At 58.6% G+C, this 57,671-nt stretch carries 50 protein-coding genes (1 of these 50 running past the window's edge); 29 read left to right on the top strand and 21 right to left on the bottom strand.

What is annotated here, in order from left to right; translation table 11 throughout:
- Both treZ and ACFSE1_RS14725 read right to left on the bottom strand, forming a co-directional pair.
- Window positions 1–1,749, bottom strand: partial view of a malto-oligosyltrehalose trehalohydrolase gene (gene treZ, locus ACFSE1_RS14730; RefSeq protein WP_377402915.1) — the 5' portion only. Its footprint begins 21 nt before the window's first position; only the first 1,749 of its 1,770 coding nucleotides appear in the window; the start codon lies at window positions 1,747–1,749; its stop codon lies beyond the left edge, outside the window.
- Window positions 1,750–2,094: 345 nt separating this feature from the next.
- A complete protein-coding gene (locus ACFSE1_RS14725) occupies window positions 2,095–3,441 on the bottom strand; it encodes an MFS transporter (RefSeq protein ID WP_377402913.1) in 1,347 nt (448 codons plus the stop codon).
- A 338-nt stretch (window positions 3,442–3,779) separates the two neighbouring features.
- On the opposite strand from ACFSE1_RS14725, the gene cyoA reads away from it, so the two are divergent.
- The 6 genes from cyoA to ACFSE1_RS14695 all read left to right on the top strand — a co-directional run bounded on the left by cyoA (window position 3,780) and on the right by ACFSE1_RS14695 (window position 9,062).
- A complete protein-coding gene (gene cyoA, locus ACFSE1_RS14720; protein ID WP_377402911.1) occupies window positions 3,780–4,916 on the top strand; it encodes a ubiquinol oxidase subunit II in 1,137 nt (378 codons plus the stop codon).
- 32 nt (window positions 4,917–4,948) lie between these two features.
- On the top strand, window positions 4,949–6,955 hold the full coding sequence (gene cyoB, locus ACFSE1_RS14715; RefSeq protein ID WP_377402909.1) for a cytochrome o ubiquinol oxidase subunit I: 2,007 nt from the start codon (window positions 4,949–4,951) through the stop codon (window positions 6,953–6,955).
- 5 nt (window positions 6,956–6,960) lie between these two features.
- Window positions 6,961–7,581, top strand: a complete 621-nt coding sequence (cyoC, locus tag ACFSE1_RS14710) for a cytochrome o ubiquinol oxidase subunit III (RefSeq protein WP_377402907.1) — start codon at window positions 6,961–6,963, stop codon at window positions 7,579–7,581.
- Window positions 7,578–7,985, top strand: coding sequence for a cytochrome o ubiquinol oxidase subunit IV (cyoD, locus tag ACFSE1_RS14705; protein WP_377402905.1), 408 nt, complete (start codon window positions 7,578–7,580; stop codon window positions 7,983–7,985). Before cyoC ends, cyoD begins: the two co-directional genes overlap by 4 nt.
- A 122-nt stretch (window positions 7,986–8,107) precedes the next feature.
- The gene (locus ACFSE1_RS14700; RefSeq protein ID WP_377402903.1) at window positions 8,108–8,830 is read left to right on the top strand and encodes an SURF1 family protein; all 723 of its coding nucleotides are present in this window, start codon (window positions 8,108–8,110) and stop codon (window positions 8,828–8,830) included.
- A gap of 58 nt (window positions 8,831–8,888) precedes the next feature.
- Window positions 8,889–9,062, top strand: a complete 174-nt coding sequence (locus ACFSE1_RS14695; protein ID WP_377402901.1) for a hypothetical protein — start codon at window positions 8,889–8,891, stop codon at window positions 9,060–9,062.
- A gap of 36 nt (window positions 9,063–9,098) precedes the next feature.
- Here the strand turns inward: ACFSE1_RS14695 and ACFSE1_RS14690 are convergent, their stop codons facing one another.
- From ACFSE1_RS14690 to ACFSE1_RS14660, 7 genes are all read right to left on the bottom strand, one after another.
- Window positions 9,099–11,435: a Wzz/FepE/Etk N-terminal domain-containing protein gene (locus ACFSE1_RS14690; protein WP_377402899.1), complete on the bottom strand. Its 2,337-nt coding sequence runs from the start codon at window positions 11,433–11,435 to the stop codon at window positions 9,099–9,101.
- 42 nt (window positions 11,436–11,477) lie between these two features.
- Window positions 11,478–12,443: a glycosyltransferase family 2 protein gene (locus ACFSE1_RS14685; protein ID WP_377402897.1), complete on the bottom strand. Its 966-nt coding sequence runs from the start codon at window positions 12,441–12,443 to the stop codon at window positions 11,478–11,480.
- Window positions 12,440–13,369, bottom strand: a complete 930-nt coding sequence (locus ACFSE1_RS14680) for a glycosyltransferase family 2 protein (protein ID WP_377402896.1) — start codon at window positions 13,367–13,369, stop codon at window positions 12,440–12,442. Before ACFSE1_RS14680 ends, ACFSE1_RS14685 begins: the two co-directional genes overlap by 4 nt.
- Window positions 13,366–14,385 (bottom strand): glycosyltransferase family 2 protein, encoded by a 1,020-nt coding sequence (locus ACFSE1_RS14675; RefSeq protein WP_377402895.1) that lies wholly within the window; start codon window positions 14,383–14,385, stop codon window positions 13,366–13,368. The genes ACFSE1_RS14680 and ACFSE1_RS14675 overlap by 4 nt, the downstream gene beginning before the upstream one ends.
- Window positions 14,386–15,522 carry a glycosyltransferase gene (locus ACFSE1_RS14670; protein ID WP_377403323.1) on the bottom strand — a complete coding sequence of 379 codons (1,137 nt, stop codon included), beginning with the start codon at window positions 15,520–15,522 and terminating at the stop codon, window positions 14,386–14,388.
- 122 nt (window positions 15,523–15,644) lie between these two features.
- The gene (gene exoK / locus ACFSE1_RS14665; RefSeq protein ID WP_377402893.1) at window positions 15,645–16,421 is read right to left on the bottom strand and encodes an endo-1,3-1,4-beta-glycanase ExoK; all 777 of its coding nucleotides are present in this window, start codon (window positions 16,419–16,421) and stop codon (window positions 15,645–15,647) included.
- A 6-nt stretch (window positions 16,422–16,427) separates the two neighbouring features.
- Window positions 16,428–17,561 (bottom strand): acyltransferase family protein, encoded by a 1,134-nt coding sequence (locus ACFSE1_RS14660; protein ID WP_377402891.1) that lies wholly within the window; start codon window positions 17,559–17,561, stop codon window positions 16,428–16,430.
- A gap of 59 nt (window positions 17,562–17,620) precedes the next feature.
- On the opposite strand from ACFSE1_RS14660, the gene ACFSE1_RS14655 reads away from it, so the two are divergent.
- From ACFSE1_RS14655 to ACFSE1_RS14645, 3 genes are all read left to right on the top strand, one after another.
- A complete protein-coding gene (locus ACFSE1_RS14655; protein ID WP_377402889.1) occupies window positions 17,621–17,881 on the top strand; it encodes a hypothetical protein in 261 nt (86 codons plus the stop codon).
- 312 nt (window positions 17,882–18,193) lie between these two features.
- Window positions 18,194–19,159, top strand: a complete 966-nt coding sequence (locus ACFSE1_RS14650; RefSeq protein ID WP_377402887.1) for a glycosyltransferase family 2 protein — start codon at window positions 18,194–18,196, stop codon at window positions 19,157–19,159.
- A gap of 49 nt (window positions 19,160–19,208) precedes the next feature.
- Window positions 19,209–20,177: a polysaccharide pyruvyl transferase family protein gene (locus tag ACFSE1_RS14645; protein WP_377402885.1), complete on the top strand. Its 969-nt coding sequence runs from the start codon at window positions 19,209–19,211 to the stop codon at window positions 20,175–20,177.
- On the opposite strand, the gene ACFSE1_RS14640 is transcribed toward ACFSE1_RS14645, so the two are convergent.
- Together ACFSE1_RS14640 and ACFSE1_RS14635 are read right to left on the bottom strand one after the other, a co-directional pair.
- On the bottom strand, window positions 20,168–21,181 hold the full coding sequence (locus ACFSE1_RS14640; RefSeq protein WP_377402883.1) for a glycosyltransferase family 2 protein: 1,014 nt from the start codon (window positions 21,179–21,181) through the stop codon (window positions 20,168–20,170). The genes ACFSE1_RS14645 and ACFSE1_RS14640 overlap by 10 nt on opposite strands.
- Window positions 21,182–21,258: 77 nt before the next feature.
- Complete coding sequence (locus ACFSE1_RS14635; RefSeq protein ID WP_377402881.1) at window positions 21,259–21,552, bottom strand: exopolysaccharide production repressor protein; 294 nt, start codon at window positions 21,550–21,552, stop codon at window positions 21,259–21,261.
- 671 nt (window positions 21,553–22,223) lie between these two features.
- Between ACFSE1_RS14635 and ACFSE1_RS14630 the strand changes: the two genes are divergently transcribed.
- The 3 genes from ACFSE1_RS14630 (at window position 22,224) to ACFSE1_RS14620 (ending at window position 25,571) form a co-directional block, all read left to right on the top strand.
- The gene (locus ACFSE1_RS14630; RefSeq protein ID WP_377402879.1) at window positions 22,224–22,904 is read left to right on the top strand and encodes a sugar transferase; all 681 of its coding nucleotides are present in this window, start codon (window positions 22,224–22,226) and stop codon (window positions 22,902–22,904) included.
- 129 nt (window positions 22,905–23,033) lie between these two features.
- A complete protein-coding gene (locus tag ACFSE1_RS14625) occupies window positions 23,034–24,293 on the top strand; it encodes a polysaccharide biosynthesis/export family protein (protein ID WP_377402877.1) in 1,260 nt (419 codons plus the stop codon).
- Between the two features lie 6 nt (window positions 24,294–24,299).
- Window positions 24,300–25,571 (top strand): O-antigen ligase family protein, encoded by a 1,272-nt coding sequence (locus ACFSE1_RS14620; RefSeq protein ID WP_377402875.1) that lies wholly within the window; start codon window positions 24,300–24,302, stop codon window positions 25,569–25,571.
- Window positions 25,572–25,585: 14 nt separating this feature from the next.
- On the opposite strand, the gene ACFSE1_RS14615 is transcribed toward ACFSE1_RS14620, so the two are convergent.
- From ACFSE1_RS14615 to ACFSE1_RS14605, 3 genes are all read right to left on the bottom strand, one after another.
- Window positions 25,586–26,017, bottom strand: coding sequence for a DUF4112 domain-containing protein (locus ACFSE1_RS14615; RefSeq protein WP_377402873.1), 432 nt, complete (start codon window positions 26,015–26,017; stop codon window positions 25,586–25,588).
- A 98-nt stretch (window positions 26,018–26,115) separates the two neighbouring features.
- Window positions 26,116–27,648, bottom strand: a complete 1,533-nt coding sequence (locus ACFSE1_RS14610; RefSeq protein WP_377402871.1) for a UxaA family hydrolase — start codon at window positions 27,646–27,648, stop codon at window positions 26,116–26,118.
- Between the two features lie 42 nt (window positions 27,649–27,690).
- The gene (locus tag ACFSE1_RS14605; RefSeq protein WP_377402869.1) at window positions 27,691–28,386 is read right to left on the bottom strand and encodes a FadR/GntR family transcriptional regulator; all 696 of its coding nucleotides are present in this window, start codon (window positions 28,384–28,386) and stop codon (window positions 27,691–27,693) included.
- Window positions 28,387–28,614: 228 nt separating this feature from the next.
- Between ACFSE1_RS14605 and ACFSE1_RS14600 the strand changes: the two genes are divergently transcribed.
- From ACFSE1_RS14600 to ACFSE1_RS14545, 12 genes are all read left to right on the top strand, one after another.
- Window positions 28,615–30,210: a sugar ABC transporter ATP-binding protein gene (locus ACFSE1_RS14600; protein ID WP_377402867.1), complete on the top strand. Its 1,596-nt coding sequence runs from the start codon at window positions 28,615–28,617 to the stop codon at window positions 30,208–30,210.
- A 9-nt stretch (window positions 30,211–30,219) separates the two neighbouring features.
- Window positions 30,220–31,239 carry an ABC transporter permease gene (locus ACFSE1_RS14595; RefSeq protein ID WP_377402865.1) on the top strand — a complete coding sequence of 340 codons (1,020 nt, stop codon included), beginning with the start codon at window positions 30,220–30,222 and terminating at the stop codon, window positions 31,237–31,239.
- A 95-nt stretch (window positions 31,240–31,334) separates the two neighbouring features.
- Window positions 31,335–32,276 (top strand): ABC transporter substrate-binding protein, encoded by a 942-nt coding sequence (locus tag ACFSE1_RS14590; protein ID WP_377402863.1) that lies wholly within the window; start codon window positions 31,335–31,337, stop codon window positions 32,274–32,276.
- Window positions 32,277–32,343: 67 nt separating this feature from the next.
- Window positions 32,344–33,357, top strand: a complete 1,014-nt coding sequence (locus tag ACFSE1_RS14585; RefSeq protein WP_377402861.1) for an aldo/keto reductase — start codon at window positions 32,344–32,346, stop codon at window positions 33,355–33,357.
- Between the two features lie 2 nt (window positions 33,358–33,359).
- Window positions 33,360–34,181: an amidohydrolase family protein gene (locus ACFSE1_RS14580; protein WP_377402859.1), complete on the top strand. Its 822-nt coding sequence runs from the start codon at window positions 33,360–33,362 to the stop codon at window positions 34,179–34,181.
- Window positions 34,182–34,185: 4 nt separating this feature from the next.
- Entirely contained in the window at window positions 34,186–35,193 is a 1,008-nt protein-coding gene (locus ACFSE1_RS14575) for a zinc-binding alcohol dehydrogenase family protein (protein WP_377402857.1), read from the top strand.
- Between the two features lie 116 nt (window positions 35,194–35,309).
- Window positions 35,310–36,041 (top strand): SDR family oxidoreductase, encoded by a 732-nt coding sequence (locus tag ACFSE1_RS14570; protein ID WP_377402855.1) that lies wholly within the window; start codon window positions 35,310–35,312, stop codon window positions 36,039–36,041.
- 22 nt (window positions 36,042–36,063) lie between these two features.
- Window positions 36,064–36,909: a fumarylacetoacetate hydrolase family protein gene (locus tag ACFSE1_RS14565; RefSeq protein WP_377402853.1), complete on the top strand. Its 846-nt coding sequence runs from the start codon at window positions 36,064–36,066 to the stop codon at window positions 36,907–36,909.
- Between the two features lie 35 nt (window positions 36,910–36,944).
- A complete protein-coding gene (locus ACFSE1_RS14560) occupies window positions 36,945–38,270 on the top strand; it encodes an L-fuconate dehydratase (protein ID WP_377402850.1) in 1,326 nt (441 codons plus the stop codon).
- A gap of 183 nt (window positions 38,271–38,453) precedes the next feature.
- The gene (locus tag ACFSE1_RS14555) at window positions 38,454–40,229 is read left to right on the top strand and encodes an N-acetylglutaminylglutamine amidotransferase (protein ID WP_377402847.1); all 1,776 of its coding nucleotides are present in this window, start codon (window positions 38,454–38,456) and stop codon (window positions 40,227–40,229) included.
- Between the two features lie 26 nt (window positions 40,230–40,255).
- On the top strand, window positions 40,256–42,055 hold the full coding sequence (gene ngg / locus ACFSE1_RS14550; RefSeq protein ID WP_377402844.1) for an N-acetylglutaminylglutamine synthetase: 1,800 nt from the start codon (window positions 40,256–40,258) through the stop codon (window positions 42,053–42,055).
- Between the two features lie 11 nt (window positions 42,056–42,066).
- A complete protein-coding gene (locus ACFSE1_RS14545) occupies window positions 42,067–43,176 on the top strand; it encodes an osmoprotectant NAGGN system M42 family peptidase (RefSeq protein WP_377402841.1) in 1,110 nt (369 codons plus the stop codon).
- Between the two features lie 56 nt (window positions 43,177–43,232).
- Here ACFSE1_RS14545 and iolB read toward each other — a convergent pair whose 3' ends face one another.
- The 6 genes from iolB to ACFSE1_RS14515 form a co-directional block, all read right to left on the bottom strand.
- Entirely contained in the window at window positions 43,233–44,042 is an 810-nt protein-coding gene (iolB, locus tag ACFSE1_RS14540) for a 5-deoxy-glucuronate isomerase (protein WP_377402838.1), read from the bottom strand.
- Window positions 44,039–44,284: a hypothetical protein gene (locus tag ACFSE1_RS14535; RefSeq protein ID WP_377402836.1), complete on the bottom strand. Its 246-nt coding sequence runs from the start codon at window positions 44,282–44,284 to the stop codon at window positions 44,039–44,041. The genes iolB and ACFSE1_RS14535 overlap by 4 nt, the downstream gene beginning before the upstream one ends.
- 21 nt (window positions 44,285–44,305) lie before the next feature.
- The gene (gene iolE, locus ACFSE1_RS14530) at window positions 44,306–45,199 is read right to left on the bottom strand and encodes a myo-inosose-2 dehydratase (protein ID WP_377402833.1); all 894 of its coding nucleotides are present in this window, start codon (window positions 45,197–45,199) and stop codon (window positions 44,306–44,308) included.
- A 1-nt stretch (window position 45,200) separates the two neighbouring features.
- Window positions 45,201–47,021 carry a 3D-(3,5/4)-trihydroxycyclohexane-1,2-dione acylhydrolase (decyclizing) gene (gene iolD / locus ACFSE1_RS14525; protein WP_377402829.1) on the bottom strand — a complete coding sequence of 607 codons (1,821 nt, stop codon included), beginning with the start codon at window positions 47,019–47,021 and terminating at the stop codon, window positions 45,201–45,203.
- The gene (locus ACFSE1_RS14520) at window positions 47,018–48,982 is read right to left on the bottom strand and encodes a bifunctional 5-dehydro-2-deoxygluconokinase/5-dehydro-2-deoxyphosphogluconate aldolase (RefSeq protein ID WP_377402826.1); all 1,965 of its coding nucleotides are present in this window, start codon (window positions 48,980–48,982) and stop codon (window positions 47,018–47,020) included. The genes iolD and ACFSE1_RS14520 overlap by 4 nt, the downstream gene beginning before the upstream one ends.
- Before the next feature lie 79 nt (window positions 48,983–49,061).
- Window positions 49,062–49,877, bottom strand: a complete 816-nt coding sequence (locus ACFSE1_RS14515) for a MurR/RpiR family transcriptional regulator (RefSeq protein ID WP_377402823.1) — start codon at window positions 49,875–49,877, stop codon at window positions 49,062–49,064.
- A 117-nt stretch (window positions 49,878–49,994) separates the two neighbouring features.
- On the opposite strand from ACFSE1_RS14515, the gene iolG reads away from it, so the two are divergent.
- The 3 genes from iolG (at window position 49,995) to ACFSE1_RS14500 (ending at window position 52,773) form a co-directional block, all read left to right on the top strand.
- A complete protein-coding gene (gene iolG, locus ACFSE1_RS14510; RefSeq protein ID WP_377402819.1) occupies window positions 49,995–50,984 on the top strand; it encodes an inositol 2-dehydrogenase in 990 nt (329 codons plus the stop codon).
- A gap of 653 nt (window positions 50,985–51,637) precedes the next feature.
- Entirely contained in the window at window positions 51,638–52,177 is a 540-nt protein-coding gene (locus ACFSE1_RS14505) for a copper chaperone PCu(A)C (RefSeq protein WP_377402816.1), read from the top strand.
- Window positions 52,174–52,773 carry an SCO family protein gene (locus ACFSE1_RS14500; protein WP_377402813.1) on the top strand — a complete coding sequence of 200 codons (600 nt, stop codon included), beginning with the start codon at window positions 52,174–52,176 and terminating at the stop codon, window positions 52,771–52,773. Before ACFSE1_RS14505 ends, ACFSE1_RS14500 begins: the two co-directional genes overlap by 4 nt.
- Window positions 52,774–52,919: 146 nt before the next feature.
- On the opposite strand, the gene ACFSE1_RS14495 is transcribed toward ACFSE1_RS14500, so the two are convergent.
- Window positions 52,920–54,701, bottom strand: a complete 1,782-nt coding sequence (locus ACFSE1_RS14495; protein WP_377402810.1) for a sigma 54-interacting transcriptional regulator — start codon at window positions 54,699–54,701, stop codon at window positions 52,920–52,922.
- Window positions 54,702–55,005: 304 nt separating this feature from the next.
- Between ACFSE1_RS14495 and ACFSE1_RS14490 the strand changes: the two genes are divergently transcribed.
- Entirely contained in the window at window positions 55,006–56,478 is a 1,473-nt protein-coding gene (locus ACFSE1_RS14490; protein ID WP_377402807.1) for a benzaldehyde dehydrogenase, read from the top strand.
- Between the two features lie 66 nt (window positions 56,479–56,544).
- Complete coding sequence (locus ACFSE1_RS14485; protein WP_377402804.1) at window positions 56,545–57,312, top strand: coniferyl-alcohol dehydrogenase; 768 nt, start codon at window positions 56,545–56,547, stop codon at window positions 57,310–57,312.
- The last annotated feature ends 359 nt before the right edge of the window (window positions 57,313–57,671 follow it).

Below are 57,671 nucleotides of genomic sequence, written 5' to 3'. Positions count from 1 at the left end.
GACAACAGACCAGGGCTGGATCTCTCCTGCCTCGCAGCTGCCGAGTTCGAAAATCAAATCGCCAGAGAGGGGAGATGCTGACCCTGTCGCATCGGAAAGATTGGCAAGAAGCCTCAGACGCGCTTGCAAAAAAGCCCATTCCACCTGAACGATGGACCCATTCGCCTCAAAGCGCGCAGGCCCGCTGACACCGGCCTTCAAAAGCGGAACGATCTTCTCCCGCCGCACCCTCAAGAGATCGGTATAGCTGTGCAGCATGTCGATGCCGGGTTTTTCAAGAAGGCGCGACCAATCCAGCTTTGCCTTTTCGAAGGTTTCCCGTGCCGTCGGGTCAGGCAGATCTTGCGCATCGAAGCCCGGCAAACGTGAAAGCTCCTCCCGCCGTCCTTTGCGCACCTTCTCGTTCAACTCCTCGTTAAAATCGCAGAAGAAGGGGAATGGCTGATCCGCCCCCCACTCCTCTCCCATGAAAAGCATGGGAAGCTGCGGCGCCAGAAGATAAACGGCGGCAATAGCCTGCATGCGGCGCGCCGGCTGGGATGAGATCATGCGGTCGCCAAGCGCGCGGTTGCCGATCTGATCGTGGTTCTGCATGAAGGAGATAAAGGCTGTCGGCGGAAGATGGGCGCTAGGCTTGCCGCGCCTCTCCCCCCGATATTCCATCATCTCACCCTGAAAAACGAAGCCTTCTGCCAGCGCCTTGCCAAGCTTGGCAGGATCATCCGCGTAATCCTTGTAATAGCCGAACTGTTCCTGCGTGGCGGCAATGTGCAGAACGTGGTGGATATCGTCGTTCCACTGCGCCGTGTAATAGAGCGGGCGTCCGCTCTCGTCACGCGCCAGAAGGTCGCTGTTATTGTCTTCATTCTCCACCACCAGATGGATCTGCCGCTCCCCCACGGAGGCGCGAACGCGGCGCGCAAGTTCCTTGAGAAGATGTTCGCGGCTATCGTCCTTGATGGCATGCACCGCATCGAGCCGAAGACCGTCAAAATGGAAATCGCGTACCCAGTAAATGGCGTTTTCAATCATGAAATCGCGAACCGGCCTGTTGTTCTCGCCATCGTAATTGATGCCGTTGCCCCACGGTGTCTTGTGATCCTCGGTGAACAAGGGGGCATAGACTGGCAGGTAATTCCCGTCAGGTCCGAAGTGATTATAGACGACATCGAGAAAGACGCAGAGGCCACGCTCATGCGCTGCATCGATCAACGCCATCAGATCTTCCGGGCGTCCATAGGAACTTTCCGGCGCATAGGGCATGACACCGTCATAGCCCCAGCCATATTGTCCGGGAAAATCGCTGACCGGCATGATTTGCAGGGCAGTGACACCCAGCGACGCCAAATGATCCAGATGCTCGATTGCCGCCCTGAATGTGCCGCCAGGGGTGAAGGCACCGATATGCATTTCATAGAACACAAGCTCTTCGCTGGGCCGACCTTTCCAGCCCCCATCTCGCCAGTCATAGGCCGAGGGGTCGAACACTTCGCTCGGTCCATGCACATCGTCCGGCTGAAAGCGTGAAGCAGGATCCGGCACCTGCATGCCATCTGGCAGGATGAAGCTGTAGCGCGTGCCACTGCCCACCCCCACCACATCGCAGGTGAACCAGCCCTGTGCGCCGGGCTCCATCTCGATGGGCGCATCGCCTTCGATCTTGAGCTGAAGCCGGTCGCTTTTCGGAGACCAGAAACGAAAGGTGGTTTCGGAGGATTTGACGACAGGACCAAATGAAAAATCGGACAAGAGAGCGCCTTTGCGTTCGGGGACCGAGCCATTAACTCGGACCGCGACGTAAAGGTTTCCTCGGCTCCTCCTGTAAATGCGAAAGACAGGGTTAAGGGCCGGGCCATCTCCTGAGGATACCGGCCCTCATGTCAGAAAGCGCCATCTCAAGCACGTTGCGGCTTATCCGCGTCATGCAACGTGCTTTAACTTCTTGTTTTCACGCATGTCGTTATCGCAAAACCGCTGCACACTTTTGCGCGACATGCTTTCGCCCTGCGTCAGACACGGGTCCCGGCCTTGCGCATACAGAAAGGCCGCGGACAAAAGCCCGCGGCCTCGGAAAGATCGCCCGGCTTGCCGGGTTTAGCGGTCGACTGGCGCCTGATGCTCGGAACTGTCCAGAATGCGGCTGAGAGTCAGCGCCGCAAAGGTGCAGATCGCGCCAGAGATCAGATAGCCGCCGATGAAGATGATCCCGAACTCGGTCGCAAGCCCAAGCGCAACCAGAGGCGCGAAGCCCGCGCCGACCAGCCAGGCCAGATCGGATGTGAGTGCCGAACCCGTATAGCGATAGGTCGTGGTGAAGCGCGACGATACAGCACCGGACGCCTGCCCGAAGGAAAGGCCGAGGATGGCAAAGCCGATGATGATGAAGGCATCCTGACCCTTGCCCCCTGCATCGAGCAGGAAGGGTGCCGAGAAGCTGAAGATCGCGATGATCACGGCGCCGATCATCAACTGGCGGCGACGTCCGATCCGGTCGGCGATGGCACCGGAAACGACCACCGAGCCGATACCGACAAAGGCCCCCAGGATCTGGACGAAGAGGAATTCCCCAGCCGACTGACCGCCTTTCAGCGTTACCCAGCTGAGCGGGAAGATGGTGACCAGATGGAACATCGCAAAACTTGCCAGCGGTGCGAAGGCACCCAGCAAAATGTCGCGACCATGCACCCTGACCGTTTCAACAACGGATTTCGGCTGAAGCTCAAGGCTCTCGAACAACTCACCGAACTCGCGGCTGGCCACGATGCGCAAACGGGCAAACAGGGCAACCACGTTGATGGCAAAGGCCACGAAGAAGGGATAACGCCAGCCCCAGGTGAGGAAATCCTGATCCGAAAGGCTGGAATAGAAATAGCCAAAGAGGGCACTGGCCAGCGCAAAGCCGATCGGCGCACCCAGCTGCGGCACCATGGCCCACCAGCCACGCTCGGATTTCGGCGCGTTCAAGGCCAGCAATGACGCCATGCCATCCCACGCACCGCCGAGCGCAAAGCCCTGACCGAGACGGAACAGCGCCAGGAAGAGAACGGACCATATGCCTATGGTCTCATATCCCGGCAGAAAGGCCATGGAAACGGTGGAGCCACCGAGGATGAACAGCGCAATGGTGAGCTTTGTGCCACGCCCATAGGTGCGGTCGATCCAGATGAAAACCAGAGAGCCGATGGGGCGCGCCAGGAAGGCGAGCGAGAAGACGGCAAAGGAATACAGCGTCGCCGTGACGGGATCAGCCACAAAGGAAAACACCAGCCGCGGGAAAACCAGAACGGAGGCGATGCCATAGACGAAGAAATCGAAGAACTCCGACATGCGACCAATGATCACACCGATTGCAATGCTACCGGGAGATAGCGGCTTGTCATCGTGCATCTGGCGCGCGTCGCGCTCGAACTCAGCGGATGTCGGATGACCGGCTAAAGACATGTATGCAATCCTCCTATGCGGCGAATGGTCGCCTCCCCGACAGAGAGGATGATGCAAATTCGGCACATATCAAGTGTGCTTTTGCCATCCACGGTAAATTTGTGCTTTATAATGCACTTCACGAGCCTGAGTTTCCGCCTATCTTGCAGGTTGCAGAGGGTATCAAGAAACCTTTGGCAAAGCCTCGTCGAGTATGATCGAGGGTATTGCGCCTTGGATCCGGGGGGTCTATTGCGCCGCACTATTCGTTTTTCCGCACTGCGACGAAAGACCTCATAGAGAGCTTCGCCTCAGTGCTTTAGTCGCAAGTAGACAAAACGCAAATTTCGAACCGAAAGATGCCACGGTTAATGGAACTCATTCGCCGGCTTAGTGCCCTCACCCTGCTGCTAGCCCTTTCGGGCTGCAATCTCGTGGTCATGTCACCCTCGGGTGACATTGCCGTTCAGCAACGCGACCTCATCATCGTTTCGGTGGTGTTGATGCTGCTGATCATCATCCCGGTCATCTGCCTTACGCTTTATTTTGCGTGGCATTACCGGCGCTCCAACATCAATGCCAAGTACGATCCTGAATGGCATCACTCCACGCGTCTGGAAGTGGTCATCTGGTCGGCCCCCCTGGCAATCATCATTGCGCTGGGCGCGGTAACCTGGGTCAGCACCCATAAGCTGGATCCCTACCGCCCGCTCGACCGCATCGATGCCGAGCGCCCGATCACCCCGGAGATCAAGCCGATCACCATCGAAGTGGTGGCGCTCGACTGGAAGTGGCTGTTCCTTTATCCGGAACAGGGCATTGCCACGGTGAATGAGATCGCCGCCCCCATCGACACGCCGATCGAGTTCAAGATCACCGGCTCGACCGTGATGAACTCCTTCTACATTCCCGCACTTGCGGGACAGATCTATGCCATGCCGGGAATGCAGACCAAGCTGCATGCCGTCATGAACAAGGAAGGCGTCTATGAGGGCTTCTCCGCCAACTACAGCGGCGATGGCTTCTCCGGCATGCGCTTCAAGTTCCACGGCATGTCCAACGATGCGTTCGGACAATGGGTCGCACAGGTGAAGAACCGGGGATCCGCCCTCAACCGCGACACGTATCTTAAGCTTGAGCGTCCGAGCACACGCGTTCCTGTGACGTATTACTCGAGCGTCGAAAAGGGTCTCTTCAATGCGATCCTTCATCTCTGCGTAAGACCCGGCCAGATGTGCACCAGCGAAATGATGCAGATCGACATGATGGGCGGCGCAGGAAAGGACAGCGAAGAGAACCGCAAGCGCCTCGAATACGATACGCGCTGGAACGTCGATGCGGGCGCAGGTGCGACTTTCCCGGCCACCGGCCATGGTGCCAAGGAGCCGGCGCAAGCCGAAGGCGTGAACGCGCCAGCCGAAGCGACCGAGGGACATGACGGCCATAATGGCCAGAGCGTGGCCCCCGATCAGCTCAACACAACACCGAAGCCTTGAACGGCCGGCTGGACAGGTAATTGGAAGCTGCCATGTTTACGAACACAAACCTGATGGAATTCATTTTCGGACGGTTATCATGGGATTCTCTTGCATTCACCCATGAACCGATCCTTTTGGTGACCTTCATCGCAGTCATCCTGGGCGGCCTCGCCGTCGTGGGCGCCATCTCCTATTTCCGCCTCTGGGGCTATCTCTGGAACGAGTGGTTCACCAGCGTCGACCACAAGAAGATCGGCATCATGTATGTCATCCTCTCGCTGGTCATGCTGATGCGCGGCTTTGCCGATGCGGTCATGATGCGCACACAGCAGGCAGTGGCCTTCGGTGCGAATGAGGGCTATCTGCCACCACACCATTACGACCAGATCTTCACGGCCCATGGCGTGATCATGATCTTCTTCTTCGCCATGCCTTTGGTGACGGGTATCATGAACTATGTCGTGCCGCTGCAGATCGGCGCACGCGACGTCTCCTTCCCCTTCCTGAACAACTTCTCGTTCTGGATGACCACAGCTGGTGCGATCATCATCATGATCTCGCTCTTCGTGGGTGAATTTGCGCGCACCGGCTGGCTGGCCTATCCGCCGCTGTCTGGAGCGGATTATTCGCCGGGCGTGGGTGTCGATTACTATATCTGGGGACTACAGGTCGCCGGTGTCGGAACAACGCTTTCAGGCATCAACCTGATTGCGACCATCGTTAAGATGCGTGCACCGGGCATGACCATGATGAAGATGCCCATCTTCACCTGGACTTCGCTCTGCACCAACGTTCTGATCGTGGCCTCGTTCCCGATCCTGACGGCTACCCTCGTTCTCCTGACCCTTGACCGCTACGTTGGCACGAACTTCTTCACCAACGACCTCGGCGGCAATCCGATGATGTATGTGAACCTCATCTGGATCTGGGGCCATCCGGAAGTCTACATCCTCATTCTTCCGGCCTTCGGCATCTTCTCCGAAATCGTATCGACCTTCTCCGGCAAGCGCCTGTTCGGCTATGCCTCGATGGTCTATGCAACGGTCGTCATCACCATTCTTTCCTACCTGGTATGGCTGCACCACTTCTTCACCATGGGCTCCGGCGCCAGCGTGAATGCCTTCTTCGGCATCACGACCATGATCATTTCGATCCCCACGGGCGCGAAGATGTTCAACTGGCTCTTCACCATGTATCGCGGCCGCATTCGCTACGAAGTGCCGATGTACTGGACGGTCGGCTTCATGGTCACCTTCGTCATCGGCGGCATGACCGGCGTCATGCTTGCCATTCCTCCGGCAGACTTCGTACTGCACAACTCGCTGTTCCTGATCGCGCACTTCCATAACGTGATCATCGGCGGCGTGGTGTTCGGCCTGCTGGCGGGCATCAACTTCTGGTTCCCCAAGGCATTCGGCTACAAGCTCGATCCGTTCTGGGGCAAGATGTCCTTCTGGTTCTGGCTGATCGGCTTCTACTTCGCCTTCATGCCGCTCTACGTGCTGGGCCTGATGGGCGTGACCCGCCGCGTGAACCATTTCGAAGATGCCTCACTCCAGATCTGGTTCGTGATTGCAGCCTTCGGCGCCTTCCTGATCGCACTGGGCATTGCCTCGTTCGTCATCCAGCTTGTCGTCAGCTTCTTCAAGCGCGAACAGCTGCGCGACACGACGGGCGATCCGTGGGATGGCCGCACGCTGGAATGGTCAACCTCGTCTCCGCCGCCGGAATACAACTTCGCGTTCACGCCGGTGGTCCATGACCATGACAGCTGGTACGACATGAAGAGCCGTGGCTATGTGCGTCCGCTGGAAGGTTTCAAGCCGATCCACATGCCGAAGAACACCGGCACGGGCGTCATTCTGTCGGCCTTCAGCATTACGCTTGCCTTCGGTCTGATCTGGTACATGTGGTGGCTGGCAGCTCTGTCTTTCCTCGCCATCATGGTGGTGTCGATCGTACATACCTTCAACTACAAGCGCGATTACTACATCCCGGCTGAAACCGTGGTTGCCACGGAAGATGCACGGACCAAGCAGCTTGCGGAACAGGCCTGATAACCATGAGTAACACCCAAGCCGTCTCGGCCGAAAAGCCGGAATTCTACCTGACCGAGGAACATCATCCGGAAAACAGCACTTTGCTGGGCTTCTGGATCTACCTCATGAGCGACTGCCTGATGTTCGCAGTGCTCTTTGCAACCTATGCCGTTCTCGGCCGCAGCTATGCGGCCGGGCCATCTCCCGCCGATCTCTTCGACCTGAACCTCGTGGCAATCAACACCGCCATGCTGCTGTTCTCCTCCATCACCTATGGCTTTGCCATGCTGCGGATGGAAAAGGGCGACAAGAGCGGCACCCTGATGTGGCTGGGTCTGACAGGTCTTTTCGGTCTCGCCTTCCTCGGCATTGAACTCTACGAGTTCCACCACCTTATCGAACTGGGTGCCACGCCGCAGCGCTCTGCCTTCCTGTCGGCCTTCTTCACGCTGGTTGGAACGCACGGGCTGCACGTCACGTTCGGCTGTATCTGGCTCGTCACCCTGATGGTCCAGGTGGCCAAGCACGGACTGATCGAAGCCAATCGCCGCCGCCTGATGTGCCTTTCCATGTTCTGGCACTTCCTGGACGTGGTCTGGATCGGCGTCTTCTCCCTCGTCTACCTGATCGGAGTCCTCGGATGAGCTCGAACCCTCACGCGCCAGCGCACGAAAGCGCTCACAACACGCATCATGGGCACAGCCACGGGCACGAGGCGGCTCATGGCAGCTTCAAGAGCTATATGACCGGCTTCATTCTGTCGGTCATCCTGACGGCGATTCCCTTCTGGCTGGTCATGGGCGACGTGCTGAGCAGCAAGGTCGCAACGGCAATTGCCATCATGGGCCTGGGAGCAGTGCAGATCGTGGTTCACATGATCTACTTCCTGCACATGAACTCAAAGTCCGAAGGCGGCTGGACCATGCTGGCACTGATCTTCACGATCATCATCGTGGTTATCGCGCTCACCGGCTCGCTCTGGGTCATGCATCATCTGAACACAAACATGATGCCGATGAACCCGGAAATGATGATGAACATGCCCTAACGTTTGTCAGGGAAAAGTGGAATCCGGTTTTCCCGAAAAGACAAACGAAACCAGCTGGCCTGTCGGTCTGTCTGCTCATTTACGACCATGACAGACCCTGACGGGCAGAAAAGAGACTGACAATGAACGAGGCTCGCCCCACCCCTGCAAAGCGCCATACCGTTTTTGCGGCGGCCATGGCGGGCCTCGTTCTCGTTTTCCTAAGCCTCGGCACCTGGCAGGTGCAGCGGCTTGTCTGGAAACTGGATCTGATCGCGCGCGTGGATGCCCGCGTTCATGCAGATCCAGTTGCCGCCCCGATGCCCGATGCCTGGCCAGCGATCAATCAGGCCAGTGACGAATACAGGCGAGTCACAGTGAGCGGCAGGTTCCTGAACGACAAGGAAGCGCTGGTTCAGGCGGTCACCGATCGCGGACCGGGTTTCTGGGTGATGACACCTCTCGTCACGACAGAGGGCGCGACAATCCTTGTCAATCGCGGCTATGTCCCACCTGCAAGACGCGCACCTTCGAGCCGGTCCGAAGCACAACCGTCCGGCACGGTGCAAGTCACCGGCCTGCTTCGCCTGAGCGAACCCAGCGGTGGTTTCCTGCGGTCGAACGATCCTGCCGGTGACAAGTGGTATTCCCGCGACATTGACGCCATCGCCAAAAGCCGTCAACTTCAGAACGTCGCTCCCTATTTCATCGATGCAGACGCAACAGCCAATCCGGGCGGCTTTCCGGTCGGCGGCCTGACGGTCGTTCACTTCCGCAACAGCCACCTCGTTTACGCTCTGACATGGTATGCGCTGGCCGCAATGTCGGCATTCGCGGTCTATTTTCTGCTTCGCCGCAAAGCCTGATGAAACTCTCGTTCCCGGTTCCGGTTAGTCTGCTGAATGAAGCAAATGGCGAGACGTTATGATCAAACCCGAAGACGACCCGATCACAAATCCTGAAGACAGCGCTCCAGCGGGGCGCCGCAAGCAGAAGGCCGGTCGTAACATCGTGACGTTCTTCATCATCTACGCCGTCGGGGCCTTCAGCATGTATCTCTTCATTGTTCTCTACGGTGCGATCTCTTCGTCGAACTGAAAAAACCAGCGGCGAGAAGCCGCTGACGGCTGGGGATCACAGCGCGGCCGGTTCGTCGGCCCGATAGGGCGTACCGCTCATGCGGAAACGCTCCGGCGCACCGGCTTCGGCAAATTTCGGCAATTCGTCCATGTCCGTCTTGTTCAGGATGACGCCCGCAACCTTGGACGAGATGGTGATTTCCGTTTCCAACAGGTTCTGGACCAGCTTCACGGGCGTTTCACCCCATTCCACCACCATCAGATAGCTATCGACATGCGGCGCGAAGGCCTTCGCGTCGATAGCAGGAACCAGGGGCGCTAGATCGACCACGACATAGTCGAAGCGACCGTTGACGGTCTCCATCAGCCGGCCCATGTCCGGGGAAGCCAGAAGGTCGCTCGTGTGCGGCATGGCCTTGTTGCGTGAGGCGATAGGCAGAATTGCCAGTTTGGCGGCAGCATCGAGCGTGATGGCGCTGGTCCAGGGCGCTTCGCCGCGTAGAACCTCCATCAGTCCGTTGGGCGGCTCCGTGCCGAGCACGCCGCTTGATGCGCGATTATAGCTGTCGGCATCGATCAACAAAGTGCGCTTGTTCATCGCGCTGAGGAGGATCGCAAGATTGGCGGCGACAACCGACTTTCCTTCGCTGGGAAGCGCCGATACCACGCCGATCACGCGGCAGGCGCGGTTGGGCGTCGCCTGATCGCAGGCAAGCTTCGCGTTGCGCAGCGTCTCGGCAAAACCGGATCGCGGATAGTCGGCTGCGACGCGCATCAGTTTGCGGGTGAACTCATCCGTCACGGAAGGATCGACCGGCAGAGATACCTGCGGCAGGGTGTTCTCCTCGCCCTCGGCTTTCTTCGGCGCGGCACCTGCCCGCTTGATTAGTGGCAAATAGCCCAGAAAGCGCTGTCCCAGACGGCTGCGCACATCCTGCCCCAGACGGAAACCGCGTTCCTGCAGTTCCAGCACGGCGGCAATGCCGCCACCGGCAAAAAGGCCGAGCACGACGGCAAGCGCCATGGTCAATGTCTTCTTCGGGTTGGAAGGAGCGCTCGGGATTCCGGCAGAGGAAATCACGCGCGCCTTTGCAATCGGGAAAGATTGTTGCTGCGACGCCTGCTCGAAGCGGTTGAGATAGGACTGGTAGAGCTGTTTCAGCGAATCCGCTCTCTGCTCAAGTTCACGAAGCTGGATGAGAGACACATTGGCCTCGGAATTGCGGCCAGCCAATGTGTCAATGCTGTTGCGAAGCGAGGTTTCACGCGAGTTCGCCACATCGAATTCATTCTTGAAGCCCGCCGTCATCTGCTGCAATTCGCGGTAGATCTGCTGGGCAATATCCGCCTTCTGGGTTTCCAGAAGCTTGGCCTGGGGATGGTCCGGGCCATATTGATCAATAATCGACCGTTCACGCTCATTCGCAGCCTGGTAACGGCGGCGCAGTTCCTGGATGACGGAATTGTCCGTCTCCTTGGAGGACACGACGGCATTGTTGACGGCAGCTTCCGGCCCCTGATCGACGATTGCCTTATATTGATGGTAGCGCGCCGCGGCAGTTGCCGAATCGGCCTGCGCCACGATCAACTGGCTGGTCAGGTCTGCGAGTTGCTGGGAGGAAAGCAGTTCGCCCCGCGGCGAGATCAGGTTGTTCTTGATCTTGTACTGCTCAACGGCCATGGCCGCTTCCTGCGAACGCTTGTTGAGATCGGCCATGCGCTGCTGCAACCAGTTCGAAGCCCGTTCGGTCGCCTCGAAATTCGCGTTCAACTGTTCGGACACATAAGCATCGGCATAGGCCTTGGCGATCTGTGCCGCCAGAAGCGGCTCCGGCGCCTGCACCGAAAGATTGATGACCGAGCTTCTGCCTTCCCGATCCGCACTGAGAACCCTTTGCAGCATGGCCGCTGCCTTTTCCCGGCGTCCATTCGCCTCATCCTGGGCCGAGGCCGGAGGCTTGGCTGGCTTTAACAGGCCAATGATGCTCTTGACCGAACTCTTGACAAGCCCGATGGGCGACTGTGGCGGATCGACGAACTGCTCGTTATCGGCAAGCTTCATCTGATCGACGACGCGAAGAGCAAGCGCCTTCGATTTCATGATCTCCACGGCGCTGGCAATCCGGTTGTCGATCTGCTGCGCTGTCTGTGGATTTTCCTCCTGCTCCGCATAGCGCGACAGATTATCGTCGATCAGGATCTGCGTTGCAGCCGTATAGGTCGGGGGCGTCATGAACAGGAAAAGCCCCGCCAGGATGACCGCAGCAACAACGCACAGAATGATCAGGCGGGTACGCCGCATGATGGCGGAAAACAGCCGGTCCAGATCGATGAATGCATCCGCATCGCGGCTGGACGTCTGGAACGTCGAACGAAGGTTGATGTGATCCATCAGTCTATCCTTTCTTCACCCGCTCAAGGGGCGAAGGAATGTTCACGACGAAGCTCGTCCGGCGGGGCCGGCAAAGTTCATGAGACGGCGCATACGAGCCGCAATCGGCATCTTCAGATGGCGCACTGCCCTGGGTTGGGCAATCGCCACGCGAAGGCACCCGGCAACCGAGCCGCGCTTTATCTCCTCCACCAAAGCAAGAAACGCACCAGCCTCCTTCAAGCTCCTGCTGCGGCGCTTTTGCGCCTGCAATGCCTGCGGATCGAGATCGTAACGGGTCACGAAACGTCGATCCCCCTCGATCATCGCCTCCACATGCTTCGGCTCCAGCACACGGGAAATCGAACCCTCGCGAATGTGGTAGACATAGCCCGGCTTCGGCTCGATGGCGCAGCGGCCACCCGAAGCCAGTGCACAAGCCAGCAGCAGATAATCCTCCCCGATCCGCAACCCTTCATCGAAGCGCAGCGCATGGCGGTTCAGAAATTCCCGCTCGAACATCGGCTTCATGTAGCCGAAATTATAGGTCGATTTGAAAATCACATTGGAATCGATGAAATCTGCCAGGCTCATCGCCGGCATCTGCTGCAGATTACGCTCTGCAAACATGGTGACGGCAGGCTCTCCCGGCTTCAGCACCCGCAAATTATCGACAACAATCTGCGCATCCATGCGCCCGGCCGCCGCAATCATCGCGGTCGAACGCTCTGGCAATATCTCATCGTCGGAATCGAGAACGGCAATCCAGCGGCCAAGTGCCGCCTCGATGCCGAGATTTCTTGCTGCTGCCGGGCCACCATTGACCTGCCGTTCGATCAGGCGAACGCGCGGATCGCCGAAATAGCGCACCAGCTCCGCCGTGCCATCGGTGGATTTGTCGTCCACGACAACGACCTCAACCGCAAGGCCGGTCTGCGCAAGCGCGCTGTCGATGGCACGCCCAATGGTTTCACGCGCATTATAGGCAGCGATGACAAAGCTGACATCGGGTGCGGCGGTATCCCTCATGCGGCCTCCATGGAACCGTATTGGCGAATTTCACGCTGCCCCAAAAGACCGCTCAGCACACCCATGTGAAGCGCGGCCCGCAGCTGGTAGCTACGGCGTTTGATGGGCGACAAGACCAGCAGCACCGCCGCCACGGCGCAGAAACCTGCCTTCATGGTTGCCAGCCCCAGTTGCGGAATGCGGGCAAGGCCGGAATGCCGCTCGCCAAGAATACGGCCATGCGTCTGGCCAGAACGGAAACGGCGCTTCAACAGCCAGGTGAAGCTTTCGCGCTTGCGTGATACCGGCTCCGTCAATTCCGCTTTCTTGGCAAAGGCGATGTGCCCCCCGCAATCGGTCACCTGCGTAAAGAAATGGGTATCCTCGCCACCGCTCTGGCCAAGCGACAGTTCGAAACGGCGACCGCGCACATGCGGCGACCGCATGTCCAGCAGAACATTGCAGGTATAGCCGGTTCGAATTTTTGCCCCCACCCAGACGGGGCGGGTGGAATGGAAATCGCCTTCCCTCATCCAGCCCGGAGCGCCCTCGCCGTAAATGGCCTTGACCGGCCCTAGAACCGCATCGGCACGGGTCGCCAACGCGGTGGCCAGAAGTTCATCCAGCCACTGCGCAGGTGCAATCTCATCGTCATCGATAAAGGCCAGAAAATCGCCCTTGCTGGCTGAAAGGCAGGCATTGCGCGCGATTGAAATGTTCGACTTCGGGCAATGCACGTAAAGTATGGGAAACGGCGAGCGCGGGCGCAAGCTCTCCACCAGAGCCTGCGCTGTCGGCTCGGCATCATTGTCTGCGACGATCAGGGTCACGCGAACACCTGCCGGAACGACCTGCCGGAACAGTGAAAGCAGAGTTGCCTCCAGTTCTGGCCGACGAAACGTGCAGATGCCCACATCCACATGCAAAACCGATTGATCCCAGGTCATGCAGAAACCCTCCTCTGGCGGCCCGAAACAAGTTCGAGCCAGAAGCCTGCCGACCAGGCGGCATGCATGATCATGGCGGATATGGCAGCAACTGGCCCCAGCGCATTCTTCTGCGAGATCGCAATCCAGAGACCATAGGCAAGGCATGCAAAGGCCCATAGCGCCAGCGGCAAAAGCGCAATCCAGTGAAAGACACTCAGAAGGGCGAACAGGATCATGGGCGCAACGACCAGGGGCAGTGCCTGACGAAGCTTTGGCCGTGCCTTGTGCTTCAAAAGATTGCGCGCACGTCCACGCCCGTAGCCCAGATACTGGCGAAACAGCGGGTATGGCGCCGACCTCGGATAGTAAATCATGAAGGTTTTCGCGGTCATCCAGATCCTGAAGCCCGCCTTGCCGAGACGGAAATCAAGCTCCGCGTCCTCATTATGGGTGAAAGCCGGATCATAGCCACCAACAGCGCGGAAGGCGGCAATCCGCATCAAGGCGTGGTGTCCGTGGTCAATCCAGTGCCCGGACGCACCGTCACGATGCTTTGATCCGCCATTGCCGAGCTTGGAATTCTGCGCCACGGCGGTGGCCTTCTGGAAAAGACCGAAGCCAACCGTCTTCATGCCGACAACAACGGAATCCGCGCCGGTATCCACGGCCTCCTGCAGAAGCGTCTGGCAATAATCCTCCGGGTAATCGCCATGCGCGTCGATGCGGATGAGGTAGTCCCGTCCATGCCCGAATTGCTTCACAGCAAGATTGACCGCAGCACTCTGGATGCGGTCGGGATTATGCAACAATATGACACCTGCAACCTGTTCAGCCACGCGGGAAACGATGGCTTGCGTGCCATCGGTGCTGCCTCCGTCCGCCACAACGATCAGCATGTCGTGATTGCCACGGCTGGCCGCCAGCTTCATCAGAAGCGGTTCGATATGGCGTGCCTCGTTCAGGCATGGAATGATCACCAGCACTTTCATCTCAGGCAGGATCGGCATCTCAGGCAGGATAGGCGACGACATCATTTATCCTTCCGATTGCAGTTGCGACGAAACAGCCAGACCCGGAGTGTTTCCAACATTGGGCGTAAGTGCTGACAATTGGCGCGTCAGCGCCTGGCATTCATTGCCTGCCACCATCCATTGCGAGGCCTCGCTCTGCCGAAGCTGATCCATCAAGGTGAGATAATATTGTGGCGTCAGATTGAAGAAGCGCGTCGTGAGGCTGTCGGGATCCGCGTGATCCAGTAGAAGCCCCATGCCACGGCGCTTCAGGAAGCGCCCTGTTTCCGTGGATGAGAGCGCAATGGGGATGGCCCCATGAAGCGAGCCTTCATACAGGCGGTTGGGCAAGAGCCATTCCGAATTCAGCCCTTCCTCAAAGAAATCGATGGCCCAGACAAACTGAACCTCGCGATAGATATCGGCCAGATCCTCCGGGTTTTTGTAGGCACCGTGGAAGCTGACATGGGGACTGCGGGCAACCATGCCTTCAAAATCGGAAAACTCATGCGGTGAGACGCGCCCGCGAATGACAACTTCGACACGGCCCTCCATCTCCTCGGCAAAGCGGGACAGAATCTCGAAGGATTTGCGGCACCGAATGGCACCGAACCAGCCGATCCGCCACGGCTCGCCCTGCATGGGCATACGTGGTTGCGGAGGCCAGGAAGCACCTGCCCCCTCCAGCGCCAGAACCTTGTTTTCCAACAGCAGAACCGGCAAATCGAGCCCGGACAGCGGCTTGAAATAGTTCTCGACAAAGGCCGGAGAACTGGTTGCCAGCAAGGAGGCATGACGAGCAAACCGCGCTTCAGCGGCGCGCAGCACCCTCCCCTTCATGCCTTGATCCAGAAGCAATCTGTGAATGTCGAGGCATTCATAGACCACCGGCAGGCGACCGCCGAAATGCCCTGATGCTGCGCCGCTCAGGGCCAGCATTTCCAGATTTCGTGCGATCACGACATCTGGCCGCTTCAATCCGGCCAGCAATCGGGAAAGAGCAAGTCGCGCCTTGATCACGGCAGAGACACGCTGGGCCAGCCTGCCATCGGCCGTATGCCCAAGCACGATGGTCTTTACCCCTTCAAGATCGGACAGTCCGTTGCGCTCGCGCTGGAATCCAGCCACGCACACCTCGGCACCGCCCGCCAGAAGCATCATCACCCGTCGCCGGATTGCCGGATCGGAAAGATCGTGGGCGAGGTATAAAACGTTTAACGTCACGTCATCCAACTCCTTGGTACCGGCCTTGTCAGCCATTGATGATCGGGCGATCTGCGTCTTCAGTTCGTGGCGCAGGTGACAGACTCTGGAAACAGGCATTTCTCACCGGGGGCGGTGTAGGCGATGCGGTCCACTTCCATCCGGTTCGGCCCCTTGTAGGCAAAGGCACCCATCCAGTCCTTCAGGGTATCGCTGCCCCAGAGGCTGGCGAAAATCTTCTGCGGATGTTGTGGGATCTTGGCAGGATCAGTGACTTCATGAACCAGCCGGCCATTCAGGTAATAGCGGAGCCGGTCCTTTTGCCAGACGAAGGCATAGTCGTTGAACTTCCGGTCGGCACCGCCCTCCACCGGCACGAGCTTTTCATTGCCGCCCTTGCCGCCGATATACTGGTTGACCTGGACCTGCCCCTCATTCTTGCCGAGAACCTCGAAGTCGATCTCGTCATGCGGCTGCTTGTCTGTTTCGCCGATATAGCTGAAGAAGGCCGAATTGAAGCCGGAGCCGGACGCCGCCTTCATGCGCGCCTCATAGGTGCCGTAACCGTAGCGCTTGCGGGTCTGGATCTCGCCGCAGGCATAGGCGCGGTCCTTCATCTGCCGCTCTTCGAAGCCGAGAATGAGCCTGCCGCCTTCCACCCGCACCAGATCCTTCGACCAGGTGCAGTTCTGGTGGCCGCCATTGTTCCAGCCATCGGACACAAACCATTGCTTCATATCGAGGCTATCGAAGTTCTCAACGAAAGAGGCGCCGGTTTCCTGCGCCTGCACAGATGCGCAGGATGCGATGAGCAGTGTGGCAGTGCGGAGCGCGAGGGCCTTCAAATTGCAGTTCATGGTGTTTCACCTCGTTTCCTGGCTTGCGGAAGCCGGACGGCTTGCCGTTGTTTCATGCGAGCGGATGGGCTGTTTCACGCGCTTGCCCCGGCTGCCGGTCAGGACATCGTAAAGAGCGGGTATGCGCTGCTTCACCATCTGATGGCTGGCAAAAATGACGCCGAACGTGATGAGAACGGCACCGACATAAAAAAGCGGATAGAGCGAGGCATCCGCATAGCGGTTCCAGAACATCCACAACACCACGAGCAGCGGGTAATGGGCGCAGAAGGTCCAGAAACTCAGCGTTCCGGTTCTGGCAAGTGCTTGTCCGGGCCGGGTTCTGACGAGAGGCGCAGACAATATCCAGACCAGAAGTGCGCCTGCGACGGCCAGCAGATTGCGCGAAACATGCAGGCCCGTGGGATAATCCGGCCCCTGCTTCAGAAGACCGAGCGACAGCGCAAAGGAAGTGGCCAGAAGCACGGCAAGCGCAATGGGCGCATAGCGATCCAGCATCTTCACATCGACCTTGTGGATCGCGACCGCGATGCCAAGCGTGAAGCTGAAGAGAATGGAGTTCTTCAGGAAAATCATCGTATCGAGCGAGGGAAAGACCGCGAAGGCGAAGAAGACGCCAAGGGTCATGGCGGGTGCCTTGCGCACCAGAAAGACGAGGACGGGCGACAAGAGGATGCAGAGAATGAGATCCCGCAGGAAATAAAGCGGCAGATTCACCGGATAATCGGAAAAGGCGAAGGCATAGTTCAGCCAATCCCAGGCCCCGGCGTGCCAGAGATCGGGAAAATAACCGATGCCCATTCCAAGGCGTTGAACCGCCAGAACGAACAGGATCAACAGGAAATTCCACAGCATGAAGGGCAACAGGACAGTGCGGCTCTTGGAACTCAGAACACGTCCGTAATCGAAGCTCTCATATCCCTTCTGGAACAGAAGATAGCCGGAGATCGCGCTGAGGCAGGGGACGCCAATGCGAAACAGGCTCTCCCCCAGATACACTCTCAGCCAGTCGAACGGCCCGTCCGGCCCGACAAAAGGGCTGGCGTCGGCATCATAGGGCACGTGCACGAACACAATCCCACAGATCAGCAATAGGCGCATCAAGTTGATACGGGAGGATATGTTCTGGTCGACAGTCATACCATAATCCCTGTTTTTCGGGCTGCGCCTCCCTTGCAGCCCACACCTGACAGAGCGGCATGGCCACTCGCGAAGAGCAAAAGCATGGCTTTTCCATTCGAACAAAATGTGGCGGTGCAGCAAAAACTCAAGTTCGCATCGGCACAAACATGTCACATTATCGGATTTGTTCCAGCAAAATCTGTTTAAGAATCGGCTTTCATCAAGCCTTTTCAGCCCAAGAGACGAAAGCCGCCCTCATCGCAAAAGGCGCATCAAAAGATGTGGGCAAGGGAGAAAAATGCCGCGCCAACCTTCCCCGCATGAGGCCATCCCACTGATTTTCCTGATCGCGAAACCGTGATTGGGGCTGAAATGGGGCAAACCGGCCGCCTCACCGGAAGGCCGGGAAAACTTCAATTTCGGTATCAAATGGGGAAAGTGCTGCCCTGCGCAGGACTTGCACCGGAGCCTGTCCATTTCGAACAGGGTCTTGCCGCAGTGCAAAATCCGGCCCAATTTGCATCCGATAATGTGATGATGAATCCGAATTTGCAGCTGCAAGCCATCTGGCCCGGCTGCCATCCTGTTGAATGACACGGCACGTTTTGCCGCCACCATGCGCCCGCGGGCGCTGATCTTAGGGGATCCGCATGGCGACAGTCACTGTTATCATACCGTTCTACCAGCGCGAGGCCGGGGTGCTCACCCGCGCTCTCCGCTCCATCTTCGCGCAGACCTATACCGATTGGAATGTGATCGTGGTGGACGATGCCTCCCCGCTGCCGGGTAAGCAGGAGCTTGCAACGCTGCAGGCCGATGAGCGCAGCAAGATCCGCCTCATCACGCAGGAAAACGCAGGGCCGGGCGGTGCCCGTAACACCGGCCTGGACAATATCGAGGCCGATACACGCTACATCGCCTTCCTCGATTCCGATGACATCTGGCTTCCGAGCCATCTGGAAAACGCCGTTCACGCCATGACAACGCTGAACGCCGATTGCTACTGGGCCTCCATGCAGGCGGATGAGGATTTCTATTATCATTTCGGCATGCGGGAACTGGAGAAGGAACCGGGCGCGACACGCCTAATGGAGACGCCTCTTGTTCTGGAGGTGCCGGATCTGGCCAGCGTGATGCTGAAGAACTGGAGCTTCCTGCATCTCTCCTGCATGTTGCTCGGACGCCCGGTCTTCGAGAGGGTGCGGTTTGAGCCGACACTCAGGCTTGCGGCGGAAGATGTGCTCTTCTTCTGCGACAGCATTCTGGCCGCCAGACGACCGATCCTCTGCGACGATGCGGGTGCGGGCCGCGGGCGCGGCATCAACATCTTCCACGGCATCGACAATCAGTCGCCGCAATTTCTCAAGCAGCAGTTCAACACCTGGGTCGCGCTCGATCGATTGGAAAAGCGGTTCGCCGCAAGGCCGGACGATATTGCCTCCATCACCTCCTACAAGGATACCGCCCGGCGGCAGGCGCTCTGGAGCCAGGCGGGGCTGGTACGCAGGCGAAAAGTACCAGACCTTTCCATGCTGGCCAAATGGGTCCTACGGGATCCGGGGCTGATCAAGGCTGCCTTCCAATTGGGCGCGGGCAAGCTGAAGCCTGCCTCATGAAAATGCCGATGACCGGACACCCTTCAAACAACAAGCTTAAGGACAGGATATGAAGCCCTATTACTGGGAATCCCATCACGGCAATTTCGGTGACGACCTGAACCTTTGGCTGTGGGATGCCTTGCTGCCAGGTCTGCGGGACAGCCACGACGATGTTCTGCTTGTCGGCGTCGGCACGGTTTTGAACCCGGCACTGCTTCCCTCCGGCACGCGCAAGCTGGTCGTGGGCAGCGGTTATGGCTACGGCACGCCTCCCGACATTTCGGATCGGAGCGAATGGGATGTCCGCGCCGTACGCGGGCCGCTCACGGCCGCCAAACTGGGACTGCCGGAAGAGATGGGCATTATCGATCCGGCGGTCATGGTTACGGACATGGATGAGTTCCGCAACCTGCCCAAGCGGTATGCCCGCACATTTGTGCCGCACTGGGAATCCGCTGAGTTCGGTATCTGGAAAGAAGCCTGCGAGCTGGCGGGCCTGACCTACCTCGATCCGCGCGGCGAGGCGAAGTCGGTGATCAAGGCCATTGCCCAATCGGAACTGATCGTGGCCGAATCCATGCACGGGGCCATTCTGGCAGATGCATTCCGTGTGCCGTGGATTGCGATTTCCACCTCGCGCCAGATCAACAGCTTCAAATGGTCCGATTGGGCCAGCACCGTTGGCGCAACCTACGCCCCCCGCTTCGTGCCAGTCACCACCCGGGCAGAGGCTGTGCGCAAGAAATCGCGCTTCTGGGGAATTGATTTCAGCCAGGCAACGGCAGGCACAGCAGCCGGTGCGCATGTGCAAGGCTCATCGGGAACCGCTGCAACAGCCTTGGCCGAGCCCCCTGCCCCACCCGTCAAGCTGGGCGGTTTGAAGGGCATGGCCAAACAGGTTCTGGCTGCGCCCTCCACCCTGGCGCTGTGGCAAGCAAGCCGTGCCGAGCCCCAACTTTCGCCCGACGGGCGTCTGGAGGAGCGCAAGGAGCGCTTCACCAGCGTGATTGAAGGCATACGTCGCGACTATTTCTGAGCCACCGGAACACCGGGCAGAAGATAGCGCAATTGGCCAGCCGGAACCGGGCTTTCCGTTTCCGGCTTCTTCATCCGTGCTTCCAGCTTGTCGCCCAGAACACCGGTGGCAACCGCCGGAATGGCCGCCGGACGGGCGCTTAGGTGCTGAAACACCGCCTTCATGCCGCCGCTGGCCTTCGCATCCAGCGCCGCCCGCAGCTCATACTTCCCCTTGATGTGCCGTTCATGCTTCAGCACCACCGCCTTCTGCTCCGGCGTCAACAGGCGCGGGGCAAGCCGCACTGCGCGTTCGGCCTCGTAAAGCCTGCGAAGATCTTCGGTGCGATGGCGACCGCTGAGCGAATCGGCACGCACCACAGCCGCATAACCGCAGTGATCGATCACCTTGTAGCGCGCACCATGCGCCAGCGCCCGCAGATAGAGATCGTAATCCTCGCCAAGCCTTAAACCCTCATTGTAGCGAAGGCCATGGCGGTCGAGGAATTCACGGCGCATGACCGGCTTCAAGAAACCGATCTCTCCGCGGCGCATACCCCGGCGAGAGATATTGCCCTCCACGAACTCCACAAGCGTCAGGCGTCGACTGCGCGCATGGAAGCGTTCCGGCTGCACCGGCTCGGAGGGATCGTGATGGATGAAGCCGATATTGTCCGCGATCAGATCCCAGTTCACCTGCGCAAGCATGGGCGCAAAGCGACCGGGAAAGAAGAAATCATCCGCATCCAGAATACCGATGAATGGGGAGGTCGATGCTTCGATCGCTGCATTGCGTGCGGCAGAGGGGCCGCGGTTCTGGTCAAAACGAATGACCTTCAGCCGACCGCTGCCATCATCGGCAGCACGGGCAACACCGCTGGTGTCGTCGGAAGATCCATCGTCAACCACGACGACTTCGGCCACCGCCTTTTCCTGCAGCGCCGATGCAATGGCCTTGGCAATGGTATCGCCGGAATCCTTTGCGGCGATGATGATGCAAACATCCGCCTCTGCCGAACCTGTCATTCGAGCCTCCGTGGGTCGTTCAAGAACGCCCCATGAAACCTAGGATATTGGCCAGGATATGGAAGTCTGAATCTTTATCAGGAACGGTCGCCGATATGCAGCTTCGAAGCAGGGTTTGCATGAAGGTCGTCGCCCCGAACGGCCTCAGGCCCACGCGGCTGGGACGCTGCATCGCCCAAGTTCTTCTGCCGATCAACCTGCTCGCGCCGAACAAGAAAGACCACGCAGGCAAAATAACCGAGCTGGAGAATCACCGCACAAAGCGCAGTTTGCCAGAGTGTCGTGAACGACGAAGCAGTTCGAAAGTAAGTGGCCCCAGCAAAAACGACCAATACGGCGGCCATGCTGACCAAGGCGCGGGGTCCGTACATCATGATCCTCCAGAAAGCGCCCGATGCAGAAGTATTCACCCGACGCGTTCTTGTTGCTCGCTCCGGCACAACATCGCATACCGTAACGCCTGTATATCCACTAACATATTTATAGCCTGTATGACCATGAATAATTGGTAATCCGGCAACCGGGGGGCTGGCCGCGCCCTGCCCAGCTTCCGCCGCATTCAGGAGAGGATGCCGCCAGGACGGGTATCCGCCGTCTCGTCATTGCCATTAACGCGATCAAAATTTGTTACATAGAAATCGATTGAAATGCCTGCTTGTTTGCGATGCAGCATAAGCATCGCAGCGCACAAGTTTGAACCACCGGCATGGGCTTGTCATGCAAAACATGAGTGGTTGACAGAAATGTTACCGGAGAAATCCGATGGATTTTTGCACGTTCACTGATTTATAAAAGGTGATATCTCTAAAACATCTTAAGTTCACCAGCACGAATACATAATATAATGTTAGGTTGCGGTCATACTTTACATGGAGACCGAGTAGTATCCGCGCGCACCACATTCGGGAAACCGGCCACTTATGCCGCTTGTAACGATCCTGGCGGAAAAAATGACTGGCAACAAATTCCGAACACACAATTATTATCCCATGAAAGACGCCGAAAGGCACCGACCACTCGCAACAGCAATGGAGTTCTCTCTATGAAGTCCGCGACACGATCGGCAGGTTCGCCGCTCAACTCGACCGATGAAATGCAGCTCGCATTTCCAACAGGCGGTCTTGCGAAGAGGAGTTTTGACGTCACGGCAGCGGTGCTTGCCCTGATCGTCTTCAGCCCCCTCTTTCTCATGATCATGGCCTTGGTGAAGTTCACCGATGGAGGCAGCGTTTTCTACGGCCACAAACGCGTCGGCCACAACGGGCGCTATTTCAAGTGCCTCAAATTCCGCACCATGGTGCCCAACGGCGATGAGGTGCTGCGCCGGCATCTGGCCAGCAATCCGGAAGCCGCAGAAGAATGGCGAGCGACCCGCAAGCTGAAGAACGATCCGCGTGTCACCGCCGTCGGCACGGTGCTGCGCAAGCTGAGCCTGGATGAACTGCCGCAGCTCATCAACATCATCCGCGGCGACATGAGCGTTGTCGGCCCACGCCCTGTGGTGGACGAGGAGCTGACGCTCTACGACAATTTCGCCGTCTATTACCTGAGAACGCGACCCGGCCTCACCGGCCTGTGGCAGATCAGCGGACGCAACGACGTGTCCTACGAAACCCGCATCGCCTTCGATACCCAATATGTGCAGAACTGGTCGCTCCGCACCGACTTTGCCATCATCGTCAAGACCATTCCCGCCGTTTGCCTGTCACGGGGCAGCTACTAAGCGCCCCGTCTTCCCCTCGCAAAATATCTTGGCTGCCTGACAAGTGCAGTTATCCATTCAGTGAATCAGTGAACCAAACGCCAGTTGAGCATTTTCAACCGGCTTCAGTCTGTCTTTTGAGGAGCGTCCATGCCGGCACGAGTCAAAACGTCCACTTTGCGTATCACGCAGCGGGCATCCGTCGCCTTCGCGCTTGGAATTTCGCTGCTCGCAACTCCGCTTCTTGCAGCAGAAGACTACCGGCTGGGCGTGATGGACAAGATCCATGTTCGCGTTGCGGGCTGGGAACCGACCGAAGGCACAATGCAGAACTGGGAAGCTCTCAGTGGTGACTATACGGTCGGACCATCGGGCGCCGTCTCCCTGCCCTTCATTGGCAGCATCGAGGCCAGCGGCAAAACGCCGGAGGAGATGGCAAAGGAAATCGCCGGGAAGCTGCAGCAGCAGCTGGCTCTGCGCTCTCAACCCTCCGCCTCTGTCGAAATTGCGCAATATCGCCCGATCTTTCTCGCGGGCGATGTTAACACCCCCGGATCCTATCCCTTCGCACCCAATCTGACGGTTTTGAAGGCTGTCAGCCTGGGGGGCGGCCTTCGCCGCTCGGAATCCGGCCAGCGTTTCGCGCGTGACTTCATCAACGCGCAAGGCGACATGGTTGTTTACGACTCCGAACGCGCCCGCCTGATTGCCCGCCATGCCCGCCTGCAGACGGAGATGGAGGGAAGCGCCGAGATCAAGATGCCGAAAGAGCTGGAAAAGGTACCGAACGCTGCGGAACTCATCCGCAGCGAAGCGGCCTTGATGAAGCAGCGACGCGACCGCTACGATCTTCAATTGAAGACCTTGGCCGATCTGAAATCGCTGCTGCAAACGGAAGTGGAATCGCTTCAGAAGAAGAGCGAAACCCAAAATCGCCAGCTGGAAATCGTCCAGAAGGACCGCGATAAGGTGCGCGGCCTGAGTGAACAGGGTCTGGCGCTCAGCTCCCGAATGATTTCCGCCGAAGAGCGCACTGCCGATATCCAGACGCAGCTTCTCGATATCGACACCAACATCCTGCGTGCAAAGCAACAGATCTCCCAGGCAAACCAGGACGAGATCAATCTCCGCAACGATTGGGAAGCCCGGCGGGCAAAGGAAATGCAGGACACGGAAGCCGAGCTTGAAAAGCTCAATCTGCAGATCACCACCAGCAGGCAACTGATGGGGGAAGCCATGTCACAATCTGCAGAAGCCCTGAAATTCGACCCCAGCGGCCGCGCGACCAATATCAAATACGCAATCGTTCGGGATGAGGGAGACGGTCCGAAGGAAATTGCGGCGGATGAAACGACACCGGTGCAGCCTGGCGATGTCATCAAGGTAACATCCGAACTTCTGATGCAGTGATCCATTATGAAGATTGCCAAGGCCAGCCTGATCGATCCGGATCGGAATGCCGTCTACGCGACGGCAGCCGTGGCGCTCTCCTTTTTTGTCTTCGCCTATTCCAGCCGTTTCGGGCAAATCTCCATCCTTGCCTATTACGGCCTCTGGCTGCCTCTGGTGCTGGTGGATTACAGGCGTGTGCTCGGACATCCCGGCCGCAGTCTCTGGATCTTTGCCTTTGCCATGCTCTGCTTCCTGTCGAGCTTCTGGTCAGCAGCGCCCGGTGTCTCGTTTCGCGCATCGATCCAGTATCTGACGCATGTGTTATGCGCCTTGATTATCTTGCGCACGGTCAGCGTTCCGACACTGGTCAAGGGCGCCTTGATCGGCTGCCTCATCGTGCTCGTCTATTCCAAGCTCTTTGGCTATTACGCCTATGATCCGATGGACGGTACCTACAGCTTCGTGGGCGCCTTCTCCTCAAAGAACCAGCTTGGCTTTTATGCCTCGCTCGGGCTGCTGTTTACCTATTGCGCGGTGATGGTGCTGAAACTGCCCCTCCTGTGGCTCGGCATTGCCGGCGTAACAGGTGCGCTTTCGGGCTATTCGATCTTTGCCTCGCAGTCTGCCACCTCGGTTTTGACCACATTTGCAATTCTTGCCGCCGTTCTAGGCTTGCAGGTTCTGTGCCGCCTCACGCCCAATATCCGCAAGCTGATCTTTTTCGGCGGGCTCATCATCGCTGTTCTCGGAATCAATGCAGCCCTTGCGGGCGGCGCTGCGGATGCAATCCTTGGCCTCTTCGGCAAGGATTCCACCCTGACAGGGCGCACCTATCTATGGGCGCAGGGCATGGAGGCTGCGCGCATGCATCCGGCCTTCGGCATCGGTTATCAGGCCTATTGGGTAAAGGGCTTTGCGGATGCAGAGCGGCTGTGGGAGGCTTTCTACATCACATCCCGCAGCGGCTTCCATTTCCACAACACCTATATCGAAACCACGGTGGAAACCGGGTTCGTGGGCCTGCTCATTCTGATCGTGACACTTCTCACGCCGCTTTTCGTCAACCTGAAGCGAATTCTGCATGATGCGAGAAACCCGGAAGCCAAGGTGATGTTCGCCATTTCGGCGCTGCTGCTCGTGCGCTCATTCGTGGAGATCGACGTGATATTCCCCTATCAGGTCGGCTCGTTTCTGATGTTCTTCGCCGCCGGGCAGATCAGCCTCAGAAGGCGGTCGATCCCGCTCAACCCGATTGCCATGCGCGACATCCAGGCACATCGCGTGCGGCTGGCGTGATCTTCGACGATAGGTCAGAAAGTGCGCGCAGCTTTCAGCTCCTCACCGTCCAGGCCGAAATGGTCGAGGATCATCTGCACATTGCGACGATGGGACTTGAAATAGAGGTCGAACACATCGCCCAGCAGCGGAACGCTGCCGAGAACCGCATCCATTCCAACATTCCCGGCCATCTGCGCCAGCTTTTGCGGCGGTAGGCCCAGGCGCCGCGCCTCGTTGATGATATAGGCTCCAATCAGGGCACCGCTGGCATCACCAATCACCGGCACAAGACCCAGCACGGAATCCGCGCCAAAGCGCACGCCGAGAAAGGGAAAACGGATCGCCGTGTCCATCAGCCGCGCAAGCCGGACAAGGCGCGCAATGCGTCTCAATCGGTCCGCATCCAGCGCCTCACCACCCGCACCCGCATACCGGTTCCAATCTCGCGCACCAGCATGAACCATCACCAGTCTCCGCCTTTTCCGCTGCCTTATGCAGCTAATTCAGAGATGGGGAGGTACACCGCCCGATGCAATGGAACATGCCGGAAAGCATCCGTTCTTCAGGTAACGGCACCGACCTGCCACGGCACAAATTCGTTATCGCCATAATCATAGATCTCGCTCAGCGTCTTCTGGCCGGAAGCCACCGCGAGGATATGCTCAAAAATCCGCTCGCCGGATTGCTCAATGGTCTCATCGCCGGTGACAATACCACCGCAGTTGAGATCCATGTCCTCCTTCATGTGCTCGTACATCTCGGTATTGGTGGCAATCTTGATGCAGGGGGCAGGCTTGAAGCCGGAGACGGAGCCACGCCCGGTGGTGAAACAGATGACATTACAGCCCCCTGCCACCTGCCCCGTCACCGCGACCGGATCGTAACCCGGCGTGTCCATGAAGACGAAACCCGGCTCTGTTACTGCTTCAGCGAATTCGTAAACCGCCTTCAGCGGCATAGAGCCTCCCTTGGCCACCGCCCCCAGCGACTTTTCCAAAATTGTGGTCAGGCCACCGAGCTTGTTGCCGTGGGAGGGATTGTTGTTCAGCTCGTCGCCGTTGCGCGCGGTATAGTCTCGCCACCAGTCGATCCGGTCGAGCAGCTTTTGCGCTACGGCAGGCGTGACGGCACGCCGCGTCAAAAGATGCTCTGCCCCATAGATTTCCGGCGTTTCGGAGAGCACGGTCGTTCCGCCATGACGAACGATCAGGTCCGACGCATGGCCCAGCGCCGGATTGGCGGAAATGCCGGAATAGCCATCCGAGCCACCGCATTCCAGCGCCACCTTCAATTTGGACAAAGGCTGCGGCGTGCGGCGTGCCGCATTCACCGTGGGCAGCATTTCCTTGACGATCTCGATTGCCGCATCGATGGTCTTCTTGGTGCCGCCATATTGCTGGATGGTCATGGTGCGCAGGCGCTCCCCCTCCTCCATCCGGTAGTGTTCGAGGATCGGGCCGATCTGGTTTGTTTCGCAGCCAAGTCCGATCATCAGGATGCCGCCGAAATTCGGATGCCGCGCATAGCCCTGGATGGTGCGGATCAACAGGCGATAGCCTTCCGATTTGTTGTTGAGCGCGCAGCCGCCGCCATGGGTCAAGGCCACCACGCCATCGATATTGTCAAAACCGTCGAGGCCACCCATGCGGTTGAAATAACCCGCGATGTAGCGGGACACCGTGGCGGAACAGTTGACCGAGGAGATGATGCCGATAAAGTTGCGCGTACCGGCACCGCCGATGCCGCGATCAAACCCCATGAAGGTGCGGCGCTGCTCTGGCGGCAGCATGCCTTTCTCTTCGATATCGACGCAGAACTGATGCTCATGCTCGGACGGCAGCATGGCCAGATTGTGCAGATGCACATGGGCACCGGCCTCGATATCCTGCGTGGCCAGACCAATGATCTGGCCGTATTTGCGCACCTCTTGACCTTGCGGGATTGGGCGCACCGCGACCTTGTGCCCGCGCGGGATCTGCGTCGAGGCAATCAGTCCCGGCAAACCCGTTGCGCCACCGGCAGGAATGGCGCGCCGTGCCACGGCAACATCATCGATCTCATTCAGAAGAATGACGGGTGAAACAGTATCCAGCATAGGTACCTCCTCCCCGGAGGAATGTTTTGTTTGATGTCTTGTTCAGCGCGGTTCGCTATCCAGCCAGCGACGGCGAGATTCATCCAGATGCGCATGCATCCGGGCTTGTGCCAGCAGCGGATCGCGCGCTTCCAGGGCGGCATAGATTGCCTCATGTTCGCCAAGCGCCAGACCCCAGGTATCGGGCGTCTCGAAATGCTCGCGCAACTGGGTCGAGATGGGGCTGTGGCGCTCGTCGAAAAGTTCGCCGACAAGACGGGTGAGAACACTGTTTCCCGCCTGCAGGGCAATCGTCAGATGAAACTGCCTGTCCTGCTCGACCGGCTTCCTGCCCTCGGCAATCTCCTGACGCATGGCATCCAGCACCTGCCGGATGGCCTTTAAACCTTCCGGCGTCATGCGGGCGCAGGCAGAGACGACAACGGCCCCCTCAAGCGCCGAGCGCGCTTCCATCAGCTCGACAGGACTCTCTCCAATCGATCCGGAACCGCCGCTCTTGCGGTCGGCCGTGGCAACCACATAGATGCCGGAGCCCATGCGGATTTCCACCGTCCCATCGATCTCGAGCGCAATCAGCGCCTCACGCAAGGAAGGCCGCGAGACACCCAGCTGCTGGGCAAGCTCCCGTTCCGCCGGAAGCCTCTGCCCCAGACGGAAATCTCCCGTCTGGATCAGGGCGCGGATCTGGTCTGCCACCTGCTGATAGAGCCGCCGCTCGTTCGTTCTAAACCCGTTCATGGCAACCTTTCGCCCATCTGGCCTTACCATAACGACAGACTGATAAACTGGCAAGACCAGTAAAACAGCGCATTTCCGGGCATTTCCGGCAAGAAATGGCGTAATATGAAAGGACACGCATAAATTGGCTTGACCACTTTGGTCAGGCCGCCTACCAATATCGCCGTCGCTGGGGTGGAGCTTGTGCGACAGGGCGCGGGACCGTAAGCGCGAGGAGGAAGAACATCCATGACAGAGGCTCTCAGCCTTCACGCTGGACAGACCGATGCTGGCAATGGCCAGACACTCCATGCTTCGCAAGCAGTCCTGGTTCTTGAGAACATCCGCAAGGAATTTCCAAGCGTCGTGGCGCTGGCGGATGTGAGTTTTGATTTGCGCCCTGGCGAAGTCCATGCGGTCTGCGGCGAAAACGGGGCTGGCAAATCCACCCTGATGAAGATCATCAGCGGCGTCTACGCGCCGACTTCGGGCCGTATCCTTTATAAGGGAGAGGAGCGCCAGTTCTCGACGCCGCTTGAGGCGGAGCGGCTCGGCATTGCCATCATCCATCAGGAACTCAATCTCGTTCCGCATCTGACGGTGGCGGAAAACATCTATCTTGCCCGCGAACCCCGCAAGGGCTTTCTGGTGGACCGCAAGAAGCTGAAGGCGGATGCTGAGGCCTGTCTTACCCGGCTTGGCATGCAGATTTCGCCCGATACGCTGGTGCGCCAGCTTTCCGTCGCCCAATGCCAGATGGTCGAAATCGCCAAGGCGCTATCGCTCAATGCCGAAGTGCTCATCATGGATGAGCCAACCTCCTCGCTGACAGAGCAGGAAACCCGGCTGCTGTTCAAGGTCATCCATGACCTGAAGGCGTCCGGCGTCGGCATTGTCTATATCTCTCACCGTCTGGATGAGATGGCCGAAATTGTTGACCGGGTAACCGTGTTGCGTGACGGGCGCTATGTTGCGACCAATGATTTTGCCGCGACCAGCGTGGATGACATCGTTGCAAAAATGGTTGGCAGGTCGCTCGAAGAGAAGTTCCCGGAGCGAACATCGACCCCGAGCGAGGAGGTTCTTTTCCGCGCCGAAGGTCTCACAAGACACGGTGTCTTCAACACTATCAGCTTCACGCTTCGTCGGGGCGAAATCCTTGGCTTTGCCGGGTTGATGGGCGCTGGCCGCACCGAGGTTGCGCGCGCAATTTTTGGCGCGGACCCGCTGGATGCCGGCACCGTCTGGCTCGGCGAGAAGCAATTGTCGATCTCCTCGCCGCGCGATGCCATCGCGGCTGGCCTTGCCTACCTCTCGGAAGACCGGAAGGCGCAGGGCCTCGCGATCAAAATGCCGGTCGATGCCAATATGACGCTTGCCAACATGGAAGAAGTGTCCAATCGCTTCGGCCTTATCAACTTCCGCAAGCATGCGCAGGCAGCCAAGGATTATGTGGATCTTCTGAACGTCAAGACGCCCTCGATCAAGCAGCCGGTCCGGCTTCTCTCCGGCGGCAATCAGCAGAAGATCATTATCGGCAAGTGGCTGTTCCGCAAATCACGCATTATCTTCTTCGATGAGCCGACACGCGGCATCGATGTCGGCGCGAAATTCGCCATCTACAAGATCATGGACGAGCTGGCGCGTGAGGGCATCGGCGTCGTTCTCATCAGCTCCGAACTTCCTGAAATCCTTGGCATGACCGACCGCGTTGCCGTGTTCCACAACGGCAGAATTACCGGAATTCTGGAAACGGCCCGCACCAGTCAGGAAGAAATCATGCGCTACGCCTCGGGTTATGGCCCAACCACACATAACCCCAGCACAAACAAAATGCCGAATTGAGGTTAGACTATGAGTGCACCCATTGAGCCCAAGAGCGGACGCCTGACCGACCGGCAGAAGGATATCATCCAGAAATTTGCAGCCCTTGGCAGCCTGTTTGTCCTTGTTGCCGTCTTCTCGCTGACCAGCAGTGCCTTCTTCACCGTCAACAACGGCATGACGATTGCGCTTCAGGTGACCTCGATCGCGCTGCTCGGCATTGGCGCCACCTGCGTCATCATCACGGGCGGCATCGATCTGTCCGTGGGTTCGGTTCTCGCTCTGGCGGGTGTGGTTGCAGCCCTTTGTGTGAAAGAGCTGGGCTTTCCCGTGCCGCTTGCCATGCTGGTTGGCATTCTCACCGGCTCTGCCTGCGGCCTGATCAACGGCATTCTCGTAACCCGCATGAAGCTGCCGCCTTTCATCGCAACGCTCGGCATGATGCTGATAGCGCGTGGTGTCGCACTTCAGATCACGGGGGCACGCGCGGTATCCGGTCTTGGCGAAAGCTTCGGCGTCCTCGGCAATGGCTCGCTTTTCCGCGTGGTCACCATTGGCGATGACGGCTTTCCGAATGTCGTGTTTCCAGGCATCCCTTACCCGGTCATCCTGATGATCGTCATCGCGATTGCGGTTTCCTTCATGCTGAACCGCTCGGTGCTTGGCCGTCACATTTATTCCGTTGGCTCCAACATTGAGGCCGCCCGGCTTTCCGGCGTCAATGTCGCCCGCGTGACCACCTTTACCTACGTGCTTTCGGGAACGCTGGCCGGCCTCACGGGCTGCGTGCTGATGTCCCGCCTGGTGACCGCCCAGCCAAACGAGGGCGTGATGTACGAACTGGATGCAATTGCCAGCGCCGTTATTGGCGGCACCTCGCTGATCGGTGGCGTGGGCACGATTTCCGGCACGGCCATCGGTGCCTTCGTCATCGGCATCCTGCGCAACGGACTCAACATGAACGGCGTCTCCGCCTTCACACAGCAGATCATCATCGGCCTCGTCATTCTGGTCACCGTCTGGATCGACCAGTTGCGCAACCGCCGCTGAAGAAGGGTGCGGACCTTTATCCGCAACAAATCGGGAGCGGGGAGCTCCCTCGAAACCGCCAATGGAGGACGGTTTCGACCAGAGGAGGATGGGAAATGAAAAAGCTCGCAACTGCGCTACTGGCATCGGCACTCGTGTTGTGCGCGGCACAGACACAGGCCGCAGAAATCGCGGTCATCGTCAAAACCGTCAATTCCACCTTCTGGCAAAACGTCCAGAAGGGCGCGGATGCCGCCATGAAGGAAGTCGGCGATGGCAATACCATGACCTTCCAGGGTCCAGCAGCGGAATCGGCTATCGCCGATCAGGTCAACATGGTCGAAAACGCCGTGAACCGTGGCGTGGCTGGCATTGTTCTCGCACCGTCTGACCCGGACGCGCTGATTCCTGCCGTCAAGAAGGCATGGGAAGCCCGCATTCCAGTCGTCATCATCGATTCCATGCTGTCCAAGGGTGCTGAGCAATATTACCAGTCCTTCCTCGCCACCGATAACCGCAAGGCGGGTGAACTGGCTGCAAAGGCACTGATCGACAAGGTTGGCAAGGAAGGCAAGATCGCCGTCATGTCCTATGTGGCGGGTGCTGGTTCGGAAATCGGTCGCGTCGGCGGCTTCACCGATTATGTGAAGGCAAATTCCAAGCTCCAGATCGTTGGTCCTTTCTACTCCCAGTCCCAGATGGCAACCGCTCTGAACCAGACCACGGACGTTCTGGCCGCCAATTCCGATCTCAAGGGCCTGTTCGGTGCCAATGAGCCAACCGCCATCGGCATGGGCCGCGCCATCAAGGAAGCTGGAAAGTCCGGCAAGGTCGTTGCCGTTGGCTTCGACGGCAACGAAGACCTTCAGGGCTTTGTGAAGGATGGAACGCTTGCCGCCATCGCGGTTCAGGGCTCCTTCCAGATGGGTGAACTGGGCGTAAAGACCGTTTCCAAGCTCATGAAGAAGGAAAAGGTCGAGAAGTTCGTCGATACCGGCGTTGTCATTGTCACCAAGGACAATATCGACAAGCCGGAAGCCAAGAACGTTCTCTACTGATCCTCCCGCTCAAGGACACGCGGCAGCGCGTGTCCTCATCTCTTCCCTTAGGCAAGGCAGGTTTTTCATGAAGGTCACCGATACCCGCACCCACGCACGCACCGGCGTTTCCCTCACCAGAATGGGGCTTGGCTGCGCCCAGATGGGCAATCTCTATCGTGTAACGCCTTATGAGGAATCTGCCGGCGCCTTCCGCGCCTCGTGGGATGCTGGCATTCGCTACTTCGATACAGCGCCCTATTACGGCTTCACCCGATCCGAGCGGCGTCTCGGCACGATGCTGACAGATCATCCGCGCCAAGATTATGTGGTCAGCACCAAGGTTGGACGGGTGATGACACCGGATGAAACCGTTGGTCCGCAAGAGGAAGGCTATGTCGAGCCTCTGCCCTTCCGCCCGATCTATGATTACACGCATGATGGCATCATGCGGTCTTTCGAGGCCAGCCAGCAGCGACTGGGTCTTCTCAAGCCCGACATTCTCTACATCCATGACATTGGCCGCGTCACCCATGGCGAGAAGCATGAGCATTACTGGTCGCAACTGACCAAAGGGGGTGGCTTCAGGGCTCTCGTGGCCTTGCGGGACCAGGGTTTGACGAAAGCCATTGGCCTTGGTGTGAACGAATGGGAAATCATTCGGGACGCAATGCAGGTCTGCCAGATCGATATCTGCATGCTGGCCGGGCGTTATACGCTTCTCGAGCAAGAAAGCCTCGCCTTCATGGATGATTGCGCCAGACAGGGCGTCGGCATTGTGATCGCGGGGGCCTTCAATTCCGGCATTCTGGCGGGGAACAAGAAGTTCAACTATGCCGATGCACCTGCCGATATTCTGGCCCGCGTCGATGCCTTGCGAACCGCCTGCGAGGAAGAGGGCGTAACGCTTCAGGCCGCAGCCCTTCAGTTTCCGCTGGCGCATCCGGCAGCTCTCACCATCGTGTCCGGGGCGCGCAATGCCGATCAGCTTTCCGCCAATGCCGCCTGGTTCGAGGAAGACATCCCTGCCTCCTTCTGGCAGAAGCTGCAGGCCCGTGGCCTGATCGCAGACGGCGCACCTCTTCCGGCACACGGTGGCTGACCATGCCCGTCATCGATGCCCATCAGCACTTCTGGAAACTGGCCGATCGCATTGGCGAATGGCCACCTGCGGAGCTTGCCGCCATTCACCGTGACTTCGAGCCCGCCGATCTGAAGCCGCTGCTTGACGCCGCTGGCATTGATGGAACCGTTCTGGTGCAGACCATGGAGCGCGAGGCGGACACGGTTTACATGCTCTCGCTCGCCGGGAAGCACGATTTCATTCACGGCGTCGTCGGCTGGACTGACCTGAAGGCGAAGGATGCCGTTCAGAAAGTAGCGGCCCTTTCACACTATCCGAAGCTCAAGGGCTTGCGCCCCATGCTGCAGGGCATGAGCGATATTGACTGGATATGCGATGAGGCGATCGATCCCGCCATCGCGGCCATGATTGACCACGACCTTGCCTTCGACGCGCTGATCCTGCCGCCGCAATTGGCGCAAATCCATGAGTTTGCAAATCGCCATTCGCAACTTCGCATCGTCATCGACCATGCCGCGAAGCCCTACATAGCCGAGGGAAAGATCAGCGAGTGGCGTAGCGGAATGAAGGCTTTGAGCCTTCTGCCAAACGTCTTTTGCAAGCTCTCTGGTCTGCTGACGGAGGCCGGCGAGCAGAAACCGCAGGCGGTTCGCCCCTATGCGGAAACCATTCTGGAGCTGTTTGGCCCTGCCCGCACCCTCTGGGGCAGTGATTGGCCGGTGCTGAGGCTCGCGGGGGATTATCAAAGCTGGTTTAACCAGTGCTGCGAGATCGTGCCGAGCGAGCATCACGGTGCCGTCTTCGGCCAGAATGCCATCCATTTCTATCACCTGAACGGATAATGCCATGCTGACGATTGTATGCGATACACCGGGAGCGCTGACCGCCACGAAGCGCGAAAAGCCCGTGCCGGGTCCGGGCGAGGCACTTGTGCGGGTCCAGCGCATTGGCGTTTGCGGCACCGATCTGCACATATTCACCGGCAACCAGCCCTACCTCTCCTATCCGCGCGTCATGGGCCATGAACTGGCTGCAACCGTGATGGAACCGGCACAGAACAGCCGCTTTCAGCCGGGCGACAATGTGTCTGTCATCCCCTATATCTCCTGCGGAACCTGCGATGCCTGCAGAAAGGGGCGCACCAATTGCTGCCGCAATATCGGCGTGCTGGGCGTTCACCGCGATGGCGGCATGACCGAATATCTCTGCCTGCCGGAGCAATTCCTCATCAAGGCGGATGGCCTCTCACTCGATCAGGCGGCCATGGTGGAATTTCTGGCAATCGGTGCACATGCGGTGCGTCGCGCTGGCCTGAAGGGTGGCGAAAAGGTGCTGATCGCAGGTGCGGGGCCAATTGGTTTGGCGGTAGCGATTTTCGCCAAGCTCGAAGGGTCAGAGGTAACGCTGATCGATGGGCGGCAGGACCGTCTGGACTTTGCGCGGACTCATCTGGGCATTTCATCTGCCGTCATTGTGGGCGACGGTGATCGCGAGCAACTTTCAGACATTACCGACGGCAATTTCTTCGACGCGGTCTTTGATGCCACAGGCAATCCGAAAGCCATCGAACGCGGCTTCGGCTTTGTCGCCCATGCGGGAACCTATGTTCTCGTCTCCATCGTCGCCTCCGATATCACCTTCAACGATCCTGAATTTCACAAGCGCGAAACGACGCTTCTCGGCAGCCGCAACGCAACGGTTTCCGATTTCGAATATGTCATGGCCGCCATGCGCGCCGGAGATGTGCCGGATGCGTTGATCACGCACAGGATGAGCCTTTCGGAGGTGCCGGAACGCTTTGCCGGACTGACGAACCCTGCCGCAGGCGTGGTGAAAGCCATGATCAGCGTGTGACGGATTAAAGCCTGACTGACCTTGTATTTGACGAGACAAACCGAAATTCTTCAGCCGCCGCTTGAACAGCAATGCGGCACCGAAAAACCGGGTAAACACCGGGAAATGAGGATGAAATGGCAGATTTAACAGGAAAAGCGGTGCTGATCACCGCCGCCGGTCAGGGCATTGGCCGGGCAAGCGCCATCGCCTTTGCCAAGGCGGGCGCGAAGGTTTACGCCACCGATATCAACGAGACAGCCCTTTCCGAGCTTCCAAAACTGGAAGGGCTTCATACTGCACGCTTGGACGTTCTGGACGAAAGCGCAGTCAACACATTCGTCGCCTCGATAGGACCGGTGGATGTGCTGTTTAACTGCGCCGGCGTCGTTCACGGCGGCTCCATTCTGGAGATGAAGGACAGCGATCTGGATTTCGCCATGGACCTCAACGTCAAGGCGATGATCCGCACCATTCGTGCGGTATTGCCCGGCATGATCGAGCGTCGGGATGGCTCCATCATCAACATGTCGTCGGTCGCATCCAGCATCAAAGGTGTGCCGAACCGCTTCGCCTATGGCGTCAGCAAGGCTGCGGTCATTGGTCTGACCAAGGCAGTCGCGGCCGATTATGTGGCACACAATATTCGCTGCAATGCCATATGCCCCGGCACGGTGGATAGCCCTTCATTGCAGGAGCGTTTGCGCGCGCAAGGGGATTATGAGAAGGCCCGTGCCGCCTTCGTTGCCCGCCAGCCGATTGGCCGATTGGGCGAACCGGAAGAGATTGCCGACCTCGCCGTCTATCTTGCGGGCGCCACTTATACGTCAGGCCAGGCCATCGCCATCGATGGCGGCTGGACCATCTGATTTTCTGAAAGGACTTAACATCATGAAACTGCTTCGCTACGGCGCACCCGGTTCCGAACGCCCTGCCCTTCTCGATGCCGATGGCAAGATCCGCGATATTTCCGCCCATGTGAGCGATCTTTCCGGTGCAGCGCTCGACCCGCAGAACCTGGCAAAATTCGCAGCGCTTGACCTGTCCTCTTTGCCGGAAGTGTCCAGCAGCGAGCGTCTCGGCCCCTGCGTTGCCAATACCGGCAAATTCATCTGCATCGGCCTTAACTATTCCGATCACGCTGCCGAATCCGGCATGGCGGTTCCGCCAGAGCCAGTCATCTTCATGAAGGCAAGCTCCGCCATTTGCGGCCCGAACGATGATGTTCTGATCCCGCGCGGCTCGGAAAAGACAGACTGGGAAGTCGAGCTTGGCATCGTTATCGGCAAGACGGCAAAGTATGTGTCTGAAGCGGACGCCATGGATTACGTGGCGGGCTATTGCGTCAGCCACGATGTTTCCGAGCGCGCTTTCCAGACAGAACGCTCCGGCCAGTGGACCAAGGGCAAATCCTGCGACACCTTCGGACCCATCGGCCCATGGCTGGTGACGAAGGACGAAGTTGCCGATCCGCAGAACCTTAACATGTGGCTGAAGGTGAACGGCGAAACCATGCAGAACGGCACCACTGCCACCATGGTTTACGGTGTTGCCTTCCTCGTATCCTACCTCAGCCAGTTCATGTCGCTTCATCCGGGCGATGTCATCTCCACCGGCACCCCTCCGGGTGTGGGCATGGGCATGAAGCCGCCGCGTTACCTCAAAGCCGGTGACGTGGTTGAGCTTGGCATTGAAGGCCTTGGTACGCAGAAGCAAACCTTCCGCGCCGATACGTAAATCAACCAGATACATAGACTGCCGGAGCAAAGAGCATGGCCAAGATTACCGACATGCGGATCATCGATCTGCGGTTTCCGACCTCGCAAAGCCTTGATGGCTCCGATGCCATGAACCCGGACCCGGATTATTCGGCAGCCTATGTCATTCTGGAAACGGATGTGCCCGGTCTTGCCGGGCACGGCCTCACCTTCACAATCGGGCGCGGGAACGACATTTGCTGCATGGCCATTGATGCCATGCGCCATCTGGTCGTCGGCACCGATCTTGAGGTGGTGAAGGCACATCCCGGCAAGTTCTGGCGCCATTTGACCGGTGACAGCCAGTTGCGCTGGATTGGACCGGACAAAGGTGCCATGCATTTGGCAACCGGTGCCGTCGTCAACGCCTTCTGGGATCTTCTGGCCAAGCAGGCGGGCAAACCGGTCTGGAGGCTGGTAGCCGACATGTCGCCAGAGGAAATCGCCGACATCATCGATTATCGCTATCTCACCGACGCCCTCACCCGTGATGAGGCCATCGCCATTCTGCGCGCTGCAGAAACCGGCAAAGCAGAGCGTATCGCAACACTCGAGGCGGAAGGCTATGCCTGCTACACCACCTCTGCCGGATGGCTGGGCTATGATGACGACAAGCTGCGCCGCCTTTGCCAGGAAGCCATCGATGCTGGCTTCAACCATGTGAAGATGAAGGTTGGCCGCGATCTGGAAGACGATATCCGCCGCCTCACCATTGCCCGCGAAGTCATCGGCCCTGATCGTTACCTGATGATCGATGCCAATCAGGTCTGGGAAGTGGATCAGGCCATTGATTGGGTCAAGCAGCTTTCCTTCTGCAAGCCCTTCTTCATTGAAGAGCCGACAAGCCCGGACGATGTGGCTGGCCACCGCAAGATCCGTCAGGCCATTGCACCCGTGAAGGTGGCCACTGGCGAAATGTGCCAGAACCGCATCATGTTCAAGCAGTTCATCGCCGAAGGTGCCATCGATGTGGTGCAGATCGACAGTTGCCGCATGGGCGGATTGAATGAAGTTCTCGCCGTTCTGCTGATTGCTGCCAAATACAAGCTACCCGTCTGGCCCCATGCCGGTGGCGTTGGACTTTGCGAATATGTGCAGCATCTTTCCATGATCGATTATGTGGCGGTGTCCGGCACGAAGGATGGTCGCGTGATCGAATATGTCGATCATCTGCATGAGCACTTCCTGGAACCCTGCCGCATTGAAAACGCCGCCTACATGCCGCCGAAGCAGCCCGGCTTCTCCATTGAGATGAAGCCGGAAACGCTGGAGCGCTTTGCCTTTGCGCCTGTCAAGGGAAGTACAGGCGAGGCACGGCCGGGACTGAGCCGGACTGGCTGACACAGGTCGTGGATTAGGAATAGCACATTTTCCAATACCGATTTTGTTCCAGAAAAATCGCAACCATTCAGCAACTCTCTCGTTTCGTTCTCTGTGCAGGTTCGCTTGATCGCGGGCCTGCCTTTCCTTTGTCCGGTGTTTCCGGGCCAAAATGAATGAAGACAGCGAGGTAGAAGCAGAACAGTGTGTGGCATTAGCGGAGAAATTCGGTTCGACGGCACCCAGCCATCCCCCATGGTCCAGGCTCGCATGATGGAGGCCATTGCGCCGCGCGGGCCAGACGGTTCAGGTCTCGTCATTCATGGTTCAACCGCATTGGCGCACAGGCGCCTTTCAATCATTGATCTTTCCGAAAAAGCCCGCCAGCCCATGGTCGATGGCGAGTTGGGGCTGACGATTGCCTTCAACGGCTGCATCTACAATTACCCGGAATTGCGGGCCGAACTGGAAGGCAAAGGCTATCGCTTCTTCTCCCACGGGGATACGGAAGTCATCCTGAAAGCCTGGGCCGCCTGGGGAACGGAATGCGTGAAGCGCTTCCACGGCATGTTCGCCTTCGTGATTCACGAACGGGACACGAACCGGGTGGTGATGGCCCGAGACCGCTTCGGCATCAAGCCGCTGTACCTCGCAAAGGTAGGCAAAGCCATCCGCTTTGCATCCACGCTTCCAGCGCTTGTACGGGGTGGCGATATCGACACTTCCATCGACCGCACTGCCCTTCACCATTACATGACATTCCACGCCGTGGTGCCGCCGCCGCGCACCATCTTGAATGGCGTGAAGAAGCTGCCGCCCGCCACCATTCGCGTGATTGAGCCGGATGGAACCGAGCGCGACGAGCGCTACTGGAACCCGCCCTACCAGCGCGATCCGGCCATGGCCGGGATGAGCCGCGACGATTGGCGCGATGCGGTTCTGGATGCACTTCGCCTTGCCGTGAAACGCCGGACCGTTGCCGATGTGCCGGTTGGTGTTCTGCTGTCCGGCGGCGTCGATTCCAGCATCATCACGGGGCTTCTGGCCGAACAGGGGCAGAATGACCTGATGACCTTTTCCGTCGGCTTTGAAGAGGCCAATGGCGAAAAGGGCGATGAGTTCGTCTATTCGGATCTGATCGCCAAGCATTTCGGCACCGATCACCACAAGATCTTCGTGCCGTCCGATCAGTTGATGCAGGCGCTGCCCGGCGTCATTTCCGCCATGTCGGAACCCATGGTCTCCTATGACAATGTGGGCTTCTATCTGCTGGCCAAGGAAGTCTCGAAGCACATCCGCGTCGTGCAATCCGGCCAGGGTGCCGATGAAGTGTTCGGCGGTTATCACTGGTATCCGCCCCTTGGCAACTCCACGGATGTGGTGGGCGATTATGCCCGCGTCTTCTTCGACCGCAACCACGAAACCCTCAAGTCTCAGCTGGGCGAGGACTGGATTGCCGATCACGATGCGAGCCTCGACCTTGTGCGCCGCCACCTGATGCAGAGCGGAGCCGATACGCCGATCGATGCTGCCCTTCGGCTCGACAGTCAGGTCATGCTGGTGGATGATCCGGTCAAGCGCGTCGATAACATGACCATGGCTTGGGGTCTGGAAGCCCGTGTGCCTTTCCTCGATCATGAACTGGTTGAACTGGCCGCCAAGGTGCCGCCGGAATTCAAGCTGCATGATGGCGGCAAGGGCGTGCTGAAGGATGCCGCGCGTCTGGTGGTGCCGCATGAGGTGATCGACCGCAAGAAGGGCTATTTCCCCGTCCCGCAGCTGAAATATGTCGACGGTCCTTACCTTGAGATGGTTCGCGATGCGCTGTCCTCTCAGGCGGCCAAGGAACGCGGCATCTTCCGCCAGAGCTATCTGGATGAGCTTTTTGCGCATCCTTCGGATCACATCACCCCCTTGCAGGGTTCTGAACTCTGGCAGGTTGGCCTGCTGGAAATGTGGTTGCAGGCGCAAGGCGTTTGAAGAAGCCCAAGACGTTTGAAGAGGCAATGAACATGAGCACCAAGGCGACAGAACGCGCCCAGCGTTTTCGCAGCGAAAAGGCCGTAGCCCACCGTCTGAAGCGCAAGCGTTTCGAATCTCTTCGCAGCGGCATTACCCACGAGGAAGGGCCGGAAAATTCCGCCTGCATCGATTGCGGCTGGGGGCGTCTGATCTTCGCGCAGACCTTCGACGATAGCGCAGAACTGGTCGCAGCCCTTCGTGAAGAAGCCCCGGAGCACCGCGATATCGCCGTCTATGTCGGCGATCCGCATGTTCTGCTGGCCGAAGCGCCGCAGGAAATCTTCCTCGACCCCTCGCACACGTTCCGGCTGGAGCTTTCCACCTATCGGTCGGGCCGTCGCCAGCCCAAGGGGTTCTTCGTGCGCCGCCTCACCTCGGAGGCCGATGCCCGCGCTGTCAATCGCATCTATTCTTCCCGCGGTATGGTGCCGGTTCGCCCGGATTTCTTCTGGACCAATCGCGACAACCGGGCCATCACCTATCTGGTGGCAGAGGATGAGCAATCCGGCGAAGTGATCGGCACCGTCACCGGCATCGATCACATGCGCGCCTTTTCCGATCCTGAACAGGGTTCCTCGCTCTGGTGCCTCGCCGTCGATCCGCAAGCCCGCCATGCGGGCATCGGCGAAACGCTGGTGCGACGGCTGGGAGAGCACTTCAAGGCGCGTGGCAATGCCTTCATGGATCTGTCGGTCCTGCACGACAACGCACAGGCAATCGCGCTTTATGAAAAGCTCGGCTTTCGCCGCATCCCGGCCTTTTCCGTCAAACGGAAGAACTCGATCAACGAGCGGCTCTATGCAAGCCCGCTGGAAGCCTATGACGCGCTGAACCCCTATGCGCGGCTGATCGTGGACGAGGCCCGCCGCCGCGGTGTGCATGTGGAAATTACCGATGCGGAAGGCGGTTTCTTCCGGCTGTCGCATGGCGGACGCTCGGTCCATTGCCGGGAAAGCCTTTCGGAAATGACCTCCGGCGTGGCCATGTCCATTTGCGATGACAAGGCCGTCACACGCCGCGTCGTGGAACGTGCCGGGCTGATTGTGCCGGAGCAGATGACGGCCAGCGATGATGAGAAGGCGCTCTGCGCCTTTCTGGAACAGCATGGGCGCGTGGTGGTGAAGCCTGCGCGTGGTGAACAAGGCCGTGCCGTAGCCGTCGGCCTCTCCAGCCTAGACGAGGTCAAGACCGCCATCCAGGCCGCACGCGAAGTGTGTGATCGTGTCTTGATCGAAGCCTGCTTCGAGGGCGAGGATCTTCGTCTTGTCGTCATCGATTTCAAGCTGGTGGCTGCGGCCGTGCGCCGCCCGCCGCATGTGGTGGGCGATGGGCGTACGACCGTGCGCGCGCTGATCGAGCGCCTGTCGCGCCGCCGTGCTGCCGCAACCGGAGGCGAAAGCACCATTCCCATCGATGGGGAAACGGAACGCTGCCTGCAGATGTCCGATCTTATGCTGGACGATGTTCTGGAAGAAGGCCGGGAGGTCGCGGTTCGCAAGGCCGCCAATCTCCATACCGGCGGCTCTATCCATGATGTGACCGAGATCGTACATCCACGTCTGGTGGAGGCGGCAATCAAGGCAGCTCGTGCAATCGATATTCCGGTGGTCGGCATCGACTTCATGGTGAAGACACCGACCGAGCCTGACTATGTCTTCATCGAAGCCAATGAGCGCCCCGGACTTGCCAATCACGAGCCGCAGCCAACGGCGGAACGGTTTCTCGACCTGCTGTTTCCCCTCTCCGGCCACCGCGCAGCGCGCAATGCACTGGGTAAGCTGTGACGGACAGAGCCATGCATGTTACGATCGATGAAGCCTATCTGCTTGAACAGCTGAAGGCGCTGCTCGCCATCGACAGCCCCACCGGCTACACCGATGAAGTGGTTCTGCACTGTTCCCGCGAGCTTGAACGCCTGGGGCTGAGGCCTGAATTGACACGGCGGGGAGCCATTCGCGCCGTTCGGCAGGGAAGCCGCAGGGCCGGAGCACGCGCCATCGTCTCCCATGTCGATACGCTCGGTGCGCAGGTGAAAGCGATCAAGGAGAACGGGCGTCTGGAGCTGGTGCCCATCGGCCATTGGTCGGCCCGTTTTGCCGAAGGTGCCCGTGTCACCATCTATGGCACGCAGGGCATTCACCGCGGCACGATCCTGCCATTGAAAGCTTCAGGCCACACCTTCAACGATGAAGTGGATGCGCTTCCCGTAGGCTGGCCTTATGTGGAGGTTCGTATTGATGCAATCACCCGCACCGCCGAGCAAACGCTAAAGCTTGGAATCGAAGTCGGCGACATCGTCGCCATCGATACCGGGTGGGAGTTTCTTGACAACGGCTTCATCAATTCCCGCCATCTGGATGACAAGGCAGGTGTTGCCATTTCTCTTGCCGCCATCGAGGCACTGGAACGCGCCGGGGCCCATACGCCGGTCGACACCCATTGGCTCTTTACGATTGCGGAGGAAGTGGGCGTGGGAGCATCCTCCATCGTCACAGCCGACATCGCCTCCATGCTGACCATCGATAACGGCACAACGGCACCGGGGCAGAATTCTTCGGAATTCGGCGTAACCATCGCCATGGCAGACCAGACCGGGCCGTTTGACTTTCACCTGACCCGCAAACTTGTGGAGCTTTGCAAAGAGAACGACATTTCCTACCAGAAGGATGTGTTCCGCTATTACCGATCCGATTCAGCATCCGCCTTGGAGGCGGGCCACGATATCCGAACCGCACTTGTGACCTTCGGTGTGGATGCCTCGCACGGCTATGAGCGCATCCACAAACATGCACTGACTTCGGTTGCGCAGCTGGTCGCGGCTTTTGCAGTCAGCCAAGTGAAAATCGGTCGCGATGCCAATGAAATCTCCGGGCCGGAAGGTTTCACGCATTTACCGCAGCGATAACAAAAAAGCCGGGTGAAGGAGAAACACCCGGCCTGTTCGCGCAAAATGACCCGATTTTACGGATTGTCGCGTTTGAATATCCAGTCATGGTCCGGATGGTTCTGGAAGCGCCATTTGCGCATGGGACCCGCCATGACGTTGAGATAATACATCTCGTATCCGTAAGGCGCGCCGCACGGATGATGCCCCTTCGGCACCAGCACCACATCGCCGCTGGAGACAGCCATGGTCTCGTCCAGAGAACCGTCTTCCGTGAAGACACGCTGGAAGCCGAAGCCCTGCTCAGGGTTCAGGCGGTGATAATAGGTCTCTTCCAGATAGGTCATGTCGGGATAGTTATCCTCGTCATGCCGATGCGGCGGATAGGATGACCAGTTGCCGGATGGCGTAAACACTTCCGTCACCAGCAGGCTATCGGCCACATCGCGATCTTCCATGGCAATGGGGAAGATGTAGCGCGTGTTCGCATTCTTGCCGCGCTCCGTCAGATTGATGCCTGCCGGACCGATGACCTTAGCCTCGCGGCCTGGCTTTGCAGGAGCCGTGCAGATGGCCAGCGTGCAATCGCTCGTCGCTTCCGCCGACCAGTCGGAACCGGCAGGCACATAGACGCAATGCGGAGGTTTCCTCTCGAACACGTTCATACGATCGCCAAGTTCACCGAAGTCCTGCCCAGAACCAGAAATTTTCGCCTTGCCTTCGACCAGAACAAGAATGACTTCCGTATCTCCGGTCTGCTCGGCGGCCTTTTCGCCCGGCTTCAGGTGATAGAGGCCGAAGCCAACATAGCCCCAGTTTGCACTTTCCGGCGTGATGTCATGCACCTTGCCGGTTTTGCCCGAAGGCTTGCGCAAAAGATTGCTCATTCCTCGTCTCCTTCCCGCCGAGCGTCAGCGGCGGCCTTCTTGGCTTGCGCCTCCGCAATCGAACGGTCGTACATGATGAGAAGTTCATAGGCGGCATAGGCTGCGGCACCTAAAAACAGAATCGCCCAACCCCACGATTGGTTCAAAGCTTCGACGCCACCCCAAAGAGCAGGCAGAACGACGGTCAGAACCCGCCGCCACTTGGGCGTGAAGAATGGATGTGTGGGATCGAGCAGCTTCAACGGCTTTTCCTTCAGAAGGGACTAAATCAGACCCGCATCCTTGGCGAAGCCCTTCAACGATTTCAAGCCGAGGCTCTGATATTGATAAGGATTGCGGACATCCGGGTCCTGTTCGGCCTCAATTACGATCCAGCCCTGATAACCGTGCTCTGCGGCAATCTTGAGAACAGGCATGAAGTCAACGCCACCTTCGGAATCGCCGGGAACGGTAAAGACGCCACGGCGCACACCTTCCAGGAAGGAGAGCTTTTCCTTGCGAACCTGTTCGGCAATGACCGGGCGTACATTCTTGGCATGGATATGGCCGACGCGGTGCATGTATTTCTTCGCCACCGCTTCCGGGTTTCCGCCGCCGAAATAGCAATGGCCGGTATCGAGCAGCAGCTTGGCGTGCGGGCCGGTGTGCTGCATCAGCTTGTCGATTTCCTCTTCGCTCTCGACCACAGTTCCCATGTGGTGGTGGTAGACCAGCGAAATGCCTTGGGAAGCCGAGAACTCAGCCAGCGCCTCGACACCTGCGCCGAACTTCGCCCAATCGGCATCCGAAAGCTTCGGGCGATCGGCCAGCGCCACATCGTCATTGCCGTGGATGGCGTTCGAGGTTTCGCAGACGATGATGACCTTGCAGCCCATGGCCTTCAGCACGTCGAGGAAGGGCTGCATGGCAGCCTTTTCCTCCTCGATTGTGTTGGTCAACAGGTTCAGCGAGTGCCAGCCGGAAACGAATTTCAGGCCGCGCGGTTCCAGAACGGATTTCAGGCCAGCCGGATCGGTCGGCAGCTTGTGGCCCTTCTCGATACCGTCGAAACCGATCTTCGCGGTTTCATCCAGGCATTGTTCCAGGCTGATATGGGCGCCGAGCGAACGGTCGTCATCATTGGACCAGGCAATCGGGTTTGTACCGAAGAGGATCATCTTAAATTCTTTCCTTCAGGGCAGCTTCATAGGCGGCACGCGCCTTGGTAACTTCTTCTCGTGTGGACACTTCCGGCACGGCCACATCCCACCAATGGCCGCCGCCCTCCGGCGTCGGGTAAGGGTCCGTATCGATGACGATAACCGTCGTCTCCGTTGCATCTCGAGCAGCCGCCAATGCGGTTTCCAATTCGGCAATAGAAGACACCTTGGAGGATTTCGCCCCCATGGCCGCCGCGTGTGCTGCAAAATCGATTGCCATCGGGCTGACATTGGAATGAGCGTAAAGATTGTTAAACTCAGCCCCGCCGGTCCCCATTTGCAGCCGGTTGATGCAGCCGTAACCGCGATTATCGGTAATCACGACTGTGATCTTCACACCCATGGCGACCGCTGTCGCGAGCTCCGAATTCATCATCATATAGGAGCCGTCGCCCACCATGACGATGACATCACGCTCCGGCTCGGCAAGCTTGATGCCAAGCCCACCAGCGATCTCGTAACCCATGCAGGAGAAGCCGTATTCCATATGATAGGAGAGCGGCAGCTTCGCCTTCCACAGCTGATGCAATTCGCCGGGCATGGTGCCCGCCGCGCACATGACAACCGTGTTATCGCGCGAGGCGCGCTGAACGGCACCGATCACCTGCATGTCGGTCGGCAGCGTATTGGCATCTGTGGGCGCTGCCGTCACGGCATCGGCCTTCTCAAACCAGCTGGCCTTGAGGCTGGCATCCGGGGCCGCAAAGCGATGATCGCCCAGCCCTGCCGAAATTTTTTCCAGGCCCGCCTTCGCGTCTGCCACCAGCGGCATCGCATCGTGCTTGGCGCTATCATAGGCCTGCACATTGAGCGCCAGGATCTTGCGGTTCGGATTTTTGAACAAAGCCCATGAGCCGGTGGTGAAATCCTGAAACCGTGTGCCGACGCCGATAACCAGATCGGCTTTTTCGGAAACGGCATTGGCGCTTTCGCAGCCTGTCACGCCAACCGGGCCGAAATTCAGCCCGTGATCCCAGGCAAGCGCCGACTTGCCAGCCTGCGTTTCGACAACCGGGATCTGATGTTTCTCGACAAAGCTTTTCAGCGTGTCCGTCGCACCGGAAAAATGCACGCCACCGCCTGCCACGATGACCGGGTTCTTCGCGGCCTTGATGGCAGCAATCGCCGCTTCCAGTTCCATCACGTCAGGCTCGGGACGGCGGAAACGCCAGGTCTTTTTCGCAAAGAAGCTTTCCGGGTAATCGTAAGCCTCGGCTTGCACATCCTGGCAGAAGGCAAGCGTCACGGGGCCGCAATCGGCCGGGTCCGTCAGGGTACGGAAGGCACGCGGCAGCGCCGTCAAAAGCTGTTCAGGCCGCTCGATGCGATCAAAATAGCGGCTGACCGGCTTGAAGCAGTCATTGGCGGAAATCGTGCCGTCCTCGAAATCCTCGATCTGCTGGAGAACCGGATCGGGACCGCGATTGGCAAACACATCGCCTGGGATGAAGAGAACCGGCAGACGGTTCACGTGAGCGAGTGCTGCCGCTGTGACCATGTTGAGCGCACCGGGACCGATGGAGGAGGTTACCGCCATGGCGCGGCGTCGGCCAAGCTGCTTGGCATAAGCAATGGCCGCATGCGCCATCGACTGCTCGTTCTGGCCGCGATAGGTGGGCAGCTCCTCGCGCATGCTATAGAGCGCCTCGCCGATACCTGCCACATTGCCGTGGCCGAAGATCGCCCAGACGCCGGCGATGTAAGGCACGCCCTCTTCGTTCAGCTGGTTGGCGAGGTAGCGCATACAGGCCTGCGCCGCCGTCAAACGGATCGTTTTCATGCCTTTCCTCCCCTAACGGCCTTTGAGCGCGCTCCATCCCAGATGTCGCACAGGCTCTTGTAGCGTGCCACCATATCCTGAACGGCGGCCTCATCCGCGATCTGCCCTGCCAGCCATTTGCGCGCCGCATCGCCGAAAATGGTGCGGCCTACAGCAAAGCCCTTCACCAGATCAAATCCAGCCGCAAGGGCAAAACTTTCCTCAAGCTCCGCCTGCGGTGCATCGAGACCCAATACCACGATGCCGCGTGTGCGTGTATCGTGACGTTCTACCGCAGCACAGGCGTTCGCCCATGCGGCTTTGGTTTTCATCGGCTCCAGCTTCCACCAGTCGGGATAGACGCCGATTTCATAGAAACGGTCGATGACCTTTGCCGTCGTCTCATCGTCGACAGCACCGACCTTCGATGGAATGACTTCCAGCAGGAATTCCAGGCGGTTGCGGCGGGCCGCCTCAAACAGGCGCTTCACCGTTTCTTCCTGTTTCTCCTTCATCTCGACCGGATCGTCGGGATGATAGAAGCAGAGAACCTTCACCACATGTTCGGCGGCCCATTCACCCAGGCCACCGCAATCCATACCCAGTTCCGGCTCCAGCGTCAGCGGGCGTGAACCCGGCCATTCGGCGGGACGGCCGATCCACAGGCCCGTTCCAGCCGCCGCATACAGCGCTTGCCTGCCAAGACGGCCATCGCAGAGAATGCCATAACCGCCCTGCCCGTTCGCAACCGTTGTTGCAGCCTGAAGGCACAGCGTTTTGAACGCGCCGATACGATCCGTCGGCACACCTGCCTCTTCGGCCATGGCTTCCAGCTGCATGCGATGATCGAAGGCGAAGACGCGCATGGTGGACCAGTCACCCTTGCGGTTGGTGGACCAGTGAACCTGCTCCAGCGCTGCATCCTTGCGCAACGCCTTGTTCTTGATGCCGGTCTTGAAGAAATATTGCAGCTCTTCCCAGCTTGGATAGGCGGGCGTGCAGCCGTGGCGCGACACCGCGAATGCACCGCAGGCATTGGCATATTTCAGCGCCGTCGGCCAATCCTCACCCGTCAGCCAGCCTTTCAGCAGCCCCGCCATAAAGCCATCGCCTGCGCCGAGCACGTTGAAGACTTCGATGGGGAAGCCCGGACCCGTCTGGCCCTTGTCGAGACTGTCGGGGATCTCCCCTTCGAAGACGGCAGCGCCCATGGGGCCGCGCTTGCAAACGAGTGCGGCCTTGGACACCTTGCGGACCGCGCGCAGCGCCTCCAGCGTATCGGTGGAGCCGCCCGCAATGTGAAACTCTTCTTCCGTACCGACAATCAGATCGAACAGATGCAGCGTGCTTTGCAGTTTGGCCGTGACTTTGGCGGATTCGACGAAGCGGCTTTCGCCATCGCCATGACCGGCCACGCCCCAGAGGTTCGGGCGGTAATCGATATCGAGCGCTGTCTTTGCGCCGTTCTCGCGCGCAAGCCTCAGCGCCTTCATCACAGCCGCTTCCGTGCGCGGATGCGACAAATGCGTGCCGGTGACCGTGACGCAGCGGGCTTCAGCAATGAAGGCCGGATCGATATCGTCTTCGCACAGCGCCATATCGGCGCAGTTTTCCCGGTAGAAGATCAGCGGAAACTGGTTTTCGTCGCGGATACCGAGCAACACGAGTGCGGTCAGCCGCTCCGGATCGGTCACAACGCCGCGCACATCCACGCCCTCGCGCACCAGCTGCTCGCGAATGAAGCGACCCATATGCTCATCGCCCACACGGGTAATCAGCCCGCTCTTCAACCCGAGGCGGGCAGCACCGGCTGCAATATTGGTGGGCGAACCGCCGATATATTTGTTGAAGGAGGACATATCCTCCAGCCGCCCACCCACCTGGGCACCATAGAGGTCAACGGACGAACGTCCGATCGTGATCACGTCGAGTGGCTTCAAGAGACCCTCCCTTTGGCCGCGAATGGAAAGTGGCGCATTCATCAGCGCGCTGCGGCACCTCCCGTGCCGCACCATAATTTTGGACTATAAATTCTATTTTTTGCGCTTTCAACACGAATATTCAGTTTCTGCGTTTCGTCCCGACAGCAGCCGAAAGCGCAATGGCAACACAGAGTGTGGCAGACAATGAACGGAAGGCGCCAAAATCCACTTCCGATACGGTTAGAATGGTCGCACCCATCTTGCGAAGCGGATTGACGGGCGTATCCGTCAAGGCCACGACAGGCACACCACGCGCCCTCACCGCCTCGACCAGATCGAGCGTTTCCGCCGAGTAAGGAGAGAAGGTAATGGCCAAGAGCGCATCGCCCGGACGAATGGCGGCGGAACTATCCAGCCTGCCTGCGACACTGTGCAGCATGGCGGGCACCTGCATCTTCTCCAGCGCATAGGCGATGTAGCTTGCCACCGGAAATGAGCGACGCAAGCCGATGATATGCACAAGCTTGGCCGCCGCCAGCACCTCAACCGCCTCCTCAAGCGCCTGCGGATCAACGGATTTCAGCAGGTTTTCCAGCGAAGCACGCCCTGCTTCGACAAATTCCGCCAAAAGACGTGGGCCGCTATGCTCCCCCATCTCCCGCAAGTGATCGAGGCGGGTGGAGTAATCCGGCCAGCCGCCGACATAGCTATCGCGAAACAGCCGCTGCATCTCGGAATAGCCGGAAAATCCCATGATCTGGCAGAAGCGCATGAAAGCCGATGGCTGCACACCCGCAGCCTCAGCCATTTCCGCCACGGTGGAAACGGCGATGCGATCTGTATTGGCCGCCACATAATCGGCACACTGCTTCAGGCGCTTGGGAAGAGAGGCGGAAACCTCCAGCAGCTTTTCCTCGAATTCCGCAACACTTGCAGGCGCGCCGCCATCCGCCATTCAATCGCCCCTTTTCCCAGCTTGACATAAATATGGCTACACTCTAGCAAAATGGAACAGATATTCCAAACGCGTTTGGAACAAAAATTCCATCGATCAGCTAGTGGAGGAGAACCCATGGTGACGAGATTGGCCCTGCTCGGTGCAGGACGTATCGGCAAAGTGCATGCAAAGGCCATCGCTTCCGACCCGCGTGCAAAGCTCGTGGCCGTTGTCGACGCCATGGAAGCCGCCGCGAAGGCGATTGCCGACGAAGCCGGTTGCGCGGTCAGCACGGTTGACGCCGTTCTGGCCAACAAGGATGTGGATGCCGTCATCATCTGCACGCCGACCAACACTCATGCGGACCTCATTGAGAAGTTCGCCCGTGCCGGAAAGGCGATTTTCTGCGAAAAGCCGATCGATCTGGACGTGGCCCGCGCCCAGGCCTGCATCGACGTGGTGAAGGAAACCGGCGCCAAGGTGATGCTCGGCTTCAACCGCCGCTTCGACCCGCACTTCCAGGCCGTGCGCAAAGAAATCGACAAGGGCACCATTGGCAAGGTCGAGATGGTGACGATCACCAGCCGCGATCCGGGCGCACCGCCGGTCGAATACATCAAGGTTTCCGGCGGCATCTTCCGCGACATGACCATTCATGATCTGGACATGGCCCGCTTCCTGCTGGGCGAAGAGATCGCTTCCGTCTTTGCAACAGGTGCGGTTCTGGTCGATCCCAAGATCGGGGAAGCCGGCGATTACGATAGCGCAAGCCTGATCCTCACCACGAAGAGCGGTCGCCAGGCGGTCATCTCCAACTCGCGCCGCGCGACTTACGGCTACGATCAGCGCATCGAAGTGCATGGCTCGCTCGGTTCGGTTGCCGCTGAAAACCAGCGTCCGGTTTCCATCGAAATCGCCAACAAGGACGGCTACACCCGCCCGCCGCTGCATGATTTCTTCATGACGCGCTACACGGAAGCTTATGCGGCGGAAATCAAGGCCTTTATCGATACGGTCGAGAACGGCGCTGCCGCTTCTCCTTCGGCTGAAGACGGCTTGATTGCCCTGAAGCTTGCCGATGCGGCTCTCAAATCTGCACAGACCGGCGCGGCTGTTAGCCTCTGATGAAATGAAAGACCCGCAGGGCCGTCCAGGCACGGCCCTGCGGGGTGCCTCGCATGCGGAGAAATTGCCGCATTGTCGTTTGACCGCCGCTCGTCTAGTTTTCGGGGCGAGAGGTTATGGATGATGAGACGCCGCAGCAGGGCTGACGTTTTCGTGCGCGTTATATGCGCCTGCGCTTTGCTGTTTCTCGGTTTTGCTCATAGGGCTCCCCCTGCCTATGCGGATCAAACGCCGTTCTCGCAGCTTGAACAACTGGTCCTGCCGGATGGCAGCCTGGCCACGCTTTGCCTGTCCGACACGCAAGACAGGCATGATGATACCCGTTTGGACAGTGCGTCGGGTTGCGAGGCTTGCCGCCTCAGCGCATCCGCCATTCTGCCGCAACCAGCGGCGGACCTGGCACCTCGACTGGCTATGTTCCGGTCGGGCCCGCTGGCACTTCGTTTCACGCTCGAGCCGTCGAGGCTGGCTCCCAATTGCGGCCCGCGTCCGCCCCCGCTCTCTTTGCAAGCTTAATTGCCTCTGGAACCTGATCTGGCCGTCTGGGGCAGATTGACGACGAGATATGCGCACCACGAAACGAAAAGCCGGGAGAAGCTTCACGCGAAGCAACGGCTCGTCACTTCAACCAATTTCCGTATTTGGACACACCTATGAAAACGAAAATTCTGGGGCTTCTGCTTGCCCTCCTCGCCTTCGCAGGCTTCAACCCGGCCTATGCCCATGGCTTCAAGGTGGGCGATCTGGAAATCGGCCATCCCTATAGCCGCGCCATGCTGCCCGGTGCAAAAGTGGGTGGCGGCTACCTCAAGATCACCAACAAGGGCGGCGATGACCGCCTTGTCAGCGTTACGACCGAGCGGGCAGCCAGCGCGCAAATTCACGAAATGCAGTTGAACGACAATGTCATGGTGATGCGCGAACTCAAGGAAGGTTTACCGGTGCCCGCCAACAGCACCGTTGAGCTGAAGCCGGGCAGCTACCACATCATGTTCATGAATGTGACCGAACCCTTCAAGGAAGGTGAAATGATCAAGGCTCGCCTCGTATTCGAGAAGGCAGGTCCCGTGGATGTGGAGTTTGCTGTCGGCCCGGCGAATGGTGGCGCAAAAACCAACGCGCAGCCTGCCCACGAGCACGGCGCGCATGAGCATGAGGGCATGGATCACGGTTCCATGGGGCATAAGCCATGAAGAAGCCGAGCCCATTTCTGCTACTCGGAGCTGGCACCGCTGCCATATTCGTTGCAGCTTTGGTGGGTGTGATGATCTGGGTCGCGGCAGACAAGCCGCGATCTGCACCCTTTGAGGCAAGCTTCAATCTTGTGGACGATCGCGGCAATCCGGTCGATCAATCGCTCTTCAAGGGTAATCCGTCGCTTGTCTACTTCGGCTACACCCATTGCCCCGAAGTGTGCCCGACAACCCTGTTCGAAGTGTCCGACTGGCTGAACGCGCTGGGACCGGATGGGCAGAAGGTGAAGGCCTATTTCTTCACGGTTGATCCCGCACGCGACACGCCGCAGGTCATGCACAGCTATGTCTCGGCCATCACCGACCGACTGACGGGCGTTACGGGATCCGAGGCTGAAATGCGCAAGGTGATCGATGGCTGGCGCATTTTTGCTGAAAAGCTGCCTAGCAGTGATGGCGACTATCACATGAGCCATACGACCTCACTGCTGCTGATCGGATCCGACGGACGGCTGAAAGGCCTGATCCCCTATGGATCTGATCGAGATGAAGCACTGGCAAAGCTGCGTGCGACCTTTCAACTGAAGGCGAGCTGACCCTCGTATTTCATCGAAAACGCCTCTTTCCATTGCCAAAAATCGCAAAGGCGCTGAAGCATGTCACAAACTTTCGGGTTTGCTGGCACGCTTTGGAGCCAGTCATGTTCGTTGTTTCCGTTTGTCTCACTGGAACTGGAAGTGTCCTAGGGAACCAGAGCGTGTTTCTTCAGCCTGTATTCCAGCTTGGCGCGGGATAGTCCCAGGCGACGAGCCGCCTCGGAAATGTTTCCCCGGGCCTCTTCCAAGGTCCGACTATAAAGCGCGACTTCAGCCGTTTGCAGGTCTTCAACAGACCGCTGCAATGGTGGCCGTTGGCTGGGGAAGGAAGTGGCATTCGCCGCACGGCTGGAAATGCGCCCTTCAGGGGTAAGTGACTGCTGCAGGATCAACGCGCTCTCACCCGCCGTGAAGAGATGCTGCAGATCAATGAAGCCTCCCGGCTCCGCAAAGATGACGCCTCGCTCAACCATATTCTGAAGCTCTCGGATATTGCCGGGAAAATTGTAGGCCAGAAGGGCATCCATCGCGCGCCGTGTAAGGCCTACAACATCCCGCCGATGCCGATCCCGGAAGAGCCGCAGGAAATGATCGACAAGCAGCGGAATATCATCCCGTCTATCTCTCAGCGGCGGAACGGGAATGGGAAAAACGCAGAGCCTGAAATAGAGGTCCTGCCTGAAACGACCTGCGCGAACTTCATCCGCCAGATCGACATTGGAGGCGGCAATAACACGAACATCAACAGATTGGGTGCGACTGCCCCCAACCCGCTCAATCACCCGTTCCTGAAGCGCCCGCAGCAATTTTCCCTGCGCCACATAACTTAGCGATCCAATCTCATCGAGAAACAGCGTTCCGCCACTCGCCCGTTCAAAATAACCGGGACGCGAGGCAACCGCCCCGGTGTATGCCCCTTTTTCGACACCGAAAAGCTCCGCTTCAACCAGCGTATCAGGTATGGCAGCACAATTCACGGCAACGAAAGGCTTTGCTTCACGTGGGCTAAGCTTATGCACTTGCTGCGAGAAAAGCTCCTTGCCGACACCTGACTCACCAACCAGCAGCACGGTTGCTTCGGTGTCTGCCACCTTTTCCACCATAAGCCGCGCCCTCAGGAAACTGGCAGACACACCCACCACCGGATCAGCACCTGCTACTGCAGCACCCAGATGGGATGCGCTGGCTTCAGACTGTTTCGTATCGGCTTGGCGACGAGATGTCCGGCGCGACCGTGGCCATTCCAGCCCCAGATAGGCGCGCTCGGGCACATCCTCGCCCCATTCCTCGGCATTCTTTCCCACCACATAGCAGCGAGAGGCCCCCATACCGCTGCATTCGACCTCCCGAAAGATGACGGGCCTTCCGAAAAGCGTGCTGGTGTACCCGCTGGGATAACCTGTCTGCATCCAGCAGACAGGCTCACCCGCGAGCCCATGGTGAGAGATGTGCTCTGCGGCTTCGGATGAATCATACCAGTAGAATTCGCCGAAATAGGTGCCCCTATTGCTGTCAAACTCGAATTGCTTCGTCTCCACTTTGACGAAGCCCTCCAGCGTATGCACCCGTGGTCCGGCAGCCAAGGCATGTGTCAGATCCTGACCTCCAAATCGCTTCTGGATCAGTTCGGCATCCCGTACGCCCTGCATATAGCCAACGCGCATGAAAATACCCTTGGCCGTCTCCATGCCGAAGGCATCAATAATCTCCTGCCGCAGGCGCCCAAGAACCTGACTTTGCATCAAGACCATGCGCTGATCGTTAAGCCAGATCCTGCCATCGCCCAAGGCAAAGTGCAGAGCCTCCGAGAGTTCTGAAAATGTCGGAGAGGCACCGGAATCAATTTCCCTGAAGGCTCCCTTGGACAGCTTCCGGGAGCGCGAAACCTGCGCAAGCGAGACAAGCTGCTCGGCCTTCATCTTCACCATCGGCTCCTCCGATTTCATAATTGCATGAAGATTTCATCAGTTGATGAAATCTTCAAGGGTCATAGCAAATCCGGCACTTCACTCGAGAAATCGGAGAAACAGTCTGGAATCAATTATCTAGCTGAAATCCAAGGGCTGTATTGCCGAGATTGTGAACCTGGCATGGCCTTTGCAATTCATCAATGTCCGCTGAGGAGGCGGTATTGAGGAGGCCACAGTTTGAGCGATGGTCTTGGGGCAGTAGCGTAAGCCCCTGCCATCCCAATGTGTGACGCCCGCAAAATAGGGATGGAGGCCCAAAACCATGAATATGCATGCAACTGGCTTTATTGACACTGCGCGATGGGCTGGCAAAGCCTATATCTCTGACTGGCAAGCAAGCTCCGCCGGTACAATTGATGTCAGCGATCCTTCCAATGGGAACATACTCGCATCGGTCGGTCTCTGCGGCCCGACCGACATTGCACGAGCGGCAAAAGAAGCAAAGGACGCGCAGAAGGCCTGGGCCAAAGCGCTTGCCTCTGAACGAGCCGCGATTTTGAATAAGGCCGCCGATCTGCTGGAGCAGAATGGTGACGAGCTTGCCAGCTGGATCATACGGGAAACTGGCTCAATCCATGCAAAGGCGATGATTGAGATCGAACACGGTGCCCTCTTCATCCGCCATGCGGCTTCGCTCGCCACGCAGCCCATGGGCATCTTCCTGTCTGGCATGGATGAGCGCACGAATTATGCCCGTCGGGTGCCACATGGCGTTGTGGGTGTCATCTCGCCCTTCAACTTTCCGCTGGTCCTGTCGGTTCGCTCTATCGCTGCGGCGCTTGCACTCGGCAATAGCGTGGTCCACAAGCCGGATCCACGGACACCCATCTCCGGCGGTATCATCATTGCGCGCATTTTTGAGGAAGCAGGCCTTCCGCGCGGCGTTCTTCATGTGGTTCCGGGTGGAGCTGATGCCGGTGAGGCGCTGTGCAGCGACCCTAACGTGGCAATGATATCCTTTACCGGTTCTGCTGGTGGCGGGGCCAAAGTCGGCGAGATTTGCGGCCGTCACCTGAAGCGGGTGCAACTCGAGCTCGGCGGCAAGAACGCCCTCATCATCCTCGATGACGCAGATCTGGACATCGCCGCATCGAATGCAGCCTGGGGCACCTTCCTGCATCAAGGGCAGATCTGCATGGCGACCGGGCTGATTCTCGTCGACGAGCGGATCGAACAGGATCTGACAGAGCGCCTGGTGGCGAAAGCCAACCGGCTACCGGCGGGAGATCCTTCCACCGGCCAGGTGGCGCTGGGACCTATCATCTCCGATGCTCAGGTCCAAAACATCCAGAAAATCGTTGATGACGCAGTTGCAAAGGGCGCAAAACTGCTGGCCGGCGGAACCCATGACCGACGATTCTACGCAGCAACCGTTCTTTCCGGCGTTAAACCTGGCATGCTCGCTTTCGAAGAGGAAATCTTCGGACCCGTCGCTTGTATTGCCTCCTTCAAGAGCGATAGCGAAGCAGTGGAGCTCGCAAATAGCTCGGATTACGGTCTCGCCGCTGGCGTCATATCCGGCAATATGGCGCGTGCCATGGCAATCGGCGACCAGCTGAATGTGGGCCAGTTGCACATCAACGACCAGACCGTAAACGGCGGCCCCTATGCGCCCTTTGGTGGACGCGGAAAATCCGGCAATGGAACCCGCGTCGGCGGACCGGCTGACATTGAGGAGTTTACCCAATGGCAATGGGTATCCGTCAAGCCGACCGCAACTCCTTACCCATTTTAAGCTCCCCGTTTCGAACGACCAAACAAAACGGACAAGCGCTGAACATCAGCAGATAGGCACCTGACCATGAATCTTTCAGGCAAAACCATTGTCATCACCGGAGTATCTTCCGGAATCGGCGGCGAAGTCGCACGCCTTGCTCGCTTCCACGGTGCGACTGTCATTGGCGTTGACCGCAACGACGCCATGCTTACACTCGATGGCTTCATCAAGATCGATCTCTCCAACAGAGCGTTGATCGATGAAGCACTCCTGCAATTTCCCGCGCGAATTGACGCCGTCGTCAATGCAGCCGGTGTGCCAGGAACAGCCGACAGAGATCTTGTCGGCCGTGTAAACTATCTTGGCTTGCGTCATTTGACGGAAAGCCTCATTGACCGCATCCCAAAGGGTGGCTCCATCGTCAGCTTTGCCTCCATTCTGGGAGCTGAATGGCCAAAGCGCGTTGAACTCCACAAGACCCTTGCGCTCACCACCACCTTTGAACAAGGGCAGGACTGGCTCTCTACCAACCCCGTCGCGCAGGACACTTGTTACCAGTACTTCAAGGAGGCACTCATCGTCTGGACCATGATGCGCAGCCAAACGCTATTCATGGAACGCGATATCCGGATGAATTCGGTAGCGCCTGGTCCGGTGTTCACACCCATCCTCGGCGACTTTGTCACGATGCTGGGCCAGGAACGTGTTCAAGCCGATGCAGGCAAGATGAAGCGCCCTGCCCTCGCCGACGAAGTCGCAGGGCCGGTGCTCTTTCTTTGCTCGGACGACGCACGCTGGGTCAACGGCATCAACCTGCCCATCGATGGAGGGCTGGCTGCTGCATATCTTTGATCACACCAGGTGCGTTCGGCCCTGTTCGCCTGACAGGCCTAGCGCTGAACGAGGGTCAGTTCTGTGAAGAAAACAGTAGCTTGCACCCTCTAGGCGAGACCCTCCCTCGTCCCACAGAGCCAGGAGAGCCCCGAAGCAAGCGCTGCTCCGGGGCTTTCTCAAGGCGCCTAGAGCTTCGGACCTCCACGGATCAAACAACCGTCATGGCCTGAGATCAACACCCAAGAATTTGGCGACCCTTCGTGGCATTGTATGCCCTTGAGGTCGTTGTTGATTTGTTTGTTTCGGATTTTTTGGTGTTGGTTGCGGGGGCAGGATTTGAACCTGCGGCCTTCAGGTTATGAGCCTGACGAGCTACC

Origin of the sequence: Affinirhizobium helianthi (assembly GCF_042680945.1) — a bacterium.
Taxonomy (GTDB): domain Bacteria; phylum Pseudomonadota; class Alphaproteobacteria; order Rhizobiales; family Rhizobiaceae; genus Neorhizobium; species Neorhizobium helianthi.
Note: the sequence above shows the minus strand (reverse complement) of the source record. Positions and strands in the feature narration are given on the sequence as shown.

Excerpts from the sequence above, each read along its gene's own strand:
- ACFSE1_RS14725 (WP_377402913.1), bottom strand. The coding sequence starts at position 3,441 with ATGTCTTTAGCCGGTCATCCGACATCCGCTGAGTTCGAGCGCGACGCG.
- cyoA (WP_377402911.1), top strand. The coding sequence starts at position 3,780 with ATGCCACGGTTAATGGAACTCATTCGCCGGCTTAGTGCCCTCACCCTG.
- cyoB (WP_377402909.1), top strand. The coding sequence starts at position 4,949 with ATGTTTACGAACACAAACCTGATGGAATTCATTTTCGGACGGTTATCA.
- cyoC (WP_377402907.1), top strand. The coding sequence starts at position 6,961 with ATGAGTAACACCCAAGCCGTCTCGGCCGAAAAGCCGGAATTCTACCTG.
- cyoD (WP_377402905.1), top strand. The coding sequence starts at position 7,578 with ATGAGCTCGAACCCTCACGCGCCAGCGCACGAAAGCGCTCACAACACG.
- ACFSE1_RS14700 (WP_377402903.1), top strand. The coding sequence starts at position 8,108 with ATGAACGAGGCTCGCCCCACCCCTGCAAAGCGCCATACCGTTTTTGCG.
- ACFSE1_RS14695 (WP_377402901.1), top strand. The coding sequence starts at position 8,889 with ATGATCAAACCCGAAGACGACCCGATCACAAATCCTGAAGACAGCGCT.
- ACFSE1_RS14690 (WP_377402899.1), bottom strand. The coding sequence starts at position 11,435 with ATGGATCACATCAACCTTCGTTCGACGTTCCAGACGTCCAGCCGCGAT.
- ACFSE1_RS14685 (WP_377402897.1), bottom strand. The coding sequence starts at position 12,443 with ATGAGGGATACCGCCGCACCCGATGTCAGCTTTGTCATCGCTGCCTAT.
- ACFSE1_RS14680 (WP_377402896.1), bottom strand. The coding sequence starts at position 13,369 with ATGACCTGGGATCAATCGGTTTTGCATGTGGATGTGGGCATCTGCACG.
- ACFSE1_RS14675 (WP_377402895.1), bottom strand. The coding sequence starts at position 14,385 with ATGATGTCGTCGCCTATCCTGCCTGAGATGCCGATCCTGCCTGAGATG.
- ACFSE1_RS14670 (WP_377403323.1), bottom strand. The coding sequence starts at position 15,522 with ATGATGCTTCTGGCGGGCGGTGCCGAGGTGTGCGTGGCTGGATTCCAG.
- exoK (WP_377402893.1), bottom strand. The coding sequence starts at position 16,421 with ATGAACTGCAATTTGAAGGCCCTCGCGCTCCGCACTGCCACACTGCTC.
- ACFSE1_RS14660 (WP_377402891.1), bottom strand. The coding sequence starts at position 17,561 with ATGACTGTCGACCAGAACATATCCTCCCGTATCAACTTGATGCGCCTA.
- ACFSE1_RS14655 (WP_377402889.1), top strand. The coding sequence starts at position 17,621 with ATGGCCACTCGCGAAGAGCAAAAGCATGGCTTTTCCATTCGAACAAAA.
- ACFSE1_RS14650 (WP_377402887.1), top strand. The coding sequence starts at position 18,194 with ATGGCGACAGTCACTGTTATCATACCGTTCTACCAGCGCGAGGCCGGG.
- ACFSE1_RS14645 (WP_377402885.1), top strand. The coding sequence starts at position 19,209 with ATGAAGCCCTATTACTGGGAATCCCATCACGGCAATTTCGGTGACGAC.
- ACFSE1_RS14640 (WP_377402883.1), bottom strand. The coding sequence starts at position 21,181 with ATGACAGGTTCGGCAGAGGCGGATGTTTGCATCATCATCGCCGCAAAG.
- ACFSE1_RS14635 (WP_377402881.1), bottom strand. The coding sequence starts at position 21,552 with ATGTACGGACCCCGCGCCTTGGTCAGCATGGCCGCCGTATTGGTCGTT.
- ACFSE1_RS14630 (WP_377402879.1), top strand. The coding sequence starts at position 22,224 with ATGAAGTCCGCGACACGATCGGCAGGTTCGCCGCTCAACTCGACCGAT.
- ACFSE1_RS14625 (WP_377402877.1), top strand. The coding sequence starts at position 23,034 with ATGCCGGCACGAGTCAAAACGTCCACTTTGCGTATCACGCAGCGGGCA.
- ACFSE1_RS14620 (WP_377402875.1), top strand. The coding sequence starts at position 24,300 with ATGAAGATTGCCAAGGCCAGCCTGATCGATCCGGATCGGAATGCCGTC.
- ACFSE1_RS14615 (WP_377402873.1), bottom strand. The coding sequence starts at position 26,017 with ATGGTTCATGCTGGTGCGCGAGATTGGAACCGGTATGCGGGTGCGGGT.
- ACFSE1_RS14610 (WP_377402871.1), bottom strand. The coding sequence starts at position 27,648 with ATGCTGGATACTGTTTCACCCGTCATTCTTCTGAATGAGATCGATGAT.
- ACFSE1_RS14605 (WP_377402869.1), bottom strand. The coding sequence starts at position 28,386 with ATGAACGGGTTTAGAACGAACGAGCGGCGGCTCTATCAGCAGGTGGCA.
- ACFSE1_RS14600 (WP_377402867.1), top strand. The coding sequence starts at position 28,615 with ATGACAGAGGCTCTCAGCCTTCACGCTGGACAGACCGATGCTGGCAAT.
- ACFSE1_RS14595 (WP_377402865.1), top strand. The coding sequence starts at position 30,220 with ATGAGTGCACCCATTGAGCCCAAGAGCGGACGCCTGACCGACCGGCAG.
- ACFSE1_RS14590 (WP_377402863.1), top strand. The coding sequence starts at position 31,335 with ATGAAAAAGCTCGCAACTGCGCTACTGGCATCGGCACTCGTGTTGTGC.
- ACFSE1_RS14585 (WP_377402861.1), top strand. The coding sequence starts at position 32,344 with ATGAAGGTCACCGATACCCGCACCCACGCACGCACCGGCGTTTCCCTC.
- ACFSE1_RS14580 (WP_377402859.1), top strand. The coding sequence starts at position 33,360 with ATGCCCGTCATCGATGCCCATCAGCACTTCTGGAAACTGGCCGATCGC.
- ACFSE1_RS14575 (WP_377402857.1), top strand. The coding sequence starts at position 34,186 with ATGCTGACGATTGTATGCGATACACCGGGAGCGCTGACCGCCACGAAG.
- ACFSE1_RS14570 (WP_377402855.1), top strand. The coding sequence starts at position 35,310 with ATGGCAGATTTAACAGGAAAAGCGGTGCTGATCACCGCCGCCGGTCAG.
- ACFSE1_RS14565 (WP_377402853.1), top strand. The coding sequence starts at position 36,064 with ATGAAACTGCTTCGCTACGGCGCACCCGGTTCCGAACGCCCTGCCCTT.
- ACFSE1_RS14560 (WP_377402850.1), top strand. The coding sequence starts at position 36,945 with ATGGCCAAGATTACCGACATGCGGATCATCGATCTGCGGTTTCCGACC.
- ngg (WP_377402844.1), top strand. The coding sequence starts at position 40,256 with ATGAACATGAGCACCAAGGCGACAGAACGCGCCCAGCGTTTTCGCAGC.
- ACFSE1_RS14545 (WP_377402841.1), top strand. The coding sequence starts at position 42,067 with ATGCATGTTACGATCGATGAAGCCTATCTGCTTGAACAGCTGAAGGCG.
- iolB (WP_377402838.1), bottom strand. The coding sequence starts at position 44,042 with ATGAGCAATCTTTTGCGCAAGCCTTCGGGCAAAACCGGCAAGGTGCAT.
- iolE (WP_377402833.1), bottom strand. The coding sequence starts at position 45,199 with ATGATCCTCTTCGGTACAAACCCGATTGCCTGGTCCAATGATGACGAC.
- iolD (WP_377402829.1), bottom strand. The coding sequence starts at position 47,021 with ATGAAAACGATCCGTTTGACGGCGGCGCAGGCCTGTATGCGCTACCTC.
- ACFSE1_RS14520 (WP_377402826.1), bottom strand. The coding sequence starts at position 48,982 with ATGAATGCGCCACTTTCCATTCGCGGCCAAAGGGAGGGTCTCTTGAAG.
- ACFSE1_RS14515 (WP_377402823.1), bottom strand. The coding sequence starts at position 49,877 with ATGGCGGATGGCGGCGCGCCTGCAAGTGTTGCGGAATTCGAGGAAAAG.
- iolG (WP_377402819.1), top strand. The coding sequence starts at position 49,995 with ATGGTGACGAGATTGGCCCTGCTCGGTGCAGGACGTATCGGCAAAGTG.
- ACFSE1_RS14505 (WP_377402816.1), top strand. The coding sequence starts at position 51,638 with ATGAAAACGAAAATTCTGGGGCTTCTGCTTGCCCTCCTCGCCTTCGCA.
- ACFSE1_RS14500 (WP_377402813.1), top strand. The coding sequence starts at position 52,174 with ATGAAGAAGCCGAGCCCATTTCTGCTACTCGGAGCTGGCACCGCTGCC.
- ACFSE1_RS14495 (WP_377402810.1), bottom strand. The coding sequence starts at position 54,701 with ATGGTGAAGATGAAGGCCGAGCAGCTTGTCTCGCTTGCGCAGGTTTCG.
- ACFSE1_RS14490 (WP_377402807.1), top strand. The coding sequence starts at position 55,006 with ATGAATATGCATGCAACTGGCTTTATTGACACTGCGCGATGGGCTGGC.
- ACFSE1_RS14485 (WP_377402804.1), top strand. The coding sequence starts at position 56,545 with ATGAATCTTTCAGGCAAAACCATTGTCATCACCGGAGTATCTTCCGGA.